This window comes from Maribacter polysaccharolyticus (assembly GCF_028882255.1).
Lineage (GTDB): Bacteria > Bacteroidota > Bacteroidia > Flavobacteriales > Flavobacteriaceae > Maribacter_A > Maribacter_A polysaccharolyticus.
Map to the genome: position 1 here is coordinate 1 of NZ_JARBUY010000005.1, position 57671 is coordinate 57671.

Annotated in this window: 53 protein-coding genes and 1 riboswitch (1 of these 54 running past the window's edge); of the genes, 14 read left to right on the top strand and 39 right to left on the bottom strand. The window is 41.6% G+C overall.

Annotated features, from left to right (window positions below; translation table 11 throughout):
- Positions 1-202: 202 nt before the first annotated feature.
- The 3 genes from PHU20_RS15695 to PHU20_RS15705 form a co-directional block, all read right to left on the bottom strand.
- Complete coding sequence (locus tag PHU20_RS15695) at positions 203-1348, bottom strand: hypothetical protein (protein ID WP_274826351.1); 1146 nt, start codon at positions 1346-1348, stop codon at positions 203-205.
- Positions 1349-1458: 110 nt separating this feature from the next.
- A riboswitch (cobalamin riboswitch) is annotated at positions 1459-1662 on the bottom strand.
- 266 nt (positions 1663-1928) lie between these two features.
- Positions 1929-3122, bottom strand: a complete 1194-nt coding sequence (locus tag PHU20_RS15700) for a hypothetical protein (protein WP_274826352.1) — start codon at positions 3120-3122, stop codon at positions 1929-1931.
- Positions 3123-3207: 85 nt separating this feature from the next.
- Positions 3208-3831 (bottom strand): hypothetical protein, encoded by a 624-nt coding sequence (locus tag PHU20_RS15705; RefSeq protein ID WP_274826353.1) that lies wholly within the window; start codon positions 3829-3831, stop codon positions 3208-3210.
- A gap of 401 nt (positions 3832-4232) precedes the next feature.
- Between PHU20_RS15705 and PHU20_RS15710 the strand changes: the two genes are divergently transcribed.
- The 3 genes from PHU20_RS15710 to PHU20_RS15720 all read left to right on the top strand — a co-directional run bounded on the left by PHU20_RS15710 (position 4233) and on the right by PHU20_RS15720 (position 7603).
- Positions 4233-5732 carry an aryl-sulfate sulfotransferase gene (locus tag PHU20_RS15710; RefSeq protein WP_274826354.1) on the top strand — a complete coding sequence of 500 codons (1500 nt, stop codon included), beginning with the start codon at positions 4233-4235 and terminating at the stop codon, positions 5730-5732.
- Between the two features lie 675 nt (positions 5733-6407).
- Positions 6408-6617: a hypothetical protein gene (locus tag PHU20_RS15715; protein WP_274826355.1), complete on the top strand. Its 210-nt coding sequence runs from the start codon at positions 6408-6410 to the stop codon at positions 6615-6617.
- A 515-nt stretch (positions 6618-7132) separates the two neighbouring features.
- Positions 7133-7603: a hypothetical protein gene (locus PHU20_RS15720; protein WP_274826356.1), complete on the top strand. Its 471-nt coding sequence runs from the start codon at positions 7133-7135 to the stop codon at positions 7601-7603.
- 285 nt (positions 7604-7888) lie between these two features.
- Here PHU20_RS15720 and PHU20_RS15725 read toward each other — a convergent pair whose 3' ends face one another.
- From PHU20_RS15725 to PHU20_RS15765, 9 genes are all read right to left on the bottom strand, one after another.
- Positions 7889-8800 (bottom strand): family 43 glycosylhydrolase, encoded by a 912-nt coding sequence (locus PHU20_RS15725; RefSeq protein ID WP_274826357.1) that lies wholly within the window; start codon positions 8798-8800, stop codon positions 7889-7891.
- A gap of 139 nt (positions 8801-8939) precedes the next feature.
- On the bottom strand, positions 8940-9869 hold the full coding sequence (locus PHU20_RS15730) for an alpha/beta hydrolase (RefSeq protein WP_274826358.1): 930 nt from the start codon (positions 9867-9869) through the stop codon (positions 8940-8942).
- Between the two features lie 171 nt (positions 9870-10040).
- Positions 10041-11294 carry a metal-dependent hydrolase family protein gene (locus tag PHU20_RS15735; RefSeq protein ID WP_274826359.1) on the bottom strand — a complete coding sequence of 418 codons (1254 nt, stop codon included), beginning with the start codon at positions 11292-11294 and terminating at the stop codon, positions 10041-10043.
- Positions 11295-11418: 124 nt separating this feature from the next.
- Positions 11419-12078: a DUF1801 domain-containing protein gene (locus PHU20_RS15740; RefSeq protein WP_274826360.1), complete on the bottom strand. Its 660-nt coding sequence runs from the start codon at positions 12076-12078 to the stop codon at positions 11419-11421.
- Between the two features lie 61 nt (positions 12079-12139).
- Positions 12140-13069, bottom strand: a complete 930-nt coding sequence (locus PHU20_RS15745) for a homocysteine S-methyltransferase family protein (protein WP_274826361.1) — start codon at positions 13067-13069, stop codon at positions 12140-12142.
- An 80-nt stretch (positions 13070-13149) separates the two neighbouring features.
- Positions 13150-13497 (bottom strand): hypothetical protein, encoded by a 348-nt coding sequence (locus PHU20_RS15750; RefSeq protein ID WP_274826362.1) that lies wholly within the window; start codon positions 13495-13497, stop codon positions 13150-13152.
- A gap of 461 nt (positions 13498-13958) precedes the next feature.
- On the bottom strand, positions 13959-16766 hold the full coding sequence (locus PHU20_RS15755) for an alpha/beta hydrolase family protein (protein WP_274826363.1): 2808 nt from the start codon (positions 16764-16766) through the stop codon (positions 13959-13961).
- A 511-nt stretch (positions 16767-17277) separates the two neighbouring features.
- Positions 17278-17637 carry a hypothetical protein gene (locus PHU20_RS15760; protein ID WP_274826364.1) on the bottom strand — a complete coding sequence of 120 codons (360 nt, stop codon included), beginning with the start codon at positions 17635-17637 and terminating at the stop codon, positions 17278-17280.
- A 514-nt stretch (positions 17638-18151) separates the two neighbouring features.
- Positions 18152-19552, bottom strand: a complete 1401-nt coding sequence (locus PHU20_RS15765; protein WP_274826365.1) for a sulfatase family protein — start codon at positions 19550-19552, stop codon at positions 18152-18154.
- A gap of 480 nt (positions 19553-20032) precedes the next feature.
- Here PHU20_RS15765 and PHU20_RS15770 point away from each other — a divergent pair, with 480 nt between their 5' ends.
- Positions 20033-20980, top strand: a complete 948-nt coding sequence (locus tag PHU20_RS15770) for a hypothetical protein (RefSeq protein WP_274826366.1) — start codon at positions 20033-20035, stop codon at positions 20978-20980.
- Between the two features lie 156 nt (positions 20981-21136).
- Here PHU20_RS15770 and PHU20_RS15775 read toward each other — a convergent pair whose 3' ends face one another.
- The 11 genes from PHU20_RS15775 to PHU20_RS15825 form a co-directional block, all read right to left on the bottom strand.
- A complete protein-coding gene (locus tag PHU20_RS15775; RefSeq protein ID WP_274826367.1) occupies positions 21137-21346 on the bottom strand; it encodes a DUF5655 domain-containing protein in 210 nt (69 codons plus the stop codon).
- 221 nt (positions 21347-21567) lie between these two features.
- Entirely contained in the window at positions 21568-22122 is a 555-nt protein-coding gene (locus PHU20_RS15780; protein ID WP_274826368.1) for a hypothetical protein, read from the bottom strand.
- Positions 22123-22257: 135 nt separating this feature from the next.
- On the bottom strand, positions 22258-23442 hold the full coding sequence (locus PHU20_RS15785) for a porin family protein (RefSeq protein WP_274826369.1): 1185 nt from the start codon (positions 23440-23442) through the stop codon (positions 22258-22260).
- A 265-nt stretch (positions 23443-23707) separates the two neighbouring features.
- Positions 23708-24577, bottom strand: a complete 870-nt coding sequence (locus PHU20_RS15790; protein ID WP_274826370.1) for a hypothetical protein — start codon at positions 24575-24577, stop codon at positions 23708-23710.
- A 136-nt stretch (positions 24578-24713) separates the two neighbouring features.
- Complete coding sequence (locus tag PHU20_RS15795; RefSeq protein WP_274826371.1) at positions 24714-25820, bottom strand: TIGR02391 family protein; 1107 nt, start codon at positions 25818-25820, stop codon at positions 24714-24716.
- Between the two features lie 589 nt (positions 25821-26409).
- Positions 26410-26865 (bottom strand): GNAT family N-acetyltransferase, encoded by a 456-nt coding sequence (locus PHU20_RS15800; RefSeq protein ID WP_274826372.1) that lies wholly within the window; start codon positions 26863-26865, stop codon positions 26410-26412.
- A gap of 94 nt (positions 26866-26959) precedes the next feature.
- Positions 26960-27685, bottom strand: a complete 726-nt coding sequence (locus PHU20_RS15805; RefSeq protein WP_274826373.1) for a hypothetical protein — start codon at positions 27683-27685, stop codon at positions 26960-26962.
- A 604-nt stretch (positions 27686-28289) separates the two neighbouring features.
- Entirely contained in the window at positions 28290-29189 is a 900-nt protein-coding gene (locus PHU20_RS15810; protein WP_274826374.1) for a bile acid:sodium symporter family protein, read from the bottom strand.
- A 12-nt stretch (positions 29190-29201) separates the two neighbouring features.
- Entirely contained in the window at positions 29202-29837 is a 636-nt protein-coding gene (locus PHU20_RS15815) for a class I SAM-dependent methyltransferase (RefSeq protein ID WP_274826375.1), read from the bottom strand.
- A gap of 328 nt (positions 29838-30165) precedes the next feature.
- A complete protein-coding gene (locus PHU20_RS15820; protein ID WP_274826376.1) occupies positions 30166-30606 on the bottom strand; it encodes a VOC family protein in 441 nt (146 codons plus the stop codon).
- 781 nt (positions 30607-31387) lie between these two features.
- A complete protein-coding gene (locus PHU20_RS15825; RefSeq protein WP_274826377.1) occupies positions 31388-32215 on the bottom strand; it encodes an alpha/beta hydrolase in 828 nt (275 codons plus the stop codon).
- A gap of 83 nt (positions 32216-32298) precedes the next feature.
- Between PHU20_RS15825 and PHU20_RS15830 the strand changes: the two genes are divergently transcribed.
- Complete coding sequence (locus PHU20_RS15830) at positions 32299-32676, top strand: winged helix-turn-helix transcriptional regulator (protein ID WP_274826378.1); 378 nt, start codon at positions 32299-32301, stop codon at positions 32674-32676.
- Between the two features lie 352 nt (positions 32677-33028).
- On the opposite strand, the gene PHU20_RS15835 is transcribed toward PHU20_RS15830, so the two are convergent.
- The 3 genes from PHU20_RS15835 to PHU20_RS15845 all read right to left on the bottom strand — a co-directional run bounded on the left by PHU20_RS15835 (position 33029) and on the right by PHU20_RS15845 (position 35925).
- The gene (locus PHU20_RS15835) at positions 33029-33625 is read right to left on the bottom strand and encodes a mobile mystery protein B (RefSeq protein ID WP_274826379.1); all 597 of its coding nucleotides are present in this window, start codon (positions 33623-33625) and stop codon (positions 33029-33031) included.
- Entirely contained in the window at positions 33616-34077 is a 462-nt protein-coding gene (locus PHU20_RS15840) for a mobile mystery protein A (protein ID WP_274826380.1), read from the bottom strand. The genes PHU20_RS15835 and PHU20_RS15840 overlap by 10 nt, the downstream gene beginning before the upstream one ends.
- A 660-nt stretch (positions 34078-34737) precedes the next feature.
- The gene (locus PHU20_RS15845) at positions 34738-35925 is read right to left on the bottom strand and encodes an MFS transporter (RefSeq protein WP_420828686.1); all 1188 of its coding nucleotides are present in this window, start codon (positions 35923-35925) and stop codon (positions 34738-34740) included.
- A gap of 169 nt (positions 35926-36094) precedes the next feature.
- On the opposite strand from PHU20_RS15845, the gene PHU20_RS15850 reads away from it, so the two are divergent.
- On the top strand, positions 36095-36766 hold the full coding sequence (locus PHU20_RS15850) for a class I SAM-dependent methyltransferase (protein WP_274826382.1): 672 nt from the start codon (positions 36095-36097) through the stop codon (positions 36764-36766).
- Positions 36767-36827: 61 nt separating this feature from the next.
- Here the strand turns inward: PHU20_RS15850 and PHU20_RS15855 are convergent, their stop codons facing one another.
- The 7 genes from PHU20_RS15855 to PHU20_RS15885 all read right to left on the bottom strand — a co-directional run bounded on the left by PHU20_RS15855 (position 36828) and on the right by PHU20_RS15885 (position 44246).
- Complete coding sequence (locus tag PHU20_RS15855) at positions 36828-37319, bottom strand: DUF3592 domain-containing protein (protein WP_274826383.1); 492 nt, start codon at positions 37317-37319, stop codon at positions 36828-36830.
- Positions 37316-37867, bottom strand: a complete 552-nt coding sequence (locus PHU20_RS15860; protein ID WP_274826384.1) for a DUF3592 domain-containing protein — start codon at positions 37865-37867, stop codon at positions 37316-37318. The genes PHU20_RS15855 and PHU20_RS15860 overlap by 4 nt, the downstream gene beginning before the upstream one ends.
- Positions 37868-37930: 63 nt before the next feature.
- Positions 37931-39601 carry a serine hydrolase gene (locus tag PHU20_RS15865; protein WP_274826385.1) on the bottom strand — a complete coding sequence of 557 codons (1671 nt, stop codon included), beginning with the start codon at positions 39599-39601 and terminating at the stop codon, positions 37931-37933.
- A 172-nt stretch (positions 39602-39773) separates the two neighbouring features.
- Complete coding sequence (locus PHU20_RS15870; RefSeq protein WP_274826386.1) at positions 39774-40937, bottom strand: DUF6051 family protein; 1164 nt, start codon at positions 40935-40937, stop codon at positions 39774-39776.
- 217 nt (positions 40938-41154) lie between these two features.
- Complete coding sequence (locus PHU20_RS15875; RefSeq protein ID WP_274826387.1) at positions 41155-42126, bottom strand: bile acid:sodium symporter family protein; 972 nt, start codon at positions 42124-42126, stop codon at positions 41155-41157.
- Between the two features lie 104 nt (positions 42127-42230).
- Complete coding sequence (locus tag PHU20_RS15880; RefSeq protein WP_274826388.1) at positions 42231-43658, bottom strand: M20 family peptidase; 1428 nt, start codon at positions 43656-43658, stop codon at positions 42231-42233.
- A gap of 360 nt (positions 43659-44018) precedes the next feature.
- Positions 44019-44246, bottom strand: coding sequence for a hypothetical protein (locus PHU20_RS15885; RefSeq protein ID WP_274826389.1), 228 nt, complete (start codon positions 44244-44246; stop codon positions 44019-44021).
- 353 nt (positions 44247-44599) lie between these two features.
- On the opposite strand from PHU20_RS15885, the gene PHU20_RS15890 reads away from it, so the two are divergent.
- From PHU20_RS15890 to PHU20_RS15910, 5 genes are all read left to right on the top strand, one after another.
- The gene (locus PHU20_RS15890) at positions 44600-45607 is read left to right on the top strand and encodes a glycosyltransferase family 2 protein (RefSeq protein ID WP_274826390.1); all 1008 of its coding nucleotides are present in this window, start codon (positions 44600-44602) and stop codon (positions 45605-45607) included.
- Positions 45608-45673: 66 nt separating this feature from the next.
- Positions 45674-47593 carry a BatA domain-containing protein gene (locus tag PHU20_RS15895; RefSeq protein WP_274826391.1) on the top strand — a complete coding sequence of 640 codons (1920 nt, stop codon included), beginning with the start codon at positions 45674-45676 and terminating at the stop codon, positions 47591-47593.
- Positions 47594-47622: 29 nt separating this feature from the next.
- Entirely contained in the window at positions 47623-48879 is a 1257-nt protein-coding gene (locus PHU20_RS15900) for a dihydroorotase (protein WP_274826392.1), read from the top strand.
- Between the two features lie 27 nt (positions 48880-48906).
- On the top strand, positions 48907-49248 hold the full coding sequence (locus PHU20_RS15905; protein ID WP_274826393.1) for a hypothetical protein: 342 nt from the start codon (positions 48907-48909) through the stop codon (positions 49246-49248).
- 1 nt (position 49249) lies between these two features.
- Positions 49250-49909, top strand: a complete 660-nt coding sequence (locus tag PHU20_RS15910; RefSeq protein WP_274826394.1) for an alpha/beta hydrolase — start codon at positions 49250-49252, stop codon at positions 49907-49909.
- Here the strand turns inward: PHU20_RS15910 and PHU20_RS15915 are convergent.
- A complete protein-coding gene (locus PHU20_RS15915) occupies positions 49906-50400 on the bottom strand; it encodes a hydrolase (protein ID WP_274826395.1) in 495 nt (164 codons plus the stop codon). The two genes, PHU20_RS15910 and PHU20_RS15915, sit on opposite strands and share 4 nt — an antisense overlap.
- Positions 50401-50411: 11 nt before the next feature.
- Complete coding sequence (locus PHU20_RS15920; protein WP_274826396.1) at positions 50412-51176, bottom strand: MBL fold metallo-hydrolase; 765 nt, start codon at positions 51174-51176, stop codon at positions 50412-50414.
- 89 nt (positions 51177-51265) lie between these two features.
- Here PHU20_RS15920 and PHU20_RS15925 point away from each other — a divergent pair, with 89 nt between their 5' ends.
- Positions 51266-52705, top strand: coding sequence for a TonB-dependent receptor (locus tag PHU20_RS15925; RefSeq protein WP_274826397.1), 1440 nt, complete (start codon positions 51266-51268; stop codon positions 52703-52705).
- 92 nt (positions 52706-52797) lie between these two features.
- Here PHU20_RS15925 and bcp read toward each other — a convergent pair whose 3' ends face one another.
- Positions 52798-53250 carry a thioredoxin-dependent thiol peroxidase gene (gene bcp / locus PHU20_RS15930; protein ID WP_274826398.1) on the bottom strand — a complete coding sequence of 151 codons (453 nt, stop codon included), beginning with the start codon at positions 53248-53250 and terminating at the stop codon, positions 52798-52800.
- A gap of 53 nt (positions 53251-53303) precedes the next feature.
- Between bcp and PHU20_RS15935 the strand changes: the two genes are divergently transcribed.
- Complete coding sequence (locus PHU20_RS15935; RefSeq protein WP_274826399.1) at positions 53304-53966, top strand: endonuclease III domain-containing protein; 663 nt, start codon at positions 53304-53306, stop codon at positions 53964-53966.
- 230 nt (positions 53967-54196) lie between these two features.
- On the opposite strand, the gene PHU20_RS15940 is transcribed toward PHU20_RS15935, so the two are convergent.
- The 3 genes from PHU20_RS15940 to PHU20_RS15950 all read right to left on the bottom strand — a co-directional run bounded on the left by PHU20_RS15940 (position 54197) and on the right by PHU20_RS15950 (position 56283).
- Positions 54197-54781: a sigma-70 family RNA polymerase sigma factor gene (locus PHU20_RS15940; protein WP_274826400.1), complete on the bottom strand. Its 585-nt coding sequence runs from the start codon at positions 54779-54781 to the stop codon at positions 54197-54199.
- A gap of 661 nt (positions 54782-55442) precedes the next feature.
- Positions 55443-55586, bottom strand: coding sequence for a hypothetical protein (locus PHU20_RS15945; protein ID WP_274826401.1), 144 nt, complete (start codon positions 55584-55586; stop codon positions 55443-55445).
- Between the two features lie 115 nt (positions 55587-55701).
- Positions 55702-56283 carry an RNA polymerase sigma factor gene (locus tag PHU20_RS15950; protein WP_274826402.1) on the bottom strand — a complete coding sequence of 194 codons (582 nt, stop codon included), beginning with the start codon at positions 56281-56283 and terminating at the stop codon, positions 55702-55704.
- Between the two features lie 417 nt (positions 56284-56700).
- Between PHU20_RS15950 and uvrA the strand changes: the two genes are divergently transcribed.
- A protein-coding gene (gene uvrA, locus PHU20_RS15955) for an excinuclease ABC subunit UvrA (RefSeq protein ID WP_274826664.1) crosses the window boundary here: on the top strand, positions 56701-57671 show its 5' end (the start). It continues 1816 nt past the right edge of the window; 971 of the gene's 2787 nt are visible here — the first part of the coding sequence; it begins with the start codon at positions 56701-56703; its stop codon lies beyond the right edge, outside the window.

A 57671-nucleotide genomic window follows, 5' to 3' on the forward strand; every position in this document is an offset into this window, starting at 1 on the left:
ACAATCAGTGAGGTTAGAAACTAATTTAGTGTAAACTCTAATCTATAACTTTTGTAAACCATGTATATTAACGAACATACTTAGGTCTTCCATAAATAGGCCAATTTTGTGTTATTCTATTCAAGTATGGGACAACTAAAAAAGAAAAGGCCCACGTAATACGTGGACCCCTTCCATATTGAACGAAAAGAATAGCCAAAAATCAATCCATCATCGAGAGGTCCGAAGCCCCCTTGATTTCCGTGGAGACCTCACCGAGCCAGCCCGCATTTTCCTGTACCCCGGAGTACACTTTTATAAAATCGATCCCTTTTAGGGCAACTGGATCCATATTCGCATCTACGGCCCAATCCATTTCCATGGCATTGCCCCCATAGGTCCCATACTCCGCATCATAATTGTCTACATACCCCCATTCCAAGGCAGCTATGGATACAAAACCACTTGAACTTATCGTAGGATACACTCGGGTACCGGTAAAAGTCACTTGCTCCTGCTCCGCTATAAAAAGTGGATAATAATTTTGTGAATGGTAGGAACTGACCAACACGCTTCCGGTGGTATCCCGGTTATCTACCCAGGGTACATCGGCATGTTCCCCCGGATTGGAATAGGTAGTCGCATAATCCAATAAAGTGGTTTCCGCTTCATGGGCACTACCCGCCAATTCGTACCAGGTATCATCGGCCATACCGTTCCCGTTTTCATCAAAGGAAACCTGTACGATCCCGGGTTCCGAGAGTCCGTTCATCGCATTGCCATACACGACAAAATCCTTCGCATCTTCCCTATTTTCAATGGTATGGTCAAAGGTAAATACCACATAACCGCCCCAAGCTCCCAAGGACAGTAGATTGGATTTTCCCCCGACCAGGTTCTCCGCATCTTCCATGGTTCCGTAGCTGTCATTGATAAACTGCCCCGGTGCCGGTTTATATTCGATGATTTCAGAAATATATGCGCTACTACTTTCGGTTTTAGCCCTGTAATAAAGGTCATAAGGGTCATTTACGGTCAGTTGGTACGATCTGTAGAGCGAATCGTTAGCTGCAGTCGCACTGAATTCAAGCGAAAACGTTCCGGCTGTTTCGGTCACATAATCCAGGTTTTTAATGGTCGAGATAACGGTATCGTCCAGTTTCCAGGTATACTCCGTACTCAAGGGGATATTCTGTATTTCAAGATCGATGATCAACGTGTCGCCCAAGGTTTGTTCATATTCGGCCTGATAATCCGTAACGGTAAAAAACATAGGTGCCACAGCATCGTCATCCTCGTCGCTACAGGATGCCAAAAAGAGAATTCCCACAAGGAGGAACAATGATTTAAAGATCAATTTTGGTTGCATTTGAATTGTATAAAGGTTAATTTTTACGATTAACTTTTTATTTACAAAACAAAACAATGGGGATAAGGTCAGAATAGAAGATCTACCCAAAGCTATAACTCCCGAAAGCTCTGTCTCTATGAATTGCGGCAGGTCTTCTGACTCATCCCTCTTTATTAATCCTTCCCATCCCTAAAGACAGTGGTTTATTAATAAGATTTTTTCCGGAAGTACCGGAAGGGATTTACAGCAGCGGGAACTGTTCAGGATTTACACCTGATTCCCTTTTAATACGATTCCTTTAAGAATCCGTAACCGAAAATCAGGGTAAAATTAACATAATTTTTTAAGGAGCACCCTTATTTGACCAAATAATTTAAATGATAATCCCAACCCTGGCATAAGGGATTGGCTATAGGGTTTTTAAGCAAAAAACCGTGTAGGCTAAATTGAAGGAATCGCCAAAACCGTACCTAATCTGGTTTTTCCAAACAATGATACAGCGCACATTCCGTATTCTTTGGGAGCATTCCTTTTGATTTTTACAAGGTGGGTGTTTTTTTCGGCAAGGCAAACACCAAAATCCCCAAAAGTGCAATAACTAATCCTTTAAATATTTTTCCCTTACCTCCATCAATTCTTCTATATTGGGATACCTGTTTACCCGTTTTGTGTTCATTTCGTTCAATACCGCTTTCCTGAAATCGGCATCTTTCAGTTTTTCAAGTGTAACCGTATCTTCTTGATACGCTAAATGGATTTTGAATCGCCTAAAAAATTCGCCTTCCCTTTCCTTGGATACCAATCCATCAAAGTAAGAAACAAGTTGATATGCCTCTATGGGCTTATAAAAAACATATCCATCAAAAGCATCTTCATACGAATAGGACGAAGCTACAGGCCACAGATCTAAATTGTCCTTACCAAAAACGGTTTTTGTAAGATCAAAGCCTACATCTTCGATATTCAGGAACTTAAACGAGGCATCCCATTTTCCGTTCTGTATCATGGCATACGAATAGTCTTTTTCTTTTTTTCTGAAAACCGCTTGATGGATCAAAATATTCGTTGCCCGATCACCGAAATAATCGAAGAGGTATTTTGCCGCATTCTCCTGTATTTCCCCATTATTTCGGGGTACATGTGTTTTAAAAGCATGTCTGTAATTTAAGATAACGAGCGCTTTGTTAGTCCCATCGGGTATTGATCTTTCAAAGGTATTTATGATGTTATAGGCCATTATACTATCCCTTGGCTCAATTTCAAAATCCTGTTCCCTAACATATTCTTCCAAATTATCCACCTTTTTCCAGTCGAACTCGGAATCGGAAGGATAGTAGGAAATCCGATCGTCGGAGCTATTATTGATATCGTAGATAGTCCTCAACAAATAATGATAGTTGTATTTTTCCCATAGGATCCAAAAACTGGAATTGAATTGGAACTCCGCCAGTTTGTTTTCCACATACAGACTGTCCAATCCCTTGGTCTTTAAAAACTCGGTGATTTCGGGTTGTAGGTTTATAACACCGATTTCGGTAAATAAGTTCTTTACATGCTTTTTAAAATAGTCATCCGAGAGGACCTCCTTTATCAGTTCATATTGTGTTATATCGCGATGGTCCCTTTCACAAAGAATCACGATATCATGGTCTTTGAACTGATCGATGATATAATCCTTGGCTGATTTCCTTTCAACATTTTCCAGGTAGTGCACATAAGGTGCTATTTCCACTTTTTGAGCGTTACCATACAGTGTACAAAGAAGCAAAAGAAACATAAAAGTGTATTTCATGGGTTTGGTATCTATGATTTAAATTCGTTCTTGCTTCTTGACCCATGGTATGGATGGGTTGCCAGGTACTATCTTCGATAGTCGCTTATTTAAGCCTTAAGGTCAACTTTTTCAACTCCCCCTCGTCGATGGTTCCGTTTAGGTTCCTGTCTATTAAAAATGCGATGTATAACGCTTTTATTTGGGGGTCGGACATTTTATAATCGGTATCGTCATAGTATAGCGCACGGACATCGAATTCCAACTTTAAAAGCGCTCCGTCATCCGCTAAAAGATTTAATCTTTTTCTATCCTCATTTGCGTAATACGTATAGTGGTGCGCATCATTTCGCAACCTTAATTTATCGTACCCATTGTAAGTGTTTGCGGCCATTCCGGTACCTCCACTAAAATAAGGAACATCGGACATTGACATGCCAACATTCACCTTATCCAATTGCAAGGGGTCTTTAAAAGCCGCTATACGGGCGGTATGTAATTTTTTGTTTTCTGGATCATATCGCTTGTTATAAAACCGAAGGGAAAATACCTTTTTACCAATTTTTACCGTTTCAACGTGTTTATGAACCACGAATTCCTTTCCATCTTGAAAAACGATCAGGTCCGTTGTGGAACTTTCACCCTTTTTTTCGGGATTATTCAAAGCCTTACAGGCATTTAAAAGGACAAGTGAAGCGGTAAAAAAAAGGGCTGGCCTTACTAATTTCATTTTCGGGGTACTTGGATTAGGTGTTTAGGATCGATCATGGGTATAAAATTACGATTTCATGGAATAAATTCCTGTGAAATCAGATCTTTTACGAAGGCTTTTCGGTTTTTGGAATGTCCGGAGGGATATAGCCGGTTTAAGCTACAAGACCACCCACCGTAGCCAGTTAAAAAGCACTACCGACCTTTGTCCCAAGGTTTTGGTTCAGTCGCCCCTTGGCCCGGAATACTTTAGCCCATCAATCCCTTACTTCTTCCCCTACCCATGGATCCCGTTGATTGAATAGGGTATCTGATTGATAAAAATCACGGATTGGTTTATTTGATTATACCCTCCCGCTTATTTGCACTTCTTTTGTCGCCGATTATTTCAAGAAAAAAATTAATCCCAAAAATCAAATCATGAAATCTAAACAAACCTTAAAACCGTTAAAAAGCACATTGCTGCTGACACTTTTATTTTCGGCTTCCCTTTTCATGGGTTGCTCGGATGATACCGATGATACCATTGACACCGAGGATACCGAGGATACCGAAGACACTTCAACCGTAGTCGACAACTCGGATTACACCGTGGGGTTGATCTATAAAACCGACGATGCCTATGATGGATATACCTTGTTGGCCCCAATAAGGAGCACCACGTCTTACTTGATCGATAATTGTGGGGAGGTGGTCCAAAGCTGGCCTTCCGATTATACCCCACAGGTGACCTACTTATTGGAAAATGGCAACTTACTGCATACAGGGACCTTAAGTGCGGTTAACAGCGAGTTTGAACAAGCCGGGGGACAAACAGGCCGTGTCGAACTCATTGATGCCAGTGGATCGGTAATTTGGTACTATCAGGTAAATACCAGTACCACCTTTATGCACCATGATGTGGAATATATTTCATCTACAGGTAATATTATGGTCATGGTCTGGGAAAAGCATAGTGCTGCCGAAGTAACCGCTGCCGGAAGTAGCGAGGCCACGGCATTATGGACGGAAAAAATCATTGAAATCGAACCCGATTATACCACCGGTAGCGGCGGTACCATTGTTTGGGAATGGGACGCTTGGGATCATTTGGTACAGGATGAAAATGCCGACCAGGACAACTATGGGGTCGTGGGAGACAATCCTCAGTTGATCGATATCAACTATAGAAGTGATGATCAGGAATACAGTGCGGATTGGTTGCATTGCAATGGCGTGGACTACAATGCGAGTCTCGACCAAATCGTGATCAGTTGCCGCCTTTTCAATGAGTTTTGGATCATTGACCACTCCACCACTACCGAGGAGGCCGCATCACATGAAGGGGGTACGCAGAATAAAGGTGGGGATATCCTTTACCGTTGGGGAAATCCCGAAAGTTATGATGCCGGGGATGCAAACGATCGTAAGTTGTTTTTACAGCACGATGCCAACTGGATCGATGACAGCTATACCGATGGTGGGCAGATCATGGTGTTCAACAACCAGGCGGGTTACTATGCATCATCCAACTATTCAACGGTAGACGTTGTGGATACCAATGTAAATACAGACGGATCTTATTCCCTTACTGAGGACGGCAACTATTTGCCAACGGACTTTACATGGTCTTATGAGGCAGATACCCCTAGTGATTTCTATTCGGCAAACATTTCGGGGGCACGTCGTCTTCCCAATGGGAATACTTTAATCTGCTCCGGGGCCGAAGGAACCTTATTTGAGGTTACTTATGACGGGGAGTTGGTATGGAAATACATCAACCCCATCGATGAAACCGGAATCCTATCACAATATGATACGCCCAGTAGGTATTATATATTCCGTACCGAGCGCTATAGCACCGATTATGCCGGCTTGGAGGGTTATGATCTAACTCCCCAAGGAACCCTTGAAAGTGGTTCGGATTATACCTGTGAATAAAACAGCGGGGGTAAAAAGAAAAAAACCAAGGACTACCCAAGGCACCTTAGCGGGGTATTAAAACAACATATAAGGTAATTCCCCCAAACCATAAAAAGCCATTGGTCTTTCTTCCCAATGGCTTTTTTACATATCCTATTCAGTGCTCGATGTATTGCCCTTACCATGCACAGCTTTCATGAATACGGTTCAAGTAATGGACAAGCCGATGGATGATAAAAAATCAACCAAAGCCCATTGATTTTCAATGACTTTGTTATCCCTTGGTACAAAGTACTCCGGCAGACCGATCTCCTACTCCTGACCCTACTTATTGATTTGGTAGATAAAAAATGGGTTCCTATCGATAAAATCCATGAGTTCGTTTATTTGATTTTTCGGCTCCGTTCATTTAATCTTTTTTTGTAACCAATTAATAAACAACACAATAGAACCCGAATATTTCAACCATGAAACCCAAGCATCGCTTAAAACCGTTAGTTTGCACGCTTTTACCGGCACTTTTATTTTCGGTTTCCCTTTTCTTGGGTTACGCGGCAAATACCAAAGCTATACCGACCGTAGTCGATAACCTGGATTACACGGCAGGTCAGATCTATAAAACATACGATACCTATGATGGGTATACCATGTCATATCCTTTAAGGAGTACAACGACCTATAAAATTGATATTTATGGCGAAATGGTCCAAAGCCGGCCATGCGATCATATATCAAATGAGGTCTATTTATTGGAACATGGCATCTGAAAGTACTTATTCCTTTATGGAGGACGGCGACTATTTGCCAACGGACTTTATATGGTCCTATGGCGCAAATACCCCGAATGATTTTAATTCGGCAAGCATATCGGGTGTCGGTCGTCTTCCAAACGGGAATACCTAAATGGGTGTAGGAGGAAAAGTTCCTTTCCCGAAGGTTACCTATGTGGGTGGGATGGTATGGAAATATATCGACCCCATGGATAATACCGGGAATTAATCGCAATGATTGGCCCCGTAGCTGGTTTTATGTTCCGAATGGAACGCTAGGGCCTGGATGGTTGGGCCCCAACCCCCCAAGGAACGCTTATGGTGGGTTCTGGTTATGGAGATTTAGCCTCCCAAGGCAATATAGCGGATATTAAAAAAATATGGTAGTCCCCCAAACCATATGAAAAGTCATTGGTCTTCCTTCCCAATGGCTTTTTTTATCTATTACCATCAGTTCTTGATGTCCTGTTTCCAAGGTAAGTTGAGGAATTAGAAACCCGTTTAAATATTTGGGCATAGCCCAACCGCTACCGCTTATTATTTTTATTTTCGAAACAATTACAGTGTAGATGGCGATAAATTCAAACTTGAATCTTGGGTATGAAACGCATGGGTTTCTTACTTTTACCTTATATATCACCATAAGAAATGAAGAAACCGATTTTCACTTGCCTACTATATTTTTTAGCTTTGGCCAGTTGTACCGATACTCCAATAAAAGACGAACTATACAGTATAAATTATGAAACCAAAGCGGAAAGGGTAAATGTTCTAAAAGGGGAAATTACGGCAAAAAGTGATTTCGAAAATGCAGAGTTTCTACTTTATAGTTCGAATGGCTTCACCTTTAACCCAAGTTCTTTGTTTACCCCTGATTATAAGGATTATAAATATGTGGTAAAAGTAAGTCCGGAAGACATTGACAAATGGACAACTGGATTGACCAAAGTAACCCCTTCCGTTGATTTTGAAGTATGGCCCCATAATTTAATTCGAATCAGAAAAGAGGAATGGCAACTGCAAAGTAAACCGGAATACTACACTATGAAAGAAGAAAGTGTTTACGTTTTGGTGTATAGAAAAGAAGGAATCCTTTTTAAAAAGGCGATAACTTTTTAAACCGCAAAGCGGCAAACTTGAAGGGTTATGATCTACCTCCCCAAGGAACCCTTGAAAGTGTTTCGGATTATACCGCTCTCTTAAAACGTTCCAATAGCCATTTGCGCCTACTTTCGGGCTCCTCGGCTGTGCGAAGTCTGTGACTTCGTACCCACACCATATCAAAAGCCATTGGCACTCCTTTCCAATGGGTTTTTACTTTCTTAGGATGACCGAAGACAATTGCCGACCTACACCGTCTCCCTTTTCACAGCGAGATCCTTCCTTGCCGAACAACCTACGCCCTCAATCCTTATCCAAGGTGTATATAATGGGCTCTATGGTACCATCTTCCCGAAAGGTCATTTTTTCGAAACAGGCCGATCGCTTATGAAAAGAGCCATCGTTTACATCGCCCCGATGATAAAAGAAGTACCATTCCCCTTTAAATGCAATAACGGAGGTATGATTGGGGGCCTTTGGGGCATCTGGGGCCAATTCCCCTTTTAAGGTGGCATATTTGGGTAATGGACTATCTGCCATCCAATATTTTGTGACCGGCCCCACCCTGGCTTGAAAATAATATACGCCCTTACGCTTAAAAACATGCACGGCCTCACTTACGGTTTCTTCGGACAATCGCTCCCAGGGACCGTCGAGTTCCACCATATTGTCCTTGAGCTTGGCCCCCATGATATGCCATCCGGGATCGCCGATGTCTACCTTATGGTCGTTGCCATAGATATATGCCTGCCCATCATCATCAACAATCACACAAGGATCGAAGATCGTGGTGATCTTGTCGGTTACGGCCGCTTCCCACGGACCTGTAGGGTTCCTGCTTTTTGCCACGCCGATATGCGTTTTATCATACGGAAAGTAGAAATAGTACCAGCCATCTTTATAAGCTACGTCCGGGGCATTCATTTGCCCATGGGCCCAATCGTATTCCCTTGGTTTGAGTACCACCCCATGGTTCACCCATGTTTTCATATCGGAAGATTCCAAAACCACATAATCCTGCATGGTCTTATAGGACACGGCATCTTCCACGTCCCTTGAACTGTACACATAAACGGTATCGTTAAACACCTCTGCTGCGGGATCCGCCGCATAAACGAATCCGGGATCCGTTTTGTGTAAGATCGGGTTTTGGGCCATGCCATAAAAACCCATCATCACTAAAATGAAAAATATACCTGTTTTGTCCATGCTCATTTTTTAGTTTTTGATTTTTTTGATACCAAACGGCCAACCTTATTATATGAACCCGCAATTTACTCCTTTCCCGAAAATTCCATTGGAGGTCATTAGCGTCACTCCCATTCTATTGTTGCCGTTACCCTGAAAACACCCCCTATTTTTTGAACAAAAACCCTAAAGGGATATGCAGTCTTTCGCTCCATGCATTTTCACTATGGTCCGCTCCAGGGAAAAATCCCGTCATCCAATTCGTTTCGTCATAGCCCTTTTCGGTCATTAAAAGGTCTACTTTCTTTTGAATTTCAGGATATAAACTATCCAAGGTGCGATCACCACAATCGAAATACAGACTATGGTCTTTTGGATTAGGCAGGTTATTTTTCAAATAGTCCAAGAACACATCGGGTACCGGATTGTTTTCTGGGGTAAAGGTCCCAACCCAATGGGTAGACATACACGCTGCGCCTCCGAAAACCTTAGGGTATTCACATATGGCATACATGGAAATCAATCCGCCCATACTACTGCCAGCCACAAAAGTGTTCTCCCTGTCCGTGTATACCGAATACGTTTTATCGATATAGGGCTTTAATTCATTTACGATAAATTTCAAATAATTATCCGACTGTGGACTGAACAGTCCGTTAATACGGATCGATGCCCTTTGTAATTGTGCCGTTACGGTATCTTTTTCGATCTTCGTTAAAGATTCAAATGCCTTTTGCGGAAAATAATCGCTGTGACGGGATTCTCCCCCATTCCAAACACCCACTACAATAAATTCCTTGATCGTGCCTGATGAAAATAAACCGGAGGCCACATCGTCTATGTCCCATGCCTGTTTGTTCCAAGAGCTTTCAGCATCGTAGAGCATTTGTCCGTCGTGCATATACAAAACGGGATATCGCTTTGATTTGGAATACCCTTCCGGCAACCAGATATCAACATTCCGGGAAGTGACATAGGTTGATTTAAAATCCGTGACACGCTCTAGGGTACCGCTAACCACCTTCGGAAGTGGGTTTTGTGCTTTTGCCGTAAGCGTTACGGCCATGATCGATAAAAGGGTTAAAAACTTGCTCATTTTGGGCTATTGACCGTGCGATTGATTTTTAAGGCGTATTCCTTGCTAAGGACCTGCAAGTTCGTCATTTTTGGGAAGAATTCCATGTCCGGAAGTACCCATGATCGGCCAATGAGGTTCTCTTTGTCCTAAAATCCAGGGTTTCGTGCGAATGTCCCGCTTTATCGACCATCAGTATTCCTTATAAACCACGCCGTCTTTCATGACGAAAACCACCTGCTTCATCGTTCCGATATCCTCGATGGGATTGCCTTGAACGGCGATGATATCGGCCAAAAACCCTTCTTTTATGTTCCCCAGTCCATTCAAATGGAACATCTTGGCATTCCCTGAAGTAGCCGATTTCAAAACGTCTAGGGGACGCATGCCATAGTCGACCATCAGTTCCATTTCCCGATAATTTTCCCCGTGGGTAAAAACACCTACGTCCCCGCCAAAAACGACCTGTACGCCGGAATCCAACGCCGCTTTAAAGGATTTACGCTTTTTTTGGATCCGTTCGGGTTCGGGTTCGGTGGCCTTGTTCCACCCCTTGTATTGGGTAATGGCATCCCCAGCGGCCAAGGTGGGGCAAAAACCGATTCCTTTGTCTTTCATCATTTTAAAGATTTCCAAGGTTCCCCCATCGCCATGTTCAATGGTTTCCACACCGCCCAGGATGGCCCGTTTCATCCCCTCTGGGGTACTCGCATGGGCCACAACGTATTTCCCCGCACTTTTTGCCGTGGCCACCATGGCATCGATTTCCTGCTGAAGAAAAGTAGGTTGGGCATCCGCACCGGGGGTCCACCGATAATCGGCATATATCTTGATCAGATCTACACCGTTCCCCAGTTGCCTACGAACGGTTTCGATACATTGGTCGGTACCACTTGCCGGTTCGGCCCCCAAAGGAACGGTAACGCCGTCATGGAACCCTTTTGGTCCGTACGCCCCAGTGGCGACAATGGCCGGGCCCGCAACCAAAAGCCGTGGACCATCGATAAGGCCGTCCGTTAGGGTCTTTTTTAAATAAACATCGGTATAACCGGCCCCTTCGGCACCCAAATCCCGCATGGTGGTGATGCCTGCCATGAGCGATTTTTTGACATGTACCGATCCCCTGATCGCCCGTTCTACGGGCGATTCCTTCAACACCTGATCATTCCATTCCGTTTCGTTGTAAGGGTGCAACAGAACATGCGAATGCCCTTCGATGATCCCCGGCATCAGCGTGGTCCCCGATAAGTCGATATAAGTCGCATTGTGCGGTAATTTCACGGCCCTGGCATTTCCTGCATAGGTAATGGTTTGGCCTTCCACCACCACGACCCAATTAGTGTGTAATGCCGTGCCGTCGAAAACACGGTCGGGTCGTAATACCAGTTGTGCATACAGGTTTCCAAAGGTAGAAAGGAAAAGGAAGAGGTAGAACCAGATTTTCATGTGTCAAATGCTTGTTTTTGGTATGGGATAAACCAAGGGTTACAACCCCTAATGTAACAAACAAATCACAGATAGAAAAACCGCTTTATTGTAGTAAACAGCGCCTCTAGGAAGTACCTATGGCCTACCTCCTATTTGAGCCCGGATTTTGCAATTGTTTGTGCGACCCATCACAATTCGGTTTGCGTTTGGACAGTCCGCAAGTACAATCGGTCAACCCATAACCATCGATAATACGTTCACTGTTCCTTACGATCCGGGAGGACCGGGTTTTCGATTGCTTGGGTTGGGCAAAATGCAAAAGATACCCTTTTTGTCGTCCTGGGGTCAATGCTTTAAAGGCCTTTTCAAATTCCGGCTCCTCCCTGAACCTATGTACCAATTCCTCGGGTAATTCATAATCGACCGTTTTTTTCATGGCCACTTTGCGTCCGGATTTTTCGATTTCGATGGCCTCCATGATATATGCTTTCAGGGTCGTTTCGAGTGCCTCGATCCCCTGCAGGTCCGTAAAGCGCATTTGCCGTGCCGCTTGGGTATTTTTCGTTTGCTGCACCAGAATGTCCAACGGATCTTTCAACAAAGCCCCTTTGGGGAACAAGACCGCACAATAGCCCTTGAATTCGTGCAACAGTACAATGTTCTTCCCATGGGCCGTATAGCAAGGGTGCATCCATTTGTATTCCTCGTACAGCCCGCACTCAAGAACGATCGTTCGTAGCCGGGTCATTTCGGCCTTCCATCGGGTAAGACCAATTAGGTATTCGGTAACGGCTTCGTGCATCGCTCGCTTGTTCTGTAGTTTTTGTGTGTGGTAACGAAGTCACCTACTCCCCAAAATGGGGTTATGGCATCAAGGCATGATCCTTTGTCAAATATTCCAAATGTCTTTGGTCGGTTCCGCAACAGCCCCCCAATATCCTTATCCCGAATTCACGGTTCAACCGTAACATTTCGTCTCCCCAATCGGCAACATCGTCTACATGTAGGCAATCCGAATTTTCCAGATCACAGTGATCCAAAGAAGAAGCATTCGCTAAATACGCGATCAATCTATCGAATACTCCTTTGGGCTGCCTATCGGCACATAAGAAGGAAGGATGCGCACAATTGACCGCATAACCCAGGGGAACCTTACTCACCTGCGTATCGATCAAGGTTATGGCGTCCCCTATATCGGTACCGTCCAAAATTTTCCCGTTTCTCGAGATTACGAAACTTATGATATAATCAAGGTTTAGTTTCGCTGCGGCACAGGCTATTCCCAATGCCTCTTGCACATTGGGGATCGTTTCGGCGATGATGAAATCGACCCCGCCTTTTTGTAATTCCGATAGTTGCCAAGCATGGAATTCCTCGGCCTCTTCTTTTGAAAGTCCGGCACTTGGGGTGTAACAATCATTTTTGGGGCCCACGGTGCCGCCGATCATGATCTTAGTACCGAAATTCCCGGCTTCTTCCCGTAGTTTTTCCATAAACCGTACGGCATCGCGGTTGACCGACTCCTGTATCCCCGACTTTCGCACATTGGCTTTATTGGCCCGCCACGTAGGGGTGCACATGATGTAGGGTATATCTTTTTTTTGGGCGACGTTAAGGTAGGCCTTGAATATGGAAGCGAGTTCTTTGGATCCTTCCGTATCGTAGATCAAAGGGGCATGGATAAGCTCGGGGTGAAAGGATACCTTCCCGTCACGACGGAGTATCTCGATGACCGCCCCCTCCATCAAAATAAAGTCGTGGGCAGCAATGGGGTCTTTAATTGGGTATATCATGGTCTTTGGTTCTCGATGTTACTACTCCTTCAACCGTGCACGATCATGATGCCGGTACTGTCGGGGCAACCGTCTTGTATTCAAGGGCGGCTTTGCAGCCATTTTTTGGCCTTGACCAAATTGGGGAATATCTTAATTGACATGCCCAGACGGCTCAAGGTATCGATCGTATAGTAATTAATGTTCTTGACAGGCCATACCACCGCGTAGTGTGTTCCTACATTCAGGTATTTATTCGCAGCAATTACCAATTCATATCTAATTTCATAGGAAAGATGGGAATTCTGCAATAAAGAGCCGTTTATGATTACTTGGCGCTCAACTTCGGAACCTATTTTTTTCAACAATTCCCTAAAAGGTTCCAAGGCAAATTGCCCGCTTATATCAACCAAAAGAAGTTCTGTTCCTTTCGTAAATTTATAATCCATGTTACTTATATTGTTCCCAATAATAGCTTTATAGTTATACCAGAACTGTCACTTATGGCATTTTAAAAGGTTGAAATTAATCATTTTTATCGAATTTCATACGGCTTAACAACTTATTAACGCTAGAACATGCTGAATGATTTTAAAGATAATTCCGACACAAAAAAGTAATTTTTACCTACTTCAAGATAGGGAACAAGCCTGTCACAGGCAAACAGACGTAATGCTTCGACTGTGCAAAGCACAGGGCTTTGACAGCGATCGGCACAGGATGCCCTCACGCACAGGAAAGTCATCCAAGCTGCTCCCTACACAAAATAAGGCAAACACTATGGATGGCATACCCGACAATTTTTCAGATCCATGTACGGATTTGAGTTTGTATCCGGTTACAACAATGGTAAATGTTGTCTCGTTCCCATAAGGCTATGGTGTCCAAGCTTTGGAACTGAAATAAATAGCTATTCTTCGGTTTCCATAAGCTCCAATCCCTGATTGATCCCTTTTTCCATGGCAGGTACCCCTCTTTGCATCCAAACGGGTTTTGCCGCTCCTTTTAAATAATGATCGAAGAACTGTGCCATGCGGATATTGAAATCGTTTCGGTTTTGCTGTTTTAACGGCCAATGCGGTTCTCCGTTGTAATTTAGGAACCATGAAGGTTTTCCCAAACGACGAAGACTCACGAAAAATTCGATGCCTTGATACCAAGGTACATGTCCGTCCGCATCATTATGCATGATCAACAGCGGGGTATTTATCTTGTCTATATTGAAGATGGGGGAGTTTTCGATATACCGCGCAGGGTATTCCCAAGGCGTACCCCCGATCCTACTTTGTGTATGCTCGTATTGAAACTGGCGACTAAGACCCGTCCACCAGCGAATTCCGCCATAGGCGCTGATCATATTGGGTACGGGTGCCCCGGATTCCGCAGCCTTGAAAATATCGGTCTTGGTAACGAGATAAGCAATTTGGTACCCTCCCCAACTGTGCCCTTGCACTCCGATATTATCCCTATCGACAAAACCTTTTTCGATCAAGGAAGTAACACCCGGAATCACACAATTGTAGGCACTCTCACCCGGGTAACCCACACGATATTCGATATCGGGATTAAAGATCACATACCCACGACTCGTATAAAAACTATAGTTGATCGATGATCTTTCGGCCCTTGGTGCCCTATGGCGATATAAGTTGTCGGAATTGCGTTCGTAAAAGTTCACGAGCAACGGATACTTCTTCTTGGGGTCAAAATTTTCAGGTTTTACCAATAGCCCCTTTAGGGCCTTACCATCGAGTGAGGTAAAATCAACCAACTCGATCGTACCCCAATTGTAGTCTTTTTGCTGTGGGTTGGCATTGCTCAGTATGGTGGTCTTTTTAAAACCCATGTCGCTCGTATGCAGATCGGGGAACACTTCAAACGATTCTTTTGTAAACAGCAATTGATCGCTCAATTTCGCTTTTTTTGCATTCGCATAACGAAAGGGTCCCGAAATCAAGGAAACCAGCTTTTTGCTCTTAGGGGCAAATGAGGCATACCCCGAGTATTTGGTTTCCTCATTGAACGTGCTCAATAGCCATTTTCCTTTCGGATCCAAGAAGCGTTCCTCTTCGTCAAGTTGCACGTATCGGTATCTCGTTTTGGTTTCACGGCCTTTGGTCAATCGGGTTCCCGAACCTGATTTGGGATCGAATTCCCAGAGGTCATAGCGGTCGTACAAAATAATCGAAGCGTCATTTTCGGTAAAACCGGCCACCCCATAAGGCGATGGAAATTTGGGGGAATCGTTCAATTCATCATAAAAGGCCTTCCCCTTGGTCAAAGTCGTGTAGGCTTTTGAATCGATGTCATACGTAAACCAGGTACTGTCGATGGCATTGTAGCCAAAGGTGTATTTTGCCTTGGGACTCAATCGCATACGGGGCGACTGTTTTACTTCCATCCTGGTCTCGCCTGTTGCGGTGTTGATGACGGCATAGTCATTTTCACGATAGCCCTTCCATTGACTTTCCAATTCGTAGGGTAGCGTTGTGCCAACGAGCGTATAGGTGGCATTGCCCTCATCACCAAGCTCACTGTTCGGATAGTCGGACGTTGCCAACGGCACCAACTTTTTATCTTTGAGATGAACAGCGGTTTGGAACGATCGTATGGTATCGTTTTTCAACTGCAGCTCTTGAACCGTGTAGAGCCTTGGCTCATCGTAGGTCCATACCTCAACGTTTACGATTTCTTCATCGGTAAGGGTGGTGTCTTTGACAATCGGGGGTTTCCGCAACCCGAAAAACAGTTTTGATTCGTCTTCGGAGAAACTCACTTTACCATCAGAGGAGACCAGATACCCCTTGGGCGCGGATTCGGAATCGACCAGTTTTTCGGCCCTGTTTTTTCCTGCTTCCCATAGGTACAAAGCATTGGGCCTTACCTGGATCTTGGTCGTATCGGTATCGACTGTAAAACCTAGATATTTACCCGAATCACTGAATTGCAGTTGATCGTATTTCGCTTTTTGGGCACTGTGGATGTTGCTGTTTTCCCCATTTTCAAGATTGATGACATAGGCACCTGCATCGGCCTCTTTATCGGCTCCGGTAGACGTATAGGCAAACCATTTCCCTTTTTTTGCAAAGGTGAAATGGGTCACGAATTTCAACGTATCCTCTTTTTGGGTATCCAGATTAAGCAATACCACATGATAGCCGGTTTTCTTACCGACTTTTTTGGATTTCTTTTTCTTTTCCTTTTTTTCAGGGACGGAATCTTTTTCTTCCTCCCCATCGTCATCCTGCTCCTTTTTCTTGGTTATCTCCTCCAATTGATACGCCACATAACCCGACCATTCTTCGGGAAATTTATACGATTTTACGTTCCCGATTTTGGTCAAACCATTTGTTTTCAGATCCAGGATACCCAGGGTGTCCTTGGGAAGATCCTTCTTTTTTGTTTTTCTGCTCTTCATGGCGATTACGCTGTCTTTCCAAGCTTCAATGGTGAACAGCACATAATGGGAATCATAGGTGAACTTTCCTTTTGAACTTCGCTCATGTTCAAATACGGTCTTGCCTTTGGTATCCTTCACTTTGAGGAAATTATCCTTTTCCCCTTTTTCCAGAGAAAACAGGACATGGGATCCATCCGGTGCCATCGTTGGGCCTTTGATCGTATTCCATAAGGCGTAATCGGAATGGTCCAATGCCTTTTTTTGGGCAAAAACGGAAACGGAAATAAGCAATAGGAATAGTGGTACAAGTCTTTTCATCTTTTGGGTTTAGTTGGCAAACCCAAATATAGGAATAATGGAAAAACAAGCTTGGAGGGCAACCCAAAATGATCACATTTTTGTGCCATTCTTATTTAGGAAGGGTTAATAGGGATGACCATGGAAATTTTTCGGGGGTTCACTACGATTTTGGGAAAATTGGTCCAAAGGGTTGCGCTTTTTGGAGTACCATGGCCGGGAACGAACCGGCCCAAGGTAGCTTGACTTCGCTCAGTACAGGCTGCTCGTGCTTGCGGATATTAGTCTACTGGGAAGTCATTCGGCTGTGCGAAGTTTGCAACTTCACACCAAACCATTACGCTGGGCTATTTTACTCTTGTCACTTACTCTCGTACTTGCGCAATACGCGACGAAGTCACGGACTTCGCAGATCGGGATTCTTTAAAATCCCAGGGAATTTTGCTTTCTGAAGAGAGGATGCATTTTTTTCATGCTATTCTGACTTTAAATGAGCGTCAAGTAGTGTCGATAGTTCAATGGATTGATTTTCCTATAAATTCACATTAATGGTATACAGCGCAATCAAATAGCTAATGAAAGCTATTACCGCCACTACATACGGTTTAAATGTTCTATTATTCTTTTTATCCCAAATTATTAAACCGAGAAGAATACCAATGACAGCCACATATGGGATATGGAAAGAACCTAAACCCTCCCATCCCAATAAAATAAAGATAATCCTACCTAATGTCGGTCCAATAAAAATCAATGCAATGGCTATCATATATCGCATGTGAATAGCAACTTTGTTCTTATGTTTTATGGCAAGGGTATAGAACAATACCAAGAGTACAATGTCAAAACCGGCGTTTAGTGGAATAAGGTTCTTCCCGTATTCCTTAATCATTTGTGGTATAAAAGAAAGTATTAAAGCGAAAAAAACGACATAGGAAATTTTTCCAAAAAAACGATGTAGTTTAAAATTCCTATATCTAATCAGTAACGGCTGGGTGATTAAAAGTGTAATCCAAATGGAAGCTACCAATGCATGAAGGTGCGTATACAAATCCACTGTTCCTTCAAATTCCGGTGACAAGACAAAATACGTTTTATAAAACCCTAAAAATGTTAATGGTATGAACAGTAAAAAAATATATCCAACATTTCTATACGCTTTTTCCATAACACTTGATTGTTCCTTAAAACCCTATCATTATTTAAAAGACCGCCAACTACCTCATAATCGCACAAATACGCCCTTAATCTACCTCTTAAGGTACAAAAAGTTTATTATAATCGGCTGTGTGAAGTTTGCAACTACGCACCATACCATTACGCTGGGCTATTTCACTCATGTCACGAAGTCACGGACTTCGCAGAGTGGGACACGAGCGTGACACTCGCGCCAGCGGGGATCTTTTTTAGGTTTTCTTTGGGGGCAAAAAACGGTCTTCCTGATCCTCCATCCATTTTAAGAGAACGTTTTTAAGTTCGTTCAGTTTAGGATCAAGTTCGGGCTTGTTTACAAGGTTGTTCATTTCCTCTGGGTCTTCATTGAGGTCATAGAGTTCGAACTCGGGATGTTTTCTATACCGTTGTACGATGTTGCCCGCATCTTGATCATACCCGGCTTTGGCAAGCCAGGAAAGATACATTTTACGTACATGACGGTCTTCCATTTTATCTACATAACCATAATCAAATCCGTTTATGACACGAATGGCATACAGACTATCGGGTGATCGGTTCCAGATCAATTTAAACCGCCCATCAGTTACCGCCCTCATTTTATATTCCGGACCCTCTTTCTTATTGTTATATAAGAAATAAGCATATTCCCGGTGTGTTGTTGCATTTTCCCTTATGATCGGCAGTAAACTCTTTCCGTCCAGATTTGAAGGGACATCCCCGCCCGCAGCATCGATCAATGTCGGTAAGATATCGCAATACTGTGTTATGGCCGTTGTTACCCTTTTCGTGTTATCGCGATTTGGCCATTTCATGATACAGGCAGACCTCACCCCCATGTCATAGGTAGTCCATTTACTTCCTGGCATACCGGCACCATTTTCATCCAAGACGATAAGTGCCGTATTGGAATCCAGATCGTTCTTTTCAAGAAGCTTTCTGGCCTTACCTACCTGTTGATCAAAAAGCCGTATTTCTGCCAAGTATTCGGTAAAATACTCCCGTGTTTCTTTGGTATCGACAAAATTTTCAGGGAGCACCACCGTGTTTGGATCCCAAAAGGAACTGTCACCGGCATTCCACGGGGCGTGGGCATGTACTGAACAAATGATCAAACAAAACGGTTGATTTTTATCCCGATTCATGAACTCCTCAACCCCATCCCAGCGCTCAGGAGGTGTTCCGTTATAATTGGCATTTTTGGAAAAACCGTCTATAAACTCAAAAGGGTATACCGATGCCGGACTAAAGTGCCTTTTACCCGTTAATCCCACCCGATAACCCAATGAACTTAAATGTTGGACAATGCTCAGGGTCCCTTTTTTAGTTGCCGCGTGATTAAAGTTACACCCATTGCTGTTGGGCGTTAACCCAGTATATAATTCAGCCCTTGTAGGAGCACAAATAGCTTCCGATACGAACATGTTTTTAAACAAAATACCTTCATTGGCCAACTTGTCGATATGGGGTGTCGTATTTGGGTTTTCAGACCCATAACATCCGATATTTTTGGCACTTATGTCATCCCCAAGGAGAATCAAAAAATTAGGTTGTTGTGTTTGTCCAAATAGTTCACTGCTATTCAATAAACTAATGCACAAAAGAATGATGAGGCTCGGTCCGTATCTTTTCATTGTATCTTATTGTAGGCTAACTTGTAGCTATCGCTCTAAAGTACATCGTTTACCTGCCTAAAAAAAGCAAATCACCGTTTTAACGGCATCTTATTGCATTTTCAGGCAATGCGCCATAAGAAAGTGTTTATAACCGCTTTAGCCTTCCCGGTAGTGAATTTGGCATACCCTTCCGTTGTGATACTCGGCTGTGCGAAGTTTGCAACTTCGCCCCATATCATTAAGCGCTACGAAGTCACAGACTTCGCAGCGCTGGTATTAAAGCACGAGCGTGACGCTCGCGCCAGCGGGGTTAATTATTGATTAACGATAATGATTAGGCTTCAATACATAACATTTAAATAACAGGTATTTAATAAGAGGTAACTATTAATTTGTATATTTAATTTAACCATCACAACAATTATAGAAACCACATTAAAGAGAAAACCATTGACAAAAAACCATTTTCTATTTACGATCATTGCAATTATTTTCACTTTGCCATTAGTAGCCCAAGAAAAAATTACCTTGGATAAATTGGAGACCTTATTTAGGCAAGTTGAAGACAAGACCAATGTTATTCATTTTAATGGTGGGTGGTCTAACCTGGAATCGCGAAGGGTACTTCTTATTTTAGACTACCTGAATCAAAATAAAAATTTGAACATATACCCAATAATAAGCCATCAAAATGAAACTGAAAAAACTGCGTTTCTGAAATGGTTTGAAAGGCATGGATTAAAAATCAAATACTATGAAATTCCGCACGAAGACATACTGAAATATATATTAGGAAACAAAACGGAATGTTATGTTATAGACCATGTACATAGAACCTCGTGGACCTCTTATTCTTCGTCTAAAAGACAAAAAGAAAAATTGTTGGAGTATGTCAACAAGGATTCCAATAAAACTATCGGGCAAATCGAATTATTATACCTACCTCAGTCATCACTTAGTCCTGCTGAAGGACAGGAAATCACATCGGAAGAATTTGAGCAATTATTTGCACTTAATGAAAACAAAACGAAAATAGTACATATAAATGGAAGCGTATATGGGTGTGCTGCTACTTGTTTTCCTCTACTTAAATATGTCGATTATGCCCAAAAAAACGCAAGGGATGATATTGAGATAGTTCTAGTTTTGGCAAAGGGCGATAAAAAAACATCAAATATCCAGATATTAAGATCGATGGTAGAAAAAAGCAGAGCGTATGGTATGGAGTTGGAATATTATATTGTAGACAGTAGTGTTTTATTGGATTATGGCTACAACGCAGTTCCTAGCAGTATCATAGTAGATCATAAAATGAAATCCACTTACGACTATAGCGAAAGGAGCAATGGTAAAGTATGGCCACACGTAAATTTTTTACTTAGTCTTGTAAAAGAAAAAGCTTCGAAAACAAAAGAGGAAGTAGATGTTCTCTATAAACAAAAATAGCGCGACCTTTTGTATACAGAAACAATCGAGGACAAAACCTAAGATGTTTACAACTCAAAAGAATATTATTCTTACGCTTACCGGTCACGAACGTGATGCTTTTACTTGGCTTAGCACAGGCTGGCCGCGCTAGCGGGGGTTTAAGCCAATATTTCTTTACTTTTTATTCTTTTTAACTGACTGTTTTATTAAGCTTAAAATATATTCTAAATCTTCATCTGAACTTATTTGTAATTCATAATGACCATTTCCCCAATGTCCCGTTTTTGAAACATCCCTTGTAATTCCTTTTGGGTCCTCAAGTTCACCTAAAGACATGTTTATCCACATTTTCAGTGCTTTTTTCTGAGGATGTATATCTATCACATTTCTTTACTAGGCACGAGCATGATGCTCGCGCCAGCGGGGGCGTATTTTAGTTGATGTTCCCCCCAGACGCCAGTTGGTTTCTTACTTTGGGCGTATCCAGTATTTTCTTCTTGAACGCTGCGAAGTCCTTATACTTGCTGGGTGAGTCCTTGATTTGTGTATACCGGAAGGATCTATCTTTTTGGGGATAAATAACGACCGTTTCCCCAAATCTTAGATCAAAAAAGTTTCATGTTCACCATTAAGGTCGAAAACCCATCCGGACTTGCGGCAAATACCCAATCCAATGCATTGTGCTGTACGTAAAAAGTTCCTTGGGCGGTCAAATAAGGGTAGTTTCTTGATTCTACCAAGGTGTTTTCCTCGGCCGCTTTGTCATTGGTCAGGACCAGTAATGTCAATTTGTCGATGCTGTTTTCGCTTTCAGGGGTTTCGTATGCCCCGATCCGTACCCCCTTGAACACAGCTCCTTCCGTCTCTATGGTGAAGGGGATGCTAGATACGGCATAGTCATAGGTAGCAACGGGAAAGGGGGATTTATTCAAAGGAAAGCTATTAAATAGTTCCGTATAGGCTTCATAGTTCGCTATGTCCTGTTCCAATAATTTTGAATCCCATTGGGCACTGTCTAGATGCCGATCGGCCCTAAGGCTCAATTTTTCAAATGTCCAATCGGTACCCTCATGGGGTGCTGAAACGGAAACCGTGTTCCCTTTCTCCTGACAAGAAGGGAAAAGAAGTACACTGGCTATTGGTATAAGTAATTTATTCATGGTTTCAAATAGTTTTCAATGGCAAGGCACGAACCTGCTTAAGGCAGACAGGCACATTACTTCGGCTTCGCACGAGCGTGACGCCCGAACTAGTGGAGGCAACGATTTTTGGCATGACTCATTACTATTTTGAGATTAGATCCTTAGACCAATAAGTAAATAAAATTTACGCATTGATGAAACAGCACTATCGCCCGAAACACCACTTGTGTTTTCATATCTAACTTGATAAGTAAGTCTGTTATTTTTCAATCCCAAACCTAGGATATAGCCAAATTCATGATTTCTCGGAAACGAGAGCGCCGGACCCGTACTTATAGTTTGAACGGAATAAACATTTCTTTCAACTCTTTTATAATTCTCTTCGGTGATTACAAATCCATTCGTTAAACCTGCATTAAAATGCATTGAAAGGTTCTTCCCTACCGGAAAATTGTATCGTGCCAAATTGTTCATTTTGATGAATGAATGACTGATTTTTGTATTGGTAGTCGTATATATATTTTCATTTTCAATGTCCTCATATTCATTTGATGTTTTATATGAATAATATAGGATTTCATTGTATAAGGACCATTTTTTTTCTTTTTGGGATAAAGAAATATCAAAAAATACACCGCCTGTAAAATCCGTTGAAGTTTTGAACTTAGAATTTAGATATGGTGACGTATCATTGTCATTAAATTTCAAAGAAGTAATCGATACCCCTGCAATCACGCCTTTTTCTATTTTAATTTTTGTGTCTTTTTTGTAATCTACCGTGTTTCCAGTGCATTCGTAATATTTTTCGAAGACATTCCCTAAACTAGCGGCATTGTATGAAGCCCTTTCTGTATGTGAATTTATTGATGGACAATCATTCAAATAAAAAGTCAATTGACCTTTGAATTTTTCATTTTTTTTAAGGGTATACGCCTCTTTATTAAAAACCAGTAGTATATACTCTTCATTATTCTTGATATAAAATTCAATACGCTCATTTAATTGCTCATAGGAAAACAAACTTTTTTCTCCTTGTACAATAGTCTTTAAAAATACTGGCGCAGAACTGGTATTTGTTTCAATATTGGCTGATTTATAGATGTCATTATCAATTTTGAAGGCAATTATGCTTTCGGGGGTGTAGGAGTTGATAGTCCCGTTTTTTAAATCCTTAAACCTTATTCGGTTCAGGGAATTATTTCTATAATCAATAGATCCTTGTATCGTATCCCCTTCTTTGTTTACGATATAACCGGAAGTGAAATATTCTTGTCCTATAGTTTTTTGACTTAAGAATACTAACAATATAATCACAAGTCTAGCATATTTTTTTGTCATTTTTTACTGTATTTAGTTTCATTATCATTTATGACAATGCATTAAAAAGTTTTGATTTTAGGTGCATGAAAACGTTGTATTACTACTTATTTATTCACTCATCTCGGTTACTTATTTAAGATTTGATATCATGATAGGACAACTATATATTTTAAACCCCAATCCTATGGGCTTTAGTGTTTTATACCGATTTCACAGGGTTTTCAAAGCAGGCACAAGCGTGACGCCTGCACTAGTGGGGGGTATTTTCTGGCCCAATGGTTAATTATTTCCAAAACTCCCACCATTTCCTTGCTGTACGGACTTCTTGTTTGGCACTCATTGCAACCTTCGGTTTTTTGATGGGCTTTTGCTGTAATTTTTTAGCTTTAGGTTTATTCAGGTTTGTTTTTTTACCGTTCGTATTTTTCGCTTTCGGAAAGTGCATTCGAAGACCACTTAGTTCCCTTGGGACAAATAGAATCCTAAAATTTCCCGTACTGTCGTCTATTCTTGGGGAATATTCCTTTTGATCGGTTCCTAGATAAACCTTACCGTCTATAAAGGGTTGTATATTCCAATTCCCATTGATCTTGGAAACCGATTGTTCAATATAATTTTGGTAGTCCCTTTCTTTTTCTTCTTCCGACTTGGGTAAGGTAATGATATCGTTTTTGGTCAGAAGTGGACTTTGCATATCAAAATGGCCCTTCATCATGATATCAAAGTACCATTCGTTTGTTAAAGCTACCGCCTGCATCGTAAACCGTTCAACAAAACCCAACACCTCATTTCTGGTACTGCTCTTGGAGTCTAACAAAAACCGTACTCCGGTAGATTTGGTCCAATGGGCCTGTTCCTCGGTAAAACCATTATCGGAGGCCGCAAAAAAGGCAATTACATATTCTACACTATCGTTGATGATTTTGTCTTCATGGCCCAAGGGACGATCCAGAAGATTTCCTGGAATCAATGACAAAAGGGTACGGAAATACTTCTCATCCTTATTAAACCCAATTCCGGACGATAGTACCGGTGGGGCTGCCGCCACCCCTTGTCGTATGATGGTTCCCGTTTTATAAAATTTCATATAAAGCAGGGAATCATCGTTTAATTTAATTGAAAATACAATGAGTTCAACTTCTTTTATTTCCATATCCATATCGTATTGATCGTTATCCGGACTATGTTATATACGCCTTATGGGCACGAGCCTGCCTATGACAGACAGGGGTGACGCTTACCTAGCGTGAACACGAGCGTGACGCTCGCACCAGCGGGGGCATAGTTTTTTAAAATGGAAATCCGTCATCATTCCTATCAACGAAATTGTCAATTAAGTCTTTAAATTCTAATCGATTTTCTTCATCGTAATGAAATGTTATAAAATTGAAAATTATTGGATTTCCATTTTTAAGTTCGTTTTTAAGGACATTATTGAATGATTCTCCAGTCAAGAATTTATCGAAATCTTCAAAATAAGAATGAAATACGTCTAAAACATAACGTTGTCTATTATCAACTCTTGAGTTTAAAGAATTATAAACGCTTTTAGCTATACTTGGCTTAAGAATCGTTGTATTCATTATGGGTATTATCCAAGCGGAAGCTTTTCCGAATTGGTTCATTCTACCAAGTATGTCTTTTTCCGAATATTCAATACTCTTTATTAATTTATTTTCAGCACGAAGCTTAGAATCAGCATCTAAATCTGTCCAATTATTCTTAAAAAGAGCTATGCACTTTGTTACTGTATCCAATGAATCTGTATATCGTAACTCTTCAGATGCGATGTTTAATAATTCCTTTTTCTCTTCCTCTGACAAGCCTTTGTTTATACTATCCCAAACAAGTTTAATATTATTGATTTTTCCATTATTCTTTTGTCTAAAGATTTCTATTGCTATTTCAAAAAACTTTTGTTTAGGAATTTCTTTTACTAAAATATCTGAGTAGAATTGAGTCTGAACGAAATCTTCATCGAATACTCTTTCTAAGAATAATTCAGTTGTGAATTTACCTTTAGATTTATCCAACTGTTTTAATAAATGATTGATGAATATTATTATTTCAATAGCATTTTCTTCACTATCCTCAATTTTCGAATGACTACGAGGATTTCTATATGAAGAATAGATACCTCTTAAGATGCTTTCTGTTCCTTTTTGTATATTTTTTTCAGATTCGGTTTTAAGCTTGTTCATCTTAATTTTTGGATTTACTCCACCAAAAGCACTTCCGATTAAAGACTGACCATCACTTTCCAATCCTGATTTATCTCTTATCAAATCACCTAAAAACTGAATTGAATCTAGAATAGCATTTGTATAATTTTCTGAGTTGTAATTTTTTTTGATAAAATTCCAAAGCCTTTCTTCAATATGCTCTTTTATATTCATTTAGTCTCGATGTTTGCGGTTTGGTTAAATTATGCACAACTTGTTTATATCCGTGTAAAACGCATCGTTTACCGGCCCCATAAACCCATAACCATGGTAACGGCAACCTATCACTTTTTTGCAATCTTTCCTTGCAGTTAGCAATAAGGCCCTTCCGTTATTTTTTAGGAACGGTCTTATACGAAACAAGACAGCCTTGCTCCTATTTTTATAATAAAAAAGGGGAAATAGGGGTATGAAAACGGTTGGGGGTTTCCAAAGGGGTTTGGGAAGTCCGTTCAAGGGTGTCCGCCCTTTTGGGCAACAGGTACCGGTGTGCGTAATACGTTCGATCAAAGTTGCGCCCCTTCGTAAAAAGGGCATGGGTTTATTGGGTTGGTTTCCGTTAACTGCCGTTCATGGGGAAGATTACTTTACGGCATAAAAAGCAATACCCCTAAAGTAAGGCAAATCGTGTTAACGGCATAACGAATTTATCAACCGGTTATCAACTGAAATTTTTAGGGGAAGACCACCCCATTTTGCACCAGTGGTCAGCTGCGCGAAGTCGCAAACTTCGCACTGCTGGAGCGCGTACATTAGTGGGGGCTTAGTTATTTATTCTTCGCTCAAATTTTATTTTTCTGACTCCATGGTCCGTATCCCATTGTTTAACTTCTTTAAAATCAAATTTCTTATACAATTTAGTCGCTGGTCCATTTTCTAATCCGGTTTCCACAACAAAAAGTTTCGAATCAAATGTTTTAAAAACGAATTCCATTAATTTCCTTGCAATTCCCTGTCTGAAAAAATCTGGGGAGACCACCAAACTGTTGATATGTGTATGGTTGTCATTATGTGTAATTTCAATAACTCCCGCAAGTTCATTTTCCTTAAAGTATCCAAAAAATTCCGTTTCACTATTCACATAATTTTCCAGTGGTCTTTTCAACGGAGGAAAATCAGTGGCATTCAATAATTCAGCTTCAATCTTATAGGATAATTGAAAAACTGAACGTATTTTTTCAGATACTTGCATATCCTTATTTTGGAGTCTTTCAATCATTTTTTTGTGGTACATTTTAATTAAGCACATCGGTCTAGTGAATGAATAGTTGCAGACTTTTCCAACGGTTACCGTTATCAGCCATAGTTATTTTTTATAATTCCGATTGATAAATGGTTAAATTTTCAGTCAATTCAATTATTCCTTTCGAGGCGTCTTCAAATCTATTGTTTAAGAGATAAATTCCACCTCTAAAGACTTCTAAACTTGAAATAAATTCCATATTTTTTTCAGTAACTATGGAATGGATTTCCACTGTATTCAGTTTTGTGTCGGCGAGCCCATTCGGTATAAGAAAATTCAGTTTGCAATGCGACGCATATTCAGTAGTTTTTTCAAATGATGATTTGACCGCGGCGAGTTTAAATCTATAAATATCATCTATTTCCCTAATTAAACTATCTGGTAGTCGTTTCCATAAACCAGAATTTGTAAGACCTTCCAATACTGATGATTTTTCATTGAGAAAACCTCTGTCGTCTCCAAGTCCGTTGATTGCGGATTTAAGATGTAGCGTGTCGATGCTTTTTGTTTTTGCCCAAAACTCAATGATGTTATCAGTATTTTCAATAAGTGATTTACCATATTCTAAATCAGAAATAAGTTCTTCATTTTTTAATTTTAAATCAGTAATTAATGCTCCTATTAATTGGGAGTCCGATTCTTTTTCTAATCTGTTGCTATTCCAATTATTGATTTGCAGAGCAATTAAAATTCCAATAACGACCAAAATGATTTCCCCAACTGCGTAAATCAAATATTTACTGAATTTGTTTTCAGTGACTAACTTTTGTCTAATACGTCTAAAGAATTTGATCATATCTTTTGTTTTTTTGGCCTTCCGTTACTTTTTCGTTGCGGTCTTATACAAAACAAGACGGCCTTCCCCCTATTTCCATAATAAAAAAGGGAAAATATACGTATGAAAATGCTAGGGGCTTCCCCAAGGTGTTCGGGAAGTCCAATCAAGGGTATTCGCCCTTTTAGGCCACAGGAACCGGTGTGCGTAAAACGTTCGATCAAAGTTGCGCCCCTACGTAAAAAGGGCTTGGGTTTATTGGGTTGGTTTCCGTTAACTGCCGTTCATGGGGAAGATTGCTTTACGGCATAAAAAACAATACCCCTAAAGTAAGGCAAATCGTATTAACGGCATAATGTATTTATCAACCGGTTATCACATGAAATTTTAGGGGAAGACCACCCCATTTTGCATCTATGGTCAGCAGTGCGAAGTCGCAAACTTCGCACTGCTGGAGCGCGTACATTAGCGGGGGGCACGAGCGTGACGCACGCGGCAGCGGGGGCTTACCTATCCGTTTAGCTTTTATTTATTTTGTGTAATTGCTTATATATTAGCACTTTCGACCACATTTGTTATAGCCTATTTTATGCGTTCGGCTTTCTTTTCTATTGGATTTTTCGTGTTATTTAGACTTGATGCGGCTCCATAGGAGTGCAAGACCAGTTCCCAATGTTAAATGTACAATTCCCCATAATATCGATACGGCTGCAATACCAGCAAGGGAAGGGAAGAAAGTAATTCCCAACCCAATAGCGAGGGCAACATTTTGGAATGCAACCTCAATTACCACTGCTCTACGTTCCGCTGCCATAAGTCCAGCCAGCGATCCGATTCCCCAACCTAAGCCGACTGCGATTATGAATGTGAGAACGACAGGAAATAATGCAGTATGCGCTAAAAGAGCAAGGGACTTATAGTTGCTTCCAATTATCATTGCAACAATCACTGCAAATACGATTCCAGCTATTAATCGTACTGCTTTGCGGATGCGATTGGCAGTATCGGGACGCTTGGCTCGCAAAAGCATTCCGGCTGTAACTGGGATAACCAACATAATCAGTAAAGTAATGATAACCCGTTGCGGATCCATGCTGATATTCTGAATTATAGCAAGTGTGGAAGAATTCAGGGATGCCCAAAAAGCGAATAAAACTGGTGTTAGAATGATGCTGAAAAGAGTAGAGATCGTTGTCATACTTATGGAAGTAGCCACATCCCCTTTGGCAACCCCCGTCAGATAGTTTGACAGAGCTCCACCTGGACAACAAGTGACAAGTAAAAGTCCAAGAGCAATACTCGGTGCTTTGGTCAAATACAGACCGACCAAAAAGGCAATGGCAGGGAGAATTCCAAACTGAGCAACAAGTCCGATGGTAGGTGCCTTCGGTCTTTTAAGAACGCTCAGCAGCTGTTCCCGTGTCAGATCAAGAGCTACTGCAAAGACCAGAAACCCAACCATGACGCCGACAATCATGCCGATTCGAGGATCGAAATTAAAAGGTATTTGATTAATGTCATCCATTTGAAGCCCTCATTAGTTGATTGTCGGTTTCTCACCAAGCATACAATGAGCACCAAATTTTACCCGGTCATTGCGTTCGGTTCGGCAATTGACAAAGCCCGCATTACGGAATGCTAATTCGAGATCTACAAGCTCATGGAGATAAAAACCTTCTGTTGCTACCGGTTTAAAGCGAATGAAATTTTCCCGAACAGGAAAGGTAATGGCTGCTCGTCCTTTAGGTTTGAGAACACGGAACATTTCTTTAAAAACCGCCCCCGGATCTTCAATCACATACGCAGTGGCTACACTACATGCTTTGTCAAACACATTATTTTCTGAAGGAATTGCATTGCCTTGTGCCAGATGTAATTTAACCCTGCCTTCGGAGATGGCTTTGGCGTTTTTCTTAGATGCCATTTCGATTGCGGTCTTCGATATTTCGGCTCCTGTGACAGAACCTCTGATTGCTTTTTGCAATAATAATTTAATGTTCGCACCATTTCCGAAACCGATTTCAATAATTTTGTCTTCCGGCTGAATATCCAGAAGGTCGGCAGTCCACCGAGCATGAGCAATAGTCTTTGGTGTCATCCACGCAAATAGGACCTTACCAAAAAATCCCTTTGGGTATTGCATCTGCTTGCCAATTAAGTTCAATAGTTTCATCGTATTGTTTGAATAGTAATCGTTTCAATAAACTACTACATAACTCGTTTATAAACGCGCAAAACATCGTTTACTTCACCTGTGCGAAGTTGCAAACTTCGTACTGCTGGAGCGCGTACATTAGCGGGGACACGAGCGTGACGCTCGCGCCAGCGGGGGCGGGTAGTCTCCATAAAGTACCCTTTCATTTTCGGGTAATACGGCTAAGGCTTCTTCAGAAATAAAAGTATGTGCAAAGAATGAAACAATACCCATTACATTCCAGAGCAGAAAAAAGTCGGCAGGTATCCAAAATCAAACCGGTATTTCATTTTTTCATTTTCCATATTCATTTTTCTTTTGGATTTGGATCAAAACTTACCATCCATTGTATTCCAAATTTATCAGTAAACATTCCAAAATAAGAATCCCAAAATGTTTTATTCATAGCCATTGTTATTTGCCCATTCGCTGAAAGTGTATTAAAAAGTCTATCAGCCTCTGCTTGTGAATCTGTGTTGATGGATACTGAAAAATTATTTCCTACTGTTATTCCTTTTGCCCATTCACCTCCAGCATCACTTCCCATCAGAACGGTATTTCCGATAGGAAGGGAAATATGCATAATATTGTTGTGTTCGGCTACGTCTACCTTGCAGTTAGGGTCGTCCTGTGGCATATCTTTAAATCTACCTACATAGGCAAATTCGCCTCCAAATGCTGCTTTATAAAAATTAAAGGCCTCCTCGCAATTTCCTTTGAATGTCAAATACGTGTTTACTGTTGTCATGATATTATTTTTAGTTTGAATTATTGATATAAATGATTTTCAACGTTTTGGCTAAAATAAAACGCAGTGGGAAGGTTGGTTGGGCCCATAATTAAGCTTATGTACCTGATATACAAGTTAGTGAAAATTTCCGTGATGCTAATTGTCAATCGAAAAATCGACCATAATGTTAGCTAAGCCAGGCTAAAAGGATTCCCAGGAAAAGCTGTTCGCCCATTGCTTGTTGAGCGTACCACTACCGAACATCCATTTTTTAGAGAACGATAAATAGGTTCTGCAATCATGCCATGGTTTTGGATAGGTGAAAGGAAGCCCTTTAGGCCTAAAAACCTGAAAAAGCACCTTTAATCCATTGAAAAACGTTCAAAAAGCGGGGTGCGAAAACTCAATTTTGCAAATCAAAAAGCTGACCCCTTTAAGAAGTCTTATAATGAGCTGCTTTTTTACATATCAAGGGCTTGTGTAATGGTTACTATTGTCAGCAAGCGTTATTTATTTTCGTTAAAGACCAAGTAATAAAGTTTTGCGGCTTCTTCAATTTCATCATCAAAACTATCGTCAAACTTAAAACTTTCAGCAGTGCGAAGTTGCAAACTTCGCACTGCTAGAGCGCGTACATTAGCGGGGGCACGAGCGTGACGCACGCGCTAGCGAGGGTTATTTACCACGTACTTACGCAATACGCTACGAAGTCACAGACTTGGCAGAGCGGGATATATGAATTCGGCATGCTACAATTTAATGGCTTGTGCAACGGTTACCGGTGGTTAACCACTGGTTTTTATTCCGTTTTCAAATGCTGTCTGAAATAGACAAAATGGTATTCAATGGATTTTCCCCAATATTCAGCATTATGTTCACCCGGTTGGGTGGCAAACCTTATGGGCAGATTTTTCGATAATGCCAATTCTTTTATTTTTAAGGTGTTCCCGAGTAAGGGGTCTTGTAAACCACAATCCAGTAAAAATCCTTTATCGAAATTTGAATTTTGTTCGAGTAAAGTTGAAATGCTCAATTGATTCCAGTCGTTTTTAGTCGGATTTCCCAAACTTTTTTCCAAATCGTTGGTCATTCGTTCACTTTTAAAGAACATTAGGCTGATCTTCTTAAAATCATCGTAATCCAATTCAAGCGCTCCACTTGTTGAAGCTGCGGTATTGAAAAAGTCCGAATTTTTGATGAACAGCCTTAAAGCTCCATAACCTCCCATACTTAACCCGGTAATGAAAATATTATTGGAGTCTATATTCCATTTTTTTTCGATTTCAGGCATAAGTTCCTGAAAGAAAAAATCTTCATATTGTGATTTTTTTAATTTCGGACTGTTCAAATAATAACTCACAAAACCTTCAGGACAAACCAAAATCATTTGATAATCGTTCGCCAACTTTCTTAAATCCGTTGTTTTGCTCCATTGCTCGTAATTTTCGCTGTATCCGTGAAGCATAAACACCAAAGGATATTTTTTTGAAGGTCGATAATTGTCCGGTTTTTGGACAATAAAAGGCGTTTTTTCGTTTAAATGATTTGAATTTATCCGGAATATTTCTTGACCAAAAATTGTTTGACAAATAAGCGTTAAGAGTGTTGCTAAAATTAAGTTTTTCATTTTTTTGTATTATTGTCAAAGGTCATAAAAGACTGTTTTTTATGCAATGACCAACAAAATTGTTAGTGTTTAACCCGTTGATTATGAGAAAAGAAAATTCAACCAATTCTATAAACGAACGATTTTTATTTCAAGTTTGCGAACTCAATTCCGCAATTTCCATAATAAGTGGACGGTGGAAATCCCAGATTGTATATTCGATTTCCCAAGGCAATAATCGGTTTCATTTATTACAAAAAGAGTTGCCCAATATTTCGGAAACGGTTTTGGCAAGGCAATTAAAGGAATTGGAAACCCATGCTATTTTGATGAAAACTAAAATTCCAAATATGGTTCCAGTTGGCATAGAATATATTTTGACAAACAAAGGGAACGATTTAGTTCCCATTTTGGAACGTTTATGCGATTGGGGAAAATTATATTCAGAAGGAAAAGAAATTTCCGTTGATTCTATTTCATGATCTTTAAAGGGTTGGTTCCAGCATATAGCTAACAATCTCCTATAACCTTCAGTTACAAAAAATATACGAAGTTTTTCGGCTTAGCCCTGACGTTAGCATTTATCAAACGGTTTTAAACTTTACCCGAAAAGCAACTGGAATCCATTTAAAAACACCCAAAAAGTTGGGTGGGAATGCTTGCTTTGTCATTTTTTACAAAAAACAGGTACCATGAACTTGAAAGAACACTTGTAGGCTTCCCTAAAAATCTAGATTGCCCAGTGGCCTAAAAACATAAAGCCCCTAAAAAGGGCTTAAAAGAGGTCTCTTTTTTGCTGCTCAAGGGTTTGTGCAACGATTACCGTTGTTGGCTTTAGTTTTTTGCAAAATCAATTAGTGGTCTAACATTTCCATTGTCTGCTTCTTTTAATGCATTAATATACTCTTTTCTAATTTCGTTTGCTTTTACCATATTAGACTGATGCCACGAAAATATTTCATTTCCAAATATCGATTCCATAATTATGTCGGCCATCATCCTAGAATGTCTGCCATTTCCATTTGGGAAACAATGAATAGATACTATTCTGTGTTTGAATCTAATTGCAATTTCTTCTGGTGAGTAGGTTTTGTTTTCTATCCAATATTTTGTGTCGTCGAGTAAATTTTTTAATTCAAGTTTAATTTTTGTCCAGGGAATTCCGATGTTTTTTTCAGTTCTTCTAAATTCACCTACCCATTTCCACACATCACTATACATTTTTTTATGTAAGTCTTTAATAAACTTTTCTGTCAAAATATTTTCAGCTTTTAATTTTGTGTGAATAGTCCATTCAACTGCCTTTTCAATGTTTAGTTGCTCAAATTCATCCAGTTCTCCTTGAGTGGTAATTGATTTTATTTTAAGGCCATCCTTCTCTTCTTCTTCTAATGGTGTTTGTCCATCTTTGTAATCGAGTTCTAATCCCATAATGACTTTCTCATTTCCCGTTTTATTTCATTAGCAAGTTCCTTTATAGTTTCGGCTATCTTCTCATCTCCAATTCCTTGGTTCTCTAATTTCATATTTTGATTGGTCCGTAACACTATCTTTTGGGCCAGTTTATCTGCTTTTTCCTGTATCAAATCGTTAATTGTTCCATTTTTTGGGACCAGTGCATAAACCAACTTTAAATCCATTACCATGGCGACATCTTTTAAGGAATTGAGTGTTATCGTGCCATTAGCCTCACTTTCCTCAATTCTTTTTATCCCTTGTCTTGTAATATTTAGTTTGGTACCAAGTTGGGCCATGGTCATATTAAGTGTAGTTCGAATAGTATTTATCCATCCACGTTCTGGGACCAGGACCTTTCTACTTTCAGAGAATGGTTGTAGCTTATGGTCCAATTGCTCGATTAAAAGTTTTCGCTTATTTCTCATTTTATGTAAATATTTAAGTTTACAAATTATAAATAATGTAAACGCATTTGTTTACAAATATACAATAAAGTCAATATATATGTTTACAACATATAAAAAAAGTAAACTTAAATGTTTACTTGGTGTTGATCTTTAAATTAAAGCCAACTTGTTTATATACCTATATTATACATCTTTAACCCCCAAATTCGGGTATAAAAGACTTTTGCAACCTAATACTTTATGAAAACCATTCCTTTTAGCGATCTGGAATGCCCTCCCGTTATTTATTTGTAATTGCCTTGTTTGGAACAAGACAGCCTTCCCCCTATTTCCATAATAAAAAAGGTGAAGTATACGTATGAAAATTATTGGGGGATCCCCCAAGGTGTTTGGGAAGTCCGCTCAAGGGTGTTCGCCCTTTTGGGCCACGGGTACCGGTGTGCGTAAAACGATCGATCGAAGTTGCGCCCCTACGTAAAAAGGGCTTGGGTTTATTGGGTTGGTTTCCGTTAACTGCCGTTGCTGGGGCAGCTTGCTTTACGGCATTAAAAGCAATACCCGTAAAATAGGGTAAATCGTGTTAACGGCATAATGCATTTATCAACCGGTTTTCAACCAAAAGTTTAGGGGAAGACCACCCCATTTTGCATCAACGGCAAAACTGGTAATCCGGGAACATCACCTTTGGGGTTGGGGAATGCTTTTGTGCTTCCGCAAGGCAAGCAACCCCAATACGGGCCCCAAGGCCAAAACCACAAAAAGGAAGTTCGTATCGGTGTGGGTCCTAATCGCCGTAATCGTTTGTATACTCCCGATCGTTAGGGCAAACCCCAGGCAATTTACAATGGTCAGGGCCGTACCTTGGAGCCTTGCCGGTGCCCTTTGGGCCACTAAGGTCGAAAACAAGGGGGAATCAGCAACCACTACCATGCCCCAAAACAACAAAAAGGCGATAAACAGGCTTTGCGACCCACTGGTAAAGACCCAAGGCGATGCCAGGCAGCACAAACCCGATAAGAACAGTGCCCACCCAGCCGTACGTTGGGTGCCCACCACTTGTGAAATATAGCCCCCCAGCACACAGGCCACTCCCCCGACACCGATGATCAAAAACGATAACAAGGGAATAGGGAACGTTGCCCCAGCATGTGCCTCACCATATTTTTGCAACATTACGGGTACAAAGGCCCAAAAGGCATAAAGCTCCCACATATGCCCAAAATAACCGAAGGCCACAGCACGGAAATGCCGGTTCCCAAACACCCCAAAACAGGCCGTCAGCGGGGTACGCACCGCAGCTTTCCGATACGGACCGTCGGGCACCAAGAACACCATCAACAGTCCACCCAACACCGCAAGGACCGAAGTGACCATAAGAACGGTTTTCCAAGGGTAGGTACCGGTCATATCCTTCAATAAATGGGGAAATGCCGTGCCGATGACCAAGGCACCCACCAAAAATCCGAGCGATTTGCCCAAACCTTTTTCAAAATGATCGGCGGCTATTTTCATGCCCACCGGATAGATGCCGGCCAAAAAGAACCCTGTAAAAAACCGTAACGTAAGTAAGCTGGTCAACTGGTTCGCCTCCCAAATCGTACCCCAATTGAACACCGCCCCGAGTACCGCACTGACCATAAACACCTTTGAGGGGGCAAAGCGGTCGGCTATGGCCAATACAGCGAAAATCAACGTACCCATGATAAACCCGAATTGGACCGCCGAAGTCAAATGCCCCAACGCATTGTTCGGCAGGTGATATTCCTGGGCAAGATCGTTGATGACCCCATTACTGGCAAACCATAGGGAGGTACAGCAAAACTGGGAGATCACAATTACGGGAAGGACGAATTTAGACGGTTTCACAAAGGATCGCATTGGGGTTAGGTTTACCTAGGTCGTACCGATATCGATAAACTTTCACTAAAATAGGGGAATTGAAATTAATACGACCGGCCGTAGCCATGCTAACGATTATTCCTATTTTTGATCCGATCACGATAGATCGGGTGCGAACAAGCTTCCCTGGAATGCCATGAAAAAAAACAAAACCCAACATACCAAGAAACCTTGGCCCACCAAAGCTGCCATGGAGCAGGTGTATGCCATGAACCTTTGGGGCGGGGAACCTACCGGTTTTTATTCCGGTATCGGATCCCACGACCCTAAAATGGTAGGCCCGTATATCGCTGCGGTAGGGTCTTTTTTAACCGCATTTCAACCGCCCCTTACGGTCTGTGATCTGGGGTGTGGCGATTTCAACGTGGGAAAGGAATTGGTCGGGTATTGCAAAAAATACATCGCCGTGGATATCGTTCCCGATCTTATTGCCCATAATAAAGAACGGTTCCGAAACGAGAACCTGGAATTCCGTTGTTTGGATATCGCCCTAGATGAACTACCTGCTGGGGATTGTGCCCTTCTGCGCCAAGTATTGCAGCACATATCGAATGCCGAAATAGCCCGTGTGGTGCGTAAATTATCCGAATTTAAATATGTCATCCTTACCGAACACCTTCCCGAAGGGGATTTTGTTCCCAACACCGACATTATCTCGGGACAGGGCATCCGAATTAAAAAACAAAGTGGGGTCAACCTCTTGCACCCCCCGTTCAATATGCAGGTAAAGGGGGAAAAACAGTTGTTGTCCGTTCTTTCGGATGATCATAAGGGAAGGGTGGTAACCACCTTATACACCCTATATTAAGGGTAAAGTGAGTTGTTTTATCAAGAACGGGGTTTGCGTAACGGTTATCGGTGGGCCCCGGTCATTCAGCTATAATGTGATCTAAAACCAAAAAAAGGTCATCACTTATATCATACATCCAAATTACAACGGCCATGGCCACGAAGAACAGTCCTCCAGAAATAAAATAATAAGGAAAATAGTTCGCCCCGGCAATCAGACAGGATTTTGAACTGTTACCCGGCTTATAAAACACCTTTACCTTGGTCCCCTGAGGTAACTTTTCCAGTATTTTTATTTTTTCCTGTTTAAAGGGGCTCCAAGCGTCAACATAGGGAAAAAGCTGTTTTCCGACCCTTTCTTGCTCCTCACCATTTTTGGAATACTTATATGCCAAATCCACTTTATAGGTTATGGACCTTCGGCCATCATGGTCCTTTGAAATTTTCTCCATCAATTGCGATCGGGTTATCGTCCCGATAGTCACAGGCCATTTCTTTGCGCTATTGTCGAGCATTTTTATAAGTATGCCAAATGACATAGTAAGCAATCCGATAATCAAGGTTATTATCATGATACGACATGTATTTGGTCCGCCAGATACCGGGCTGGGTGTTTTTTACTTATATACACCCAATGGAGTAATAGCAAAGGGAAGATCAGGAAAGCGATCCCTGCCCCAATGTCCTTTAAGTCGATATCATATTTAAGCAAGGAAGACTGACTTGGATTCTTGGGATTGACATATACGGTTACCTGATGTTTATCTTTTAATTTCAGGTACAGTTCATTGTGAAACCTGCTGGTGTAATCCTTTGCCTTATTGAGTCCGATCTGGGTATTGGTGTAATATTCACCCCCATACTGGTATGCGTATTGGATCTTGCACTCATCTAGGGGAAACACCATGGACGCTTCTTTGGTCATAGCCGGGTTCGGAAGGCTTTCGAGTTCTACCTTTTGGATCGCTGCCTTGCTTTCCTCCCATTGGTATCTATGGTTTTCAGTGATCAGGCTAATGGGCTTATATAAAGAATAACACGCCATTACCACCAAAAGGATCAAAAAAACGAACATGGTAGCAATTCCGAATATGTAAATTATTTTTATCAGTAATCGCATTTCATTGTGTTAAAGGGCCGCTATTTGGTGGGTACTAATGGCCATCAACATTTTTGGCTCCCGTTATTGCTTGTCGAATTTTAAATTGGTTACCCTGCCCGCATCAAGTTCAAAGCCCTTTATAGCCCCGTTTTCCCTGTTAAAACGAACCAGTTTACCGTCATAAACAAAGGTGTCGGTTTCTTTGGGCATCAGCTCTTGTGCCTCGTAATCGGCAACTTTCACCTTTAACTTTGCATCTTCCACAACGAACAAATAGGAAACATCGAGCTCATCACTATAGAAATCCCCGGTATAGTCTTCCAAGTTCAGGATGGAAAGCGTTGATTCCGATTTTCTTGTACCGGTAGTTTCATTGCCATTTTGAAAAACGGTAAGTGTTTGGGTCAAATCATTTTCCAAGGCCGAGAATTCAAATTGGATCGAAGGGTCGCTCAATGTTTCATAGGTGTTTCCGATGGTAGGTACGATCTGGTATGAAGAATTGTCCCATCGCTGTAGAACGTGGAGCGAACCGTTCTTTACGGTGATTTCCAATACCACCCCGGGCTGTATTTCGTAAATACCCACTAATTGGTTTTGGATGAACTTTTCCAAGGTATCGGAAGATCCGCCCATTTTCGCGCTGACTCCTTTCTTCTTGGGTTCGTCGACCAACTTGTCCTTAAGCATAATATCCGCAACCTGATAGGCTTTACCAGTCGGTTTGGCATCTCCCCGGTTGGCCAATATGATTACCGAAAACCGCTCCTCAGGAAATCGCAACAATTGCGCCCGATATCCGGCAAGGGAGCCTCCGTGACTCACGGTTTTCAACCCTTTATACCTGCCATTGTGCAGCGCAAAGGCATAACCACTACTTTCCCCATTGTTCAGAAGTCCTTCTTCATGCATTTTATCGATAATCCCTTGCCCTCCTTTACCCAGTTTATTGTCATAAAAATTTTGGTCCCATAAGAACAAATCCCCAATGTTGCTATACACACCACCGGATCCAACAAGATCAAATCTCATGATCAAATTATCAAAACCGTCTCCATCCGGTTTTTTATGGTAACTGAAAACCCGGTTTTTGATCAGGTCGGTATTGTCATCATAAAAAAGGGTATGCTTCATGCCGAGAGGTTCGAAAATATTTTCGTGGGCGAATTCCTTTAGTGATTGCCCGGCGGCCTTTTCGATGATCATGGCAAGCATGAAATAGCAGGAATTGCTATATAAATATTTTTCGCCAGGGGAAAAATTCAACGTTTTCTGCCTTTTTATTAGATCATACACCTCATTCACATCCGTATTGTCGAGATAGTTTCTTCCTTTTAAGTGCATAAGCGTTAAAAAATCCCTCACCCCACTGGTATGGTGTATAAAATGTCGAATGGTCAAAGGTGTACCGTATTCCGGGAAGTCCGGCAAGTATTTTTGGATACGATCATCCAAATCCAATTTTCCCTGTTCCTCAAGGAGTAAAATGCTAAACGTCACAAATTGCTTTGAAACCGAACCAATATAAAATACCGACGAAGATGTCAGTGGTATATCGTGTTCCAGGTCACTGATCCCGTATCCTTTGGCGTAGATCAGTTTTCCCTCTTTGACCACCCCCAATGCACACCCCGGGACATCGGGCCTATCCCATGCCTTAAAAATGCTGTCTATTTTTTGTCGCTCCCGAAGTTGTCCGAATGAAATGATGGAAAAAGTACAGAGTATGGCGAATAGAAAATATTTCTTCATGGATTTTGGTGATTGGTCGGTGCTCATTGGTTCATTCAAGGGTAAAACATTGGCTTGCCCCACCACAACGGGCGGGTTAGGCAATTTACCTGCAACATAGTACTTTTTGGCGGTTTCCCTTTACAGAAAACCGTAATCCCCATAAATTTAGGCATTAAATGCTCCCATGGGGTCATCCGTTCGTATAAAAGGCACAGACCTTTGCAAAAACTTCGGCAAAGTCGGCCTCGATCTGCTCGCGGTTTCCTACATTGGAAGGAAAGGGGTTTTCATGGGTATATTCCCGGTCAAAATCCATTTCATCTACTTTAATGGCAATATTTCGGTAGGCCCCTTGCAGCGTGTTGATCACTTCAAAAGAAGGGATGACCGTATCCTTTTTAAGCGTTATGGCATACAGATCCTTTTCATATTTTTTCAAAAGTTCTTCCCTTACGGTCCTTCCCTTTTGGTAATTGAGCATGGAAAGGAAAACCTTTCCCTCCAAATGGTCTTCATGGATATAATGATGGAGTACCGGGTCTTTTAGCACGAATTTTTCAAAATGCTCCACCAAAAAGGAATACAGCGCGACATTGGCTTCACTGTCAAGGATGAATTTTGAAACCGGGGATAACCGGTTAAAGGTAGCACCGCTGCAAAACAGACACACCTTGGTATTTGAGAAATACCCCTTGTAATTCGTCAGTTTAAGGATTTGGGCAAGAAACCCGCCGATGGAGTAGGCAAAAATATCAAATTCAAAATCTTTTTGGATGTAAGGGTGCTCACCGGCTTTACACGCTTCCAAGAGCTGGATCACATCATAGTACGTCTGTAACCCAGACCAAATAAACCGCTGGGGCATGGCATGTAACCGCATGCTAATGGCCACGTTCGATAAGGACCCCTGTACAATGTTCGGGTATCTTTGTTTCCGCTCTTCACTCAAGGTGTACATGGCCCTCATACTGCTCCAATATTTCGGGGCCCGCTGCATATGGAACGCTATGGGAAACAAAATGACACTGCTCCCCGTGCCCTCACAAATGGCAGTGGCCCATGACAGGTATTTTGTCCAATCCTTTTCATTGAATCCATGAAAGAGAAAGGTCACTTTTTGAGTGCTCGCCGATCCTTGCGGTTGTACGATCTGATAGGTAAAATCCTTATTTTCCGCAACACTGATATCTTTGATATGGACATTGTCCTTAATGGTGCCTACATCGGTATGAAAAGGGTGGTCACACCTTAAATCCAACTTATGTTTTACACAATGGTAGTCTGTAACCCCAGGAAGTATGGGATAGGACAAGGACTCAAAGGAATATGCTTTTGATACAGTATTATGGCTCATATACGTTTTAAAAGTAAACCAAAAGTAAAAAGGATTCGATTGATTTAACTACCCTATAAAGTTACGGAATGTTCGTTATTCCGTACTACTGGCGCCCTGAATAATTACCAGGGTATGCCCCCATATTTTCTTTTAAAAAGAATAACCGACACGGGAGGATGACCAATCCATTTCCCTACCCATACCCTAAAGAATCGGCCCATAAGTCCCCAAAAAATTAGGCCAATCGCTGCTTTAGGCCCATTTTTGAAGCTAACATACTAATGATCAATAACTGTATGGCATGAAACAACATCAAGGGCAATAATATAATACCGATCGTAGGCACGTTCCCGAAAATGATCTTGGAAAATACCGTGCCGTGTACCAATGATTTTTTGGTACCACAAAATTGGGCGGTAATCCGATCTTCCCTATTGAATCCCATTTTTTTGGCCAGGAAACCGGTTACAAAAAACAGGATCCCGAACAAAGCCAACACCCCGGTAAAAAGCAGCATCAGATCCCAAATGGAAACCGAACCGAAGATATCCCCATCAAAGGATCGGGCAAAGCTTTTATAGATGATCAGTAAAATCACCGATTTGTCGAATAGGGTCAAATACTTGGTGTATTTCTGGGCCATTTCCCCAAAAAAACGCTGTAAGAGCACCCCGATGACCACCGGTAAAATGATCTGTACGATAAGATCCATGTAGATATCCGTAAAATCGAAATCGGAGTTGGCATTGTGCACGAACAACCCCATCCATAAGGGGGTGAGGGCCACCCCAATGATCCCGGAAATGCTGGCATTGAAAATGGCCGCCGGGATATTGCCCTTTGCTATGGATACCATGACCACCGATGAGGATACCGTGGAAGGAAGGGCCGCCAGGAAAAAAAACGCCAACCAAATGATTTCCTGTTCTTCGTTCTGGATCAAGGGGCGTAAGGCCAAGACCAATATGGGAAAGATCATGAAGGTGGAGGCCTGTACCAATAAATGCAACCTATAATTGGTAAGTCCGGCCTTTAATTTTGCCGGACTCAATTTGAGTCCGTAAAAAAAGAAAATCAACGAAATGCCTATAGAACTGATCGTATCTATAGGGATCTTACTTTCCAAAGTTCCCCATTGGGGGAAAAGATAGGCCAAACCAATGACCCCTATTACGGATAACACAAATCCATCAATCTTTATCTTCATCTATTTTTTCTTTGTTGTCCTACCCACATTACGACCTGGCTTGGATTCATAGGCTCATGGGGGTAACGCACCGGTGGCAATCTACCTTCCCAGGGGTTCGTCAGTCAATTGAATTTCTTGATCAAGTGGTATGAAAACTTGATGATTTCCTTATAATTTTCCTTGGATATCTTTTCGTCTATCCCATGAAAGCGTGTCCTGTTCCTTGGGGAAATACGTACGGGATAAAAGCGGTACACATTGTCCGAAACATCATAAAAATAACGGGCATCGGTACCCCCGCCTACCAAGCCGGGAACCACGATACTGGTCGGGAACATATCACGTATCGTTTTTTCCAAGGTCTTAAAGGCTTCGGAATCTATACTCGAAACCGGGGAAGGCTCGGTTAAAAAGCCAACAGGTTCTACCCTTATCTTATCTGAAATCGTACGTTCAATATGTTGTTTTACACTCGCAATGCTTTCCCCAGGGAGGATCCTAAAATTCATGGTCGCTTCGGCCACGGTAGGGATCACGTTGTTCTTAACCCCACCATCGATGATGGTCGGAGCCGTTGTTGTATGGGCATTCAAGGCCTCAAGCACCGGTTTTTTGAATAACCATGGATTGGCAAATGCCAACTTTTTGAAAAAAGGCAATTCGGCCCCCATATATTCAAACTGGTAATCGATGGGTTGTACCAGCTTATAGGGCAACTGATTGTTTTCCAGATCAACAATGGCCTTCGCCAACATACCGATCGTGTTTTCTTTTGGGGGTTGTGAGCTATGGCCCCCGGTGGTCTCCACAATAAGTTTAAAGGAAGCAAAACCTTTTTCGGCCAGATTGACCATGGCCACCGGATTATCGATCCCCGGAACCAATTCTTCCGCTAAAAAGCCCCCTTCGTCCAGGGTCATTGCGGCATGCACCCCTTTTGCCTTTAAATATTTTGCGATTTCCGCAGCCCCCTTTGCCCCGCCTACTTCCTCATCATGGCCAAAAGCCAGGTAGATGGTCTGTGAGGGCTCAAAGGATTCCTCCAATAGTTTCTCCACGGCCTCCAAAAGCCCTATCAAGGTTTCCTTGTCATCCATGGCACCCCGACCGATGATATCGGTTTCGGAGATTTTTCCCTCAAACGGCCCTGCTTCCCAATCGGTAAGCGTGGGTTCGTCAACAGGGACCACATCTTGGTGCGACATTAAGATAATCGGCTTTTTTGAAGGATCGGTTCCTTTCCAGGTATATAATAGGCTGTAGGTATTTATCTTTTCGAGGGACAGTTTGGCATGGGCCAACGGAAAGGTTTCCTTAAGATATCGGTGGAAACCAAAAAATGCGGTGGAATCGGGCTCGGCATCCTCACTAAAGGAAACGGTCGGGTATTGCAGCGCTTTGGAGAGGTTTTGGAAGATATCATCGGGAAGATCCATGGGTGCCAAAGGGGCCGAAGCCACTTGTTTGGAAGTGAGCGATAGGGTATTGAAAATCAAGATTCCTACAATGACCACAAGGCCTGCAACAAGTACGAGGACTATTTTTTTCATAAGGTTGGAAGGTATTACGGTTTATATGGCTTTACGTCGGTTATTAGGTACACAACCCATGGTTTAGGGGGCTGTAGGTTTTAAGGACCTAATTTAGCACTTTCAACCGAACCTGCCTACCTGAAGGCAACTAGAAAATTTGAAAAACCATACACTCCCGACAACGAACACATCAAGGCAGCTTGGTAAAAAATGAAAATAGGCCTTAATCTTTTTCGATATGCTTTTCATTGGTGCCATCTTTTTCGCACCCCGGGTTTCATGATCTTTTTGCAAAGAAAAAACCGTTAAAGGATTTGCCTTTAACGGTTTTGAACGGTGTTCTGTAAAATTACGGCCTAGGGCCATTGTCCGAACGGACTAAATGACTTCATCCGGACGACCTTTCAATCGTATTTCGATTTTCTTCTTTTTTGCGGTCAATCGTTTCATGACCTCCATAAGTTCTGGGTCTTTCGTTTCTTTATATATTTCGTTTATACCCAATATCAGTCGTTTTGCTTCCCGGGAAGCCTCTACCCTATCGCTGGTAGACATGTTGCTCATTTTGGCATTTTCGAATTCTGCCGCTTCCTTTAAAATATCCATTTATATTATTTTTATCCAAAAAGAGCAATATATAATTATAATGGATATCTCCCAAATTTTATATATATAATTTGCTTATTCCTTAAAAAATAATGCTCTTTTATCCATAACCTGCACTTTATAGCCAAAACGAACCCCATAAAAAGTTGTTTATCAAGTGGTTGAATGAACGGCATCCCATTTTCCATTTTTAGTGAATTATAATGAAAAAGGGGCTTCGGCCTATTACGACAACCCCCGGGCCGTTCAATACCTCCCGGTTTTATGGCGCAACTGGGCGTCGACCATAAAGATCCACGCCATAGGTAAGTCAAAAGCCCCCCTAACAATAGGTTTTTTTATACCTTGCAAACATGCAGAAACCCCTTGTGAGCATCTTGATACCCTTTAAGGACACCGAGGCCTATTTGCCCGAATGTTTGGATAGCATACGACAACAGGATTATCAGAATTGGGAGGTCCTGGCCGTTGACGATGCTTCAACCGACGGGAGTTATGATCTGGTACGGCGGTACGCCTCGGAAGATACAAGGATCCAAGTGTTGAAAAACCAAGGTTCGGGGATCATTCCCGCCTTAAGAAACGCCTATGCCCATTGCCAGGGCCGACTTATTACCCGAATGGATTCCGATGATATCATGGCCCCCGATAAAATCGGTATTATGGCCAACGCACTAATCGAAAAGGGTAAAGGGCATTTGGCCCTTGGGCAGGTGGCCTATTTTTCACATCGGGGCATCAGCAATGGGTACGCCCGTTATGAAGCTTGGTTGAACCGACTTACAAAAACCGGAAGTAATTTTACCGAAATTTATAAGGAATGTGTTGTCCCATCGCCCTGTTGGATGGTATTTCAAGAGGATTTTGAGGTATGCGGGGCCTTTGCCCCCGATCGTTATCCCGAAGATTACGATCTAACGTTCCGTTTTTATGAAAGGGGACTGCAGTGTATTGCCTCCGATAAGGTGTTACATCACTGGCGCGACTACGATACCCGTACCTCCCGTACCAGTGAGCACTATGCGGCCAATTATTTTTTGGATATCAAATTACACTACTTCTTAAAACTCGACCACGATGCCAACAGACCTTTGGTGGTTTGGGGGGCCGGAAACAAAGGAAAGACCATAGCCAAAAGCCTAATGGACAGGAATATCGAATTTGAATGGATCTGCGACAACCCCAAGAAAATAGGCAAGGAAATCTACGGGAAAAAACTGCGGCATTTTCGCATTTTAAACCATTTACAGGATTCCCAGAACATTATTACGGTAGCCAATGAAAAGGAACAGAAAGCGATTACGGTTTTTTTTGATGCCATGGACAAAAAGCCGATGACCGACTATTTTTTCTTTTGCTGAATTTTAATGGGATTATGTACGACCAATTTCTGAATACTTCATATATTTGTAAAATCAAAATCGGGAATGCAGTTTAAATATCCAGAACTTCTTTGGGCCTTTTTTCTTCTACTGATTCCTATATTCATTCATTTTTTTCAATTACGAAGATTCGAAAAGACCCCTTTTACGAATGTAAAACTGTTGCAAAAGGTCATAGCCGAATCCCGAAAGAGCAATACCTTGAAAAAATGGTTGCTCCTGTTCACCCGTTTATCCCTATTCTCTGTATTGATCTTGGCTTTTGCCCGTCCCTTCTTGGCAAATACAACGGCCTTGGCAGAAAAAGAAACGGTGGTTTATTTGGATAATTCGTTCAGTATGTGGGCAAGGGATGTGGATGGGACCTTGATCCATACCGCGGTACAGGATCTATTGAAAGCCATCCCCCCGGGCAAGACCTTTAGCCTATTCACCAATTCGGGGGAATACAAGGATGTCCAGGCCGTCGACATCCACAACGATCTATTGGGGATTTCCCCTACCCCCAAACAATTGAACCTTGAAGAAATCGAATTGAAAGCCGGGACGTTCTTTTCCAAAAATGAGAGTTCGATCAAAAACCTGATCATCATTTCCGATTTTCAAAACCATATGGCTTCAAAGGCTTTCAATTCGGATAACAACTTAAAAAAACACCTCGTGAAACTATCGGGGACCGAGGAGGCCAACATCTCCCTGGATAGCTGTTTCATAACCACTTCGGGTACCGATAACAGCGATATTTCCATTTTATTATCGGCCTCACCCAACATTGGGAGGACTCCGGTATCCCTTTTCAACAATGAAAGGTTGATTGCCAAAACCACCGCCCTTTTTGAAAATGGAAAAAGCCAGATTACCTTTACGATTCCTGCGAACGAAATGGTATTGGGGAAGCTCGAAATCACCGACAAAGGATTGCCGTACGACAATCATCTCTATTTCAATATTGATGAGAAGGACAAGCCTAAGGTCCTGATCATCGAAAATTCGCCCTCAAAATTCTTACAACGTATCTATACCAAGGATGCGTTTGACCTAGCTTCTTTTTCACTGAAGAACTTGAATTACAGGGATCTTGAAAACCAGAACCTGATCATCCTTAACGGGTTGCAGGATATCCCCAATCCGATGATCCCAAGCCTTCGGTCTTTCATTACCGAAGGAGGCAGTTTGGTCCTTATCCCATCAACCAATGCCGATATCGTCTCCTACAACCAATTGCTTGCCCCTTTGGACATGGGAATCTTTTCGGAAACCATAAACTCCGAAACCGCGATTACCCAAATCGCATTCTCCCACCCGCTTTATGACCAGGTATTCGAAAAAAAAGTGGACAATTTCCAATACCCGAAGGTGAACCAATATTTTAAACTCAAGTCCCCACTCCCGAATATTTTGAGCTATCAAAATGGCGATGCCTTCCTGGCAGGTAACAATGGGTTATATCTTTATACAGCGGCACTAGACCTGGAAAACTCGAATTTTCAACAATCCCCTTTGATCGTACCTACCTTTTATAAGATGGGGATCAACAGCCTTAAACCCTCCCCATTGTATTTTGAACTGAACGGGCGGGCAGCGATGGATATTTCCAGGAATTTGGCCAAAGACCATATTTTAAAGGTATCCAAAGGAGATCAAGAATTCATACCCCAACAACGCAGCCTTGCCAACAAAGTTTCCCTGACTTTTTACGAAAACCCCACCGAAGACGGTATTTATGGCATTACCGAAGATGGGGTACCTTTGAAACATGTAAGTTTCAACTATCCAAGAACGGAAAGTGAACTCCTTTTCATGGATGTGGAACAAATCAATAGCGCCAGTCAACAAAGTTCGATAACAACCCTTTTTGAAGCCCTACAAAACGATGATCGTATTACCGAGCTTTGGAAATGGTTTGTTATTTTAGCACTATTTTTTCTTTTTATGGAAGTGCTCCTAATCAAATATATAAAATGATCGTTAACCCTGAGATAAACCCTGTGGACATGAACCTACTCCTAAAATCCGCTAAGATCGTAAACGCACACACTACGGATCTGCACTTAAAAAAAAGGGATATTTTAATCCAAAATGGCCAAATAGCGAAAATCGCCACTAAAATTGAAGCCCCTAAAGGAACCAAGACCGTGGAATTGAAAAATCTACACGTATCCTTGGGATGGTTCGATAGTAGTGTGTGTTTTGGGGAGCCGGGGTATGAGGAAAGGGAAACCATAAAGAACGGTCTCAGGACGGCCGCACTGAGCGGTTTCACCGATATTGTATTGAACCCAAACACCCACCCCATTGTCGACAGTAGTTCCGACATTGTCTTTTTGAAAAACGCTTCCCGCGAAGATGCCACGAACCTTTATCCCTTGGGAGCAATGACCATGGGGGCCGAAGGTATTGACTTGGCCGAATTATATGATATGCGTAATGCCGGGGCAGTAGGTTTTTATGATTACAAGTCGCCGATTATGAATTCCAACCTGTTAAAAATAGCCTTGCAATACGTACAGAATTTTGATGGCCTTATCTATTCACAGCCATTGGATGTCAAAATTGCCGGAAAGGGTGTGGTACACGAAGGGGAAACCTCCACCAAATTGGGTTTAAAGGGCATTCCCGCCATGGCGGAAGAAATACAGATCGTACGTGATCTTTTTATCTTGGAATATACGGGCGGTAAATTACATATCCCCACCATTTCTACGGCAAATGCCGTAAAACTCATTGCCGATGCCAAGAAAAAAGGATTGGACGTTAGCTGTAGCGTGGCCATTCATAATATATGCTTTACCGATGAAGTCTTGGAAGAATTCGATACGGCGTTTAAGGTATACCCACCCTTACGCGATAAAAAAGACACCAAGGCCCTGATCAAGGGTTTAAACAATGGGACCATCGATTATGTCACCTCTGACCACACCCCCTTGAATATTGAATTGAAGGCGGTTGAATTCGACAATGCCGATTACGGTGCCATTGGTCTGGAGAGTTTGTTCGGGTTATTGCACAAGCACTTCGACACCGAAAAATGCATTGATCTGTTGACCCACGGCAAAAAGCGTTACGGTTTGGTAGAACCTATTTTGGCCGAAGGGGAAAAAGCCTGTCTTACCCTTTTTGATCCTGACCTGGAATATGTATTTGAAAAAGGGCATGTGCATTCTACCTCAAAAAACAGTATGGCCATTGATGAAACCTTAAGGGGTAAGGTCTATGGTATTTACAACAACCACCAGTTGATCTTAAACTAACCTTTAACCCATTACGTTCAGACCTATATGACCAACGATCCTTCAAACGATACCATTGCCAAGGGAAAAACAACGGCCATTATTGCCTATCTCACCATCGTCGGGGCGATAATTGCCATTACCATGAATATGGAACCCAAGAATGGGTTCGCCCGTTTTCATACCCGACAGGCCTTTGGTCTGCACCTTATGTTTCACGGCTTTGCGCTATTTTCCAGCGTATGGTACAATCAATATGCACTTTTCGGACTCTATCTTTGCTATTTTATCCTATGGATTTATGGCTTTTTAGGCGTACTGGGGAACAAAAAACAAATGGTCCCGGTATTAGGTCCTTATTTTCAAAAATGGTTTACATTTATTTCTTGATATGACAACTGCCCAACTTTCTTTGACCCATTTGATAAAACCTTCCTCCTTAAAGGAAGGAAAACCTCCCGTACTCTTCATGTTCCATGGCTATGGAAGCAATGAGGAAGACCTGTTTTCTTTTGCACCGCAGCTCCCATCGGAACTGTGCATTATTGCCGTTCGTGCCCCTTTTACCTTACAACCCTTTGGGTATGCGTGGTATGCCATTAATTTTGATGCGGATAAGGGAAAATGGAGCGATGATGAACAAGCGGTGGAATCCAGGGATAAAATCGTGGCTTTTATTGATGAAGCCTGTGAAACCTATGGCCTCGATACCGATCGCATTTCCCTATTGGGTTTTAGCCAAGGTACCATCCTAAGTTATGCCGTGGCACTTTCCTATCCCGAAAAGATCAAGAACGTAATTGCCTTAAGCGGATATATCAATGAAAACCTTATTTCCGGAGATCTTGCTACCAAGGATTTCGGAAAGCTTACGATCTATGCCTCACACGGACAGGTAGATCAGGTCATACCTCCCGAATGGGCACAAAAAATCCCCGGGATCTTAAGGGCATTGCAAATCGCCCATGTTTATGAGGAATTTCCGGTGGGCCATGGGGTAGCACCACAGAATTTTTATTCCTTCAATGCGTGGTTAAAGGATAAATTTTAGTTGCTGCGGGTATAAAGCAGGTGGTCGACCGTCGTAAAATCGACCCCCATGTCGTCTTTTAATCCATACTTGATCAACAGCTCTCCCCAATATTTTCCGTCTGAAAAGTCAGCGATGATCCATTTATGGTTTAGGACCTTGATCTTGTTTATTTTAAAGTCGCTTTCCATTCCTTCATAGGGAATCAATGGATTGTCGCCTTTGGACTCATTGGTTTCCAGCAGTTTATCGGAAATATAGCGAACGGGATCCTCCAATTCCAGATGATAGTAATAGGCAAGGGCATCATCATTGTTCTCCAATGAAAAATACTGCATATCAAGTACCTTTAGCTGGGTATCTTGAAGGGAATCCTTTAAGGAGGAGACCGTATTTTCCAAGCTAAGGATCTTAGCCTCCTTGGCCTTTTGCATATTGCCGTTGCTCACGAACAAGAAAAGACAAATCAGGGCGGTAAAGACGAATAGGTATAAAAAAAGTTTATTTTTCATGGTTAAAGCACCTAGAGGTTTAATTGAAGATTATCGTAGGCCAAATGTACATCTTTTGGTAATTTTTTTTCAACTTCCCTATGAAAACCCAACAAATGGCTAATATGTGTCAAATAGGCTTTTTCGGGTTTAACCTTGGCGATAAAGGCCAAAGCCTCATTTAAATTGAAATGGGAATGGTGTTCCTTTTCGCGCAATGCGTTGACCACTACTATTTTAGAGCCTTTTATTTTTTCGATTTCCGAATCCTCGATGGTCTTGACATCGGTCAAATAGGTAAAATCCTTGATGCGGAAACCAAATACCTGCAGTTGATCGTGCATGACATTAATGGGAACCACTTCCTGTCCTCCAAGGCAAAAGGGATTATTGTTCTCAATGGCATGGATCTCGACCGCCGGTGCTCCCGGATAACGATCACCATCGGTAAAAATATAATCGAACCTCTTTTTTAGAGAATCGATGACCCTGTTGTGGGCATAAATGGGAATATCGCCCTGCCGAAAGAAAAACGGCCTGATATCATCGATACCGGCAGTATGATCGGAATGTTCATGGGTAAAAAGGATACCGTCCAATGTAGGGATACTGTTGGTCAACATTTGTTGTCTAAAATCGGGCCCACAGTCGATCACATAATTATGATCGTCCCATGATAGCAGTACCGAAACACGTAATCGTTTGTCCCTAGGGTCTTTACTTAAACAGACGGGATGCGAGCTCCCGATAACAGGGATTCCTTGCGAGGTGCCGGTTCCCAAAAATGTAATTTTCAACGTTACAACAGTTTATTCCAAATTTATAACTTATTTATTTAAAAAATTACCTGATCTTGCTAACTTTGTTTTAAACCAAAAACCGTTATATGTCAATAGCTCTAAAAAGGGATACCGCATTTGAGAATATTCCTTCCATCAAGGCCAAAACTTTGAGGATCAACTTGAACCCTGATATTTACGGGACTTTTGCGGAAATTGGAGCGGGTCAGGAAACGGCAAGGCATTTTTTTAGGGCCGGGGGTGCATCGGGTACGATTGCCAAAGCCATGAGTGCCTATGATAAAGAATTCAGTGATGCCATATACGGGGTTGAAGCTGATGGTCGCTATGTTTCCCAGCCTAGGTTAAAAAGGATGTTATCGCACGAAATGCGGCTAATGGAAGAACGTATCACCAGGGATAAGCATCCCGACCGCTTGTTCTTTTCTTATGCGAATACCGTAGCGACCATAGACTTTTCAAAAAGATATAAGGGCCACGGTTGGTTGGGAATACGATTTCAACTGGAACCCGACCAAAAAGAGCTCGATGAAATTATCCTTCATGTTCGCTTTAAGCAAACCGAAGCCCGTTTACAACAAGAAACCTTGGGTATCGTAGGGGTCAATCTTATTTATGGCGCCTTTTACAAATACCATAAGCCCAGAAAATTATTAAAATACCTTTACGATCATATCGATAAGGACACCATTGAAATTGACATGGTCAATTTCTCGGGGCCCAATTTCAAGAAGGTCGATAACCGGTTGATGAGTCTTCAGCTGATCCGTAACGATATGACCGATGCGGTAATGTTCGGTCCGGACGGCAACAACCTCTTACCGGCATCCAAATTATACAAGAAGAATATTTTGGCTTTACGGGGAAGTTTTAGGCCCGTGACCAAGGTAAACATGGACATGCTCAAAAAATCTTACGATATCTTCATCAGGGACCGAAGGGTCGATGAGAATAGGGCCATAGTAATTTTCGAGATTACCTTATCCAACCTTAAAGCTGCCGGTGAAATCGATGAAAGGGATTTCTTGGATCGGGCCGAATTGCTCTGTTCCATGGGACATACGGTAATGATATCGAATTTCCAGGAATACTATAAGTTGGTAGAGTACTTTAATAATTATACCAAGGAGAAATGCGGACTTACCATGGGCATTAATAACCTGGTGGACATTTTCGACGAGAAATATTACCGCCATTTGAGCGGGGGAATTTTGGAAGCTTTCGGAAAGTTGTTCTTTAAAGATCTTCAGGTATACCTCTATCCGATGAAAAATCCGGAAACCGGACAGATCATGACCAGTAACAATATAAAAGTACATCCCCGAATGAAAGAACTGTATAAGTTCTTCAAATATAATGGAAGGGTCATGGACATTATTGATTATGATACCGAGATCATGGATATTTTCTCAAGGGATGTCTTTAAGAAGATCGTCAATAATGAAAAAGGCTGGGAAAATGCCATTCCGGAAGGTCTTGCCGAAATCATAAAGGAGAAAAAACTTTTTACACGCGAACGGGATTGATCACAATCGGTGATCGGCAACCCATAAGATCCACATAAAAACGTCCCGATCAAAAAATCGGGACGTTTTTTTTCGTGTACCCAATAAGATCTTTAATCGAGTAGTTGTGCCGCATGGTCCTTGGTCTTCACCTTATCGATGACTTTGGTCACCACACCTTCCCCATTGATCACAAAAGTTTTTCTATGGATACCATCGTATTCCCTACCCATGAATTTCTTGGGTCCCCAAACTCCGAAAGCATTGATAACGGTATGGTCCTCATCCGCTAACAGCGGAAATGGCAATTCGTGCTTATTCTTGAAATTCGATTGTCTTTTTTCCGAATCGGCACTCACCCCCAACAATTCATAACCTTGCGACATCAATTCACTGTAGTTATCCCTTAAGTTACATGCCTCGGCCGTACAACCTGGGGTACTGGCCTTTGGATAGAAAAAAACAATCAACTTTTTCCCGAGGTAATCGGAAAGTTCAACGGTATTCCCATCTTGGTCCTTTGCGGTAAACCCAGGGACTTTATCCCCTACTTGTAATGTTTTCATAGTCGATTTTTATAATTTAGCAATTCTTTATCCATAGCTAAAGTACGCTTAATATGACTAAAAAAGAAAAGGTTGATTTTGTCTTAAAAACACTGCAGGAACTTTATCCCTCCATTCCGGTGCCTTTAGACCATAAAGACCCCTATACCCTATTGATCGCCGTACTACTTTCGGCCCAAAGTACAGATGTGAGGGTCAACCAGATTACACCTTTGCTTTTTGATAGGGCCGACAATCCTTTTGATATGGTTAAATTAACCGTGGAGGAAATTCGCGAAATCATAAAACCGGTAGGCCTATCCCCTATGAAATCGAAAGGTATCCACGGATTGTCACGAATTTTGATCGATAAATATGACGGAGCGGTTCCCAATGACATTGCCCTATTGGAAGAACTTCCGGCGGTCGGGCATAAAACGGCAAGCGTTGTTGTTTCACAGGCCTTTGGCACCCCCGCCTTCCCGGTCGATACCCATATTCATAGGTTAATGTACCGCTGGGGACTGTCCAATGGTAAAAATGTGGTTCAGACCGAAAAAGATGCGAAACGGATTTTCCCTAAGGAGTCATGGAACGATCTGCACTTACAGATCATCTGGTATGGTCGGGAATATTCACCGGCCAGGGGATGGGACCTGGAAAAGGACATCATCACCAAAACCATTGGTAGGAAAACGGTGCTGAACGACTATTCCAAAAATAAAAAAACCCGCTAATTGCGGGTCTTTTTTTATTAATTCAAGTTCATTTCGAACTGTATATTGTTGGGTTTGACTATACAGAGTGACTTAGAAAAACTGGTCAAAAACTGGATGGTCTCGCTACAAGCCTTTACCGGACGGCTCTTCTTTTCGTGCTCAAAGTAAATTTTTTCCATATTGATTATAGTCTTGTTATGTTACAATAACGCAACTAAAATCAAATTATTGTTTTAACCCAAATTCGGTTATGAATTTGTAAGTACGATATTGTTTTTTTCGATGATCTTTCTAAGATTTATCAGGGCATATCGCATTCTACCCAAAGCCGTGTTTATACTCACCCCCGTATTTTCGGAAATTTCCTTAAAGCTCATATCCTTGAAGATACGCATTAAAAGTACTTCCCTCTGATCATCGGGCAACTCGTCTACCAAGTATCTCAAATCCATATGGATCTGGTCTTTGATCAATTGTTTTTCGGCATTCAACTTATCGTCCCCTATGACCGAAAAGATATTGAAGTCATCACTTCCTTCGAACATGGGCATCCTTTTGTTCTTTCTAAAATGATCGATGATCAAGTTGTGTGCGATTCGCATAACCCAAGGTAAAAATTTACCTTCTTCACTGTACGTACCTTTTTTTAAGGTTTTGATCACTTTAATGAAGGTGTCCTGAAAAATATCTTCAGTGATATCCCTATCCAGTACTTTGGAGTAGATAAAACTGGAAATACGTTGGTTGTGCCTATTGATAAGGATTTCCAGCGCTTTCTCATCTCCGCTGATGTAATCTCTAACTAATATCGAGTCGTCAATTTGTAGTTCCATGCAAAGTATTTTTAAGTTTAGGGCTTCTTTTGGTTAAAGCTTGATTTAGGTTTTAGGTCTTTTACTTTGAGTTAAACAGCTTTCGGTTAAAAATGTGCTATTCATTAATTATGACCTAAAACTATATAAAACAGGGAGTGTGAAAAAAACTATGTTGTCAAACACGCTTTTTATGATGTGAAACAATCATTTTTGATTTTCAATACAATATTCCAAAGGATTGGCAGTTGTTTCGACCAACTTCAACCTCTATTTACCCCGTCGGCAGGGCTTAAGATCATCGCTTGGGATATTAGACATCTTACTATTCAACCGATTAAGATCCTTTACCTATTTTCAAACATGACATCTGCGGGCGACCGTAGAACAGGATCCCATTTCGGAAGTACCCAAAAATCCAAATAAAACAGTCACCGTCCCAAAGGCCTAAACGGTATTTAAGGCTTCACTATCAACGGCATTCATGCCTGCCATGCCAAAACCATATCAAATATCAAAAAGAACAAAGCATTAAAGGATAAGAATCTTGATGCCCATTATATGTACTTTGCCCTCCAATTAGGGTAGCGCCCCCAGAAGTTCAAATAGGGGTTCTTATGGGTATAAATCAAAAAACCCCTATTACTGGTGTAATAAGGGTTTATGTTTTACTCCAAAAAAATCAATTTATATTGCTCTCGTAGGTTATACCTTTGATCTTTTGGATTTTCAATGATTTGGAATAATTCAACAAAAAATCAATGGTCTCTTTTTTTGCTGCTACCTTTTTAATATTTTTCTTATCCTCAACGTAAAATTTCTCCATATCTATTTCAGTATTGTTTCATTACTAAAACGCCCTAAAGTTAAAAATAATAAATAGGTTCGACCTACGCCCTTTTTATTCGATAAAAACATGGAAAGTCTGTCCTACGGGGCGCTTAATCCGTTAAAATGATATTGTGTTCATCAATAAGCTTTCGGAGATTGATAAGCGCATAACGCATACGACCCAGTGCCGTGTTGATACTCACCCCTGTATTTTCGGAAATTTCCTTAAAACTCATGTTCCTATACATGCGCATTACAAGTACATCGCGCTGATCTATGGGCAACTCTTCGACAAGTACCGCCAAGTCCTCATCGATCTGCTCTTTGATAAGTTGTTTCTCGATGTTCAATTTCTCATCATGAACAACTGAAAAAATATCGAAGGTATTGGATCCCTCGAAATAGGGCAATCTGCTACTCTTCCTGAAATAATCGATGATCAAGTTATGGGCAATACGCATTACCCATGGCAAAAATTTACCTTCCTCGTTGTACCTTCCTTTTTTAAGTGTCCTAATGACCTTTATAAAGGTATCCTGAAAAATATCCTCGGTGATTTCCCGATCTTTGACCTTTGAATAGATAAAGCCACTTAGGCGTTGGTTATGCCTTTTTATCAAGGTTTCCAGAGATTTTTCATCTCCGTTAATGTAATTCTGAATAAGTAGGGAGTCGGCTATTTGAAGTTCCATATCAATTACTTTTTTTAGTAAAAATTAGGGGCTGATCCTTCTGGGAAAAGCCTTTTGGGGTTACACTAATTTTAAAAAAGTAATTTTATGGCTATAGGCGTCTTAACATTTTATTTAGTTCAAATATAGAAAAAATTATAAGTTATAAAAAAACAGCGCCTTAATTATCATCATTTTATCTGTTCCTTTCCAAAATACACCCGTTTCCTACAACGATCGGTTTTAACATTTTAAACGAATGGAAATCCCAAAAAAGAAACGTGATACCCCATGTTACCCAAGGTAAACCCTCCATAGGGTACTTGATCGTAAAAATACATGTACTTGTTAAATGCATTCGAAAGGACAAATCAAATTTTAGTCCAATTGAAAAAGTTTAAATACGTTCATCGTATCTTTGTGTTCCGAATGAAGAATATGCCCGCAATACAAGACGTCAATCCTAAGCATAATATTATTATTAAAGGTGCCAAGCTGCACAATTTAAAGAATATCGATGTTGTGATCCCCAGAAATAAACTGGTCGTAATTACCGGTCTTTCGGGCTCCGGGAAATCGAGTTTGGCTTTCGACACCCTATATGCCGAAGGTCAGCGCCGCTATGTAGAAAGCCTATCTTCCTATGCCCGCCAATTTCTGGGCAAATTGGACAAACCCAAGGTAGACTATATAAAAGGCATAGCTCCCGCCATCGCGATAGAGCAAAAGGTAAATTCGACCAACCCTCGTTCAACGGTAGGGACCACTACAGAGATTTACGATTACCTAAAACTATTGTTTGCCCGTATCGGTAAGACCTACTCCCCTATATCCGGGGAAGAAGTCAAGAAACATACGGTTACCGATGTGGTAAAATTCATAAAGGAATTCAAGGAAGGGGAGAAACTGCTGCTCTTGGCCCCCATCGTTATAAAAGCCGATAGAGACCCCATAAAATCGCTACAATTATTCTCAAAACAAGGGTATGCCAGAATAAAACACAATGGGAAGGTCATTCGAATCGAAGCCGCTCCTGAGGATATAGGACATAATTTTAGCCTGGTCGTAGATCGGATCATCACCAAAAACGACGAGGATTTCCTTAACCGATTGGCCAATGCCATAGATTCGGCCTTTTTTGAAGGAAAAGGGGAATGTATCATTGAAGAACTAAAAACGGAAAAACAGACCGTTTTCAATAACAAGTTTGAAAAAGATGGCCTGTCCTTTTTGGAGCCCAACGTACACCTCTTCAGTTTTAACAACCCCTATGGGGCGTGCCCTAAATGCGAAGGATACGGGGATGTTATCGGCATAGATGAGGATTTGGTGATTCCCAATACGGCCCTTTCAGTATATGAAAACGGCATTTTCCCTTGGAGGGGCGAAAGCATGGGTTGGTATCGGGA

What these genes read in the sequence shown, in the direction of transcription:
- PHU20_RS15695 (WP_274826351.1), bottom strand. Translation starts at nt 1,348, where the DNA reads ATGCAACCAAAATTGATCTTTAAATCATTGTTCCTCCTTGTGGGAATT.
- PHU20_RS15700 (WP_274826352.1), bottom strand. Translation starts at nt 3,122, where the DNA reads ATGAAATACACTTTTATGTTTCTTTTGCTTCTTTGTACACTGTATGGT.
- PHU20_RS15705 (WP_274826353.1), bottom strand. Translation starts at nt 3,831, where the DNA reads ATGAAATTAGTAAGGCCAGCCCTTTTTTTTACCGCTTCACTTGTCCTT.
- PHU20_RS15710 (WP_274826354.1), top strand. Translation starts at nt 4,233, where the DNA reads ATGAAATCTAAACAAACCTTAAAACCGTTAAAAAGCACATTGCTGCTG.
- PHU20_RS15715 (WP_274826355.1), top strand. Translation starts at nt 6,408, where the DNA reads ATGGCGAAATGGTCCAAAGCCGGCCATGCGATCATATATCAAATGAGG.
- PHU20_RS15720 (WP_274826356.1), top strand. Translation starts at nt 7,133, where the DNA reads ATGAAGAAACCGATTTTCACTTGCCTACTATATTTTTTAGCTTTGGCC.
- PHU20_RS15725 (WP_274826357.1), bottom strand. Translation starts at nt 8,800, where the DNA reads ATGAGCATGGACAAAACAGGTATATTTTTCATTTTAGTGATGATGGGT.
- PHU20_RS15730 (WP_274826358.1), bottom strand. Translation starts at nt 9,869, where the DNA reads ATGAGCAAGTTTTTAACCCTTTTATCGATCATGGCCGTAACGCTTACG.
- PHU20_RS15735 (WP_274826359.1), bottom strand. Translation starts at nt 11,294, where the DNA reads ATGAAAATCTGGTTCTACCTCTTCCTTTTCCTTTCTACCTTTGGAAAC.
- PHU20_RS15740 (WP_274826360.1), bottom strand. Translation starts at nt 12,078, where the DNA reads ATGCACGAAGCCGTTACCGAATACCTAATTGGTCTTACCCGATGGAAG.
- PHU20_RS15745 (WP_274826361.1), bottom strand. Translation starts at nt 13,069, where the DNA reads ATGATATACCCAATTAAAGACCCCATTGCTGCCCACGACTTTATTTTG.
- PHU20_RS15750 (WP_274826362.1), bottom strand. Translation starts at nt 13,497, where the DNA reads ATGGATTATAAATTTACGAAAGGAACAGAACTTCTTTTGGTTGATATA.
- PHU20_RS15755 (WP_274826363.1), bottom strand. Translation starts at nt 16,766, where the DNA reads ATGAAAAGACTTGTACCACTATTCCTATTGCTTATTTCCGTTTCCGTT.
- PHU20_RS15760 (WP_274826364.1), bottom strand. Translation starts at nt 17,637, where the DNA reads ATGATTAAGGAATACGGGAAGAACCTTATTCCACTAAACGCCGGTTTT.
- PHU20_RS15765 (WP_274826365.1), bottom strand. Translation starts at nt 19,552, where the DNA reads ATGAAAAGATACGGACCGAGCCTCATCATTCTTTTGTGCATTAGTTTA.
- PHU20_RS15780 (WP_274826368.1), bottom strand. Translation starts at nt 22,122, where the DNA reads ATGAATAAATTACTTATACCAATAGCCAGTGTACTTCTTTTCCCTTCT.
- PHU20_RS15785 (WP_274826369.1), bottom strand. Translation starts at nt 23,442, where the DNA reads ATGACAAAAAAATATGCTAGACTTGTGATTATATTGTTAGTATTCTTA.
- PHU20_RS15790 (WP_274826370.1), bottom strand. Translation starts at nt 24,577, where the DNA reads ATGGAAATAAAAGAAGTTGAACTCATTGTATTTTCAATTAAATTAAAC.
- PHU20_RS15795 (WP_274826371.1), bottom strand. Translation starts at nt 25,820, where the DNA reads ATGAATATAAAAGAGCATATTGAAGAAAGGCTTTGGAATTTTATCAAA.
- PHU20_RS15800 (WP_274826372.1), bottom strand. Translation starts at nt 26,865, where the DNA reads ATGATTGAAAGACTCCAAAATAAGGATATGCAAGTATCTGAAAAAATA.
- PHU20_RS15805 (WP_274826373.1), bottom strand. Translation starts at nt 27,685, where the DNA reads ATGATCAAATTCTTTAGACGTATTAGACAAAAGTTAGTCACTGAAAAC.
- PHU20_RS15810 (WP_274826374.1), bottom strand. Translation starts at nt 29,189, where the DNA reads ATGGATGACATTAATCAAATACCTTTTAATTTCGATCCTCGAATCGGC.
- PHU20_RS15815 (WP_274826375.1), bottom strand. Translation starts at nt 29,837, where the DNA reads ATGAAACTATTGAACTTAATTGGCAAGCAGATGCAATACCCAAAGGGA.
- PHU20_RS15820 (WP_274826376.1), bottom strand. Translation starts at nt 30,606, where the DNA reads ATGACAACAGTAAACACGTATTTGACATTCAAAGGAAATTGCGAGGAG.
- PHU20_RS15825 (WP_274826377.1), bottom strand. Translation starts at nt 32,215, where the DNA reads ATGAAAAACTTAATTTTAGCAACACTCTTAACGCTTATTTGTCAAACA.
- PHU20_RS15830 (WP_274826378.1), top strand. Translation starts at nt 32,299, where the DNA reads ATGAGAAAAGAAAATTCAACCAATTCTATAAACGAACGATTTTTATTT.
- PHU20_RS15835 (WP_274826379.1), bottom strand. Translation starts at nt 33,625, where the DNA reads ATGGGATTAGAACTCGATTACAAAGATGGACAAACACCATTAGAAGAA.
- PHU20_RS15840 (WP_274826380.1), bottom strand. Translation starts at nt 34,077, where the DNA reads ATGAGAAATAAGCGAAAACTTTTAATCGAGCAATTGGACCATAAGCTA.
- PHU20_RS15850 (WP_274826382.1), top strand. Translation starts at nt 36,095, where the DNA reads ATGAAAAAAAACAAAACCCAACATACCAAGAAACCTTGGCCCACCAAA.
- PHU20_RS15855 (WP_274826383.1), bottom strand. Translation starts at nt 37,319, where the DNA reads ATGATAATAACCTTGATTATCGGATTGCTTACTATGTCATTTGGCATA.
- PHU20_RS15860 (WP_274826384.1), bottom strand. Translation starts at nt 37,867, where the DNA reads ATGCGATTACTGATAAAAATAATTTACATATTCGGAATTGCTACCATG.
- PHU20_RS15865 (WP_274826385.1), bottom strand. Translation starts at nt 39,601, where the DNA reads ATGAAGAAATATTTTCTATTCGCCATACTCTGTACTTTTTCCATCATT.
- PHU20_RS15870 (WP_274826386.1), bottom strand. Translation starts at nt 40,937, where the DNA reads ATGAGCCATAATACTGTATCAAAAGCATATTCCTTTGAGTCCTTGTCC.
- PHU20_RS15875 (WP_274826387.1), bottom strand. Translation starts at nt 42,126, where the DNA reads ATGAAGATAAAGATTGATGGATTTGTGTTATCCGTAATAGGGGTCATT.
- PHU20_RS15880 (WP_274826388.1), bottom strand. Translation starts at nt 43,658, where the DNA reads ATGAAAAAAATAGTCCTCGTACTTGTTGCAGGCCTTGTGGTCATTGTA.
- PHU20_RS15885 (WP_274826389.1), bottom strand. Translation starts at nt 44,246, where the DNA reads ATGGATATTTTAAAGGAAGCGGCAGAATTCGAAAATGCCAAAATGAGC.
- PHU20_RS15890 (WP_274826390.1), top strand. Translation starts at nt 44,600, where the DNA reads ATGCAGAAACCCCTTGTGAGCATCTTGATACCCTTTAAGGACACCGAG.
- PHU20_RS15895 (WP_274826391.1), top strand. Translation starts at nt 45,674, where the DNA reads ATGCAGTTTAAATATCCAGAACTTCTTTGGGCCTTTTTTCTTCTACTG.
- PHU20_RS15900 (WP_274826392.1), top strand. Translation starts at nt 47,623, where the DNA reads ATGAACCTACTCCTAAAATCCGCTAAGATCGTAAACGCACACACTACG.
- PHU20_RS15905 (WP_274826393.1), top strand. Translation starts at nt 48,907, where the DNA reads ATGACCAACGATCCTTCAAACGATACCATTGCCAAGGGAAAAACAACG.
- PHU20_RS15910 (WP_274826394.1), top strand. Translation starts at nt 49,250, where the DNA reads ATGACAACTGCCCAACTTTCTTTGACCCATTTGATAAAACCTTCCTCC.
- PHU20_RS15915 (WP_274826395.1), bottom strand. Translation starts at nt 50,400, where the DNA reads ATGAAAAATAAACTTTTTTTATACCTATTCGTCTTTACCGCCCTGATT.
- PHU20_RS15925 (WP_274826397.1), top strand. Translation starts at nt 51,266, where the DNA reads ATGTCAATAGCTCTAAAAAGGGATACCGCATTTGAGAATATTCCTTCC.
- bcp (WP_274826398.1), bottom strand. Translation starts at nt 53,250, where the DNA reads ATGAAAACATTACAAGTAGGGGATAAAGTCCCTGGGTTTACCGCAAAG.
- PHU20_RS15935 (WP_274826399.1), top strand. Translation starts at nt 53,304, where the DNA reads ATGACTAAAAAAGAAAAGGTTGATTTTGTCTTAAAAACACTGCAGGAA.
- PHU20_RS15940 (WP_274826400.1), bottom strand. Translation starts at nt 54,781, where the DNA reads ATGGAACTACAAATTGACGACTCGATATTAGTTAGAGATTACATCAGC.
- PHU20_RS15945 (WP_274826401.1), bottom strand. Translation starts at nt 55,586, where the DNA reads ATGGAGAAATTTTACGTTGAGGATAAGAAAAATATTAAAAAGGTAGCA.
- PHU20_RS15950 (WP_274826402.1), bottom strand. Translation starts at nt 56,283, where the DNA reads ATGGAACTTCAAATAGCCGACTCCCTACTTATTCAGAATTACATTAAC.